Source organism: Legionella shakespearei DSM 23087 (genome assembly GCF_000373765.1).
In the GTDB taxonomy this organism is placed as follows: domain Bacteria; phylum Pseudomonadota; class Gammaproteobacteria; order Legionellales; family Legionellaceae; genus Legionella; species Legionella shakespearei.
In genome coordinates, this window is sequence record NZ_KB892435.1 from 57672 (window position 1) to 115342 (window position 57671).

Genomic DNA, 57671 nt, shown 5'->3' on the forward strand with positions numbered 1-57671 from the left:
CCCAATTTTGCCTGGACTCAATATCTGGCAGCCAGAGGGCAGGGGGATATTAAAAACATCAATATGGCAATGCCAGAATTCTTCACAGCAACGAATCAGATGTTATCTGATGTCAGTATCGATGATTGGAAGGTTTATTTACGCTGGCATTTAATCGATTCTTACGCAGCCTTTTTATCCAAACCCTTTGTCGATCAGAATTTTAAAATGGCGACCGTGCTGACCGGCGCTGAAAAATTATTGCCTAGATGGAAGCGTGTAGTGAACACTGAGAATGCTGCCCTCGGCTTTGCCATTGGTAAAATGTATGTCGATAAATATTTTTCTGCCAGTTCCAAAGAAAAAGTGTTGGAGATAATGAAGAATATACGCACTGTGTTACAAGAGGATATGAAAACTCTGACCTGGATGACACCAGAAACGCAAACTGCCGCTTTGAAGAAACTGGATCTTATGGAAGAGCGCATTGGTTATCCATCAAAATGGTGGGATTATTCCAGTTTGAAAGTGGATAGAGGCCCTTATGTGTTGAACGTGATCAGAGCTAATGAGTTCCTGATTAAGCGTGATCTTAATAAAATTGGCAAACCCATAGATCGTAGTGAATGGGGTATGACACCACAGACCATTAATGCTTATTATGATCCATCAATGAATAACCTGAACATGCCAGCGGGCATATTACAAGCTCCATTTTTTGATCCGGATGCTCCGGCTGCCGTAAATTATGGTGCCGTGGGCTTTGTTATGGGTCATGAAATGACCCATGGTTTTGACGATCAGGGAGCGCAATTTGATGGTCAGGGCAATTTAAAAAACTGGTGGACGCCTAGCGATTTGTCTCAATTTAACAAGGCCACCCAGTGTATTTCTGATCAATATTCCAATTACGTTGTGGATGGTGATTTACATGTTCAGGGTAAATTGGTGGTAGGGGAAGCTACAGCTGATTTAGGCGGTATTACTTTGGCGTACAGGGCATTCCACCGTTCAAACGATTACAAAACTGCCAAGACTATAGATGGCATGACTCCTGATCAGCAATTCTTTTTAGGCACGGCTCATGTTTGGGCAATGAATGTCAGACCGCAGCAGTTACGCAATCAGGTAACTACTGATCCTCACCCACCGGCACAATATCGGGTGAATGGAAGTCTGGCCAATATGCCTCAATTCCAAGCAGCCTTTAACATACCGGACAACAGTCCTATGGTGAAACAAAATCGTTGTGTGATTTGGTAATACCATGCATGTTACCTCATAACCGATCCACGTCGTCCTGAGCGCGTCTTTTTGCGCGAAGGATCTCCTTACATTGGCACCATGCCGCTTTCAGGAGATCCTTCGCGCAAAAAGACGCGCTCAGGACGACGTGGATCGGTGAATGGTAAGAAGATGTGTATAAGAGGCCGATGCAAATAGATCGGGCTACAAAAACTCATTTAATTACAGAAAATAATTCAAACCAATTGAATTTATTATGATCAATAGGGTAGACTACACATCAATATTCATCATAAAAGGTAATTATCATGACTAAAGAAGAAATGATTTGTCGTATTGTTGGTTATATCACAAAGAAACCAAGTGCCAAGAAATCCTGTTGTCGCTAATGATTCCTGAACTTGTAACCTTATTGCAGTATCAAAACACAGCAGTAATTGATTATTTTTGCCACCATCATCCAGAATATTCTCCGGAACAGGCTCAAGTCATCTTTACAGACTTGCTAGCCTGGATGTGGCTTAACAAACAAAGGCAGAAATTCAATAAAAATACTTACTTGTTTGGCCCCTTACTGATCCTCGATGAGATGTGGCACTGCTTTATTTTGCACAGCAGAGACTACTTTGATTTTTCATTGCAGTATTTTGGCGCCTACTTCCATCACGAAATTGAGCCAGTTGGCTTTGAGCATGTTCTTGAAGAAGAGGAATTAAGTGATTTTCTTGAAGATTGTTTTGCTTATCTGCACCCGGATTGGGTAGAACGCCGTTTTGCACCTGCATTAACGCTTGAACCCTAACAAAGATCCGTTAAAATGACGCATTTGTAATGAGCAGAGTAACCCTATGCTACACATAGCACTGTATCAGCCAGAGATTCCTCCCAATACCGGAAATATTATCCGATTATGCGCCAATAGCGGCGCTCAGTTGCATTTAATTCATCCTTTGGGTTTTGCCCCTGATGACAAAAAAATGCGCCGTGCCGGTCTGGATTATCACGAATGGGCTTCAGTAAAACATTATGATGATTGGGAAGCCTTTGCTCAACAAAATGCAGGGCGCAGAATTTTTTGTTGCACGACCAAAAGCCAGCAATCATACAGTGATGTAACCTATCAACCCGAAGACATTTTATTGTTTGGACCCGAAACACGCGGGCTTCCCGATGACATCTGGAAAAACAACCTTTCCATCCGCATTCCGATGAGGGAAAACAGCCGCAGCCTGAATTTATCCAATGCTGTCGCAATTATTCTCTTTGAAGCCTGGCGCCAACTTAAGTTTGTGTAATTGACAAGATACACTGGGCACAGGTATCCCCATGTCGTGAACGTTTGCGTGCCCGATATCAAATTCGAAGTTGAACTGACAACAATGATCATGTTAGTTCAACTAATAAGTGATATATGGTGTTTGAAGTCCAATGGTACGAAAACGTACGCTAAGGATCAGGCATAGCTAAAAATGATGAATGAAATTCAATGGGAAGGTGGCCACTGTTGTGCCGCATGCAATACGCGAAGTATTTGAACAGAAAAAGCGTCTTCTTGGTACACGATGATATAATTTGCCCACACGACCAATTCCCTGGTTCCTTCTATTCGACCAGGACGACCCATTTTAGGGAAATCTAGTAGTTTTGCGACTTTCACCTCAATATCATCCTTTACGCGCTGGGCTGCATCTGGGTTGTCATCTGAAATATAGTCTACAATCGCTAAAAGATCGGCACGAGCTAAAGCTAACCATTCCAATTCAGGCACGGCGACGCTTACGGTCAATTAATGTTTGTGCATCATCCATTACTTGTTTATGAGATACAGTGGGTCGCGTGTCAGCCAGAGCCTCTTTCACCTTGTCACGGAACCAAGCATCATGTACTTTCGGATCAGCAGTTAATCCAACTGGCAAGCCGCCTTCTTTGGTTATGCGAGTCAGCAAAATACGAACGGCATCAGATACAGTCAAACCGAAACTTGCAAGATTTTTCGCTGCATTAGTTTTTAGCTCGTCGTCTACGCGAACATGCAACATTGAAGTATGAGCCATGATTTCTCCGATTACTATTCACACTTAAATTATATGTCTCAATTGAGATACATTCAAGTTATTGTATCTAATTTTAATATTTTGTATGTGGGTCAATAGGGTCAGGCCTTGCTTTTTGCTAATGGAACGCAAAAGGCAAGGTCTGATCCTGGTAAGTTCTCATAAGCCTGGCTATCATTGGGCGCTTTATTTGTGTTATTAATTTGCTCATCATGGACATTTATTGTATGAAAATATATAATGACACTTTTTGTGAATGAGAAAAGCATGTTGATTCAGTGGAGAAGATTATTATATGGAGGAGCCCTGTTAGCTTGTTATTATAAAACCGATTACAGTCTATATCCTGACCAAAGCCAATTCTCTGACAGGGAACCAGCTTCAAATAGGTTGCAAAACATAATAAATACGAAAGCAGCAACCATGGGCATTCGACATCCCATTAAGGTCTACACAAAACAAGAGCGAGATGCTTTCGTTGAGGGGGTCAATACAGCTGGAAGCTGGAACAGCATGAGTATGACTTTAGGGGGTGACAGACAAAGCGACCCCTTTTGCGCCGCTCATGAGTTAGGGCATTTAAAAGAAAACCATCCTTTATGGAAGAATTTAGCTCTTTTATCGATTATCCATCTCCTCCCATTTATTCCGGGCTATTTTGCCTTGAGTTTATTGAGTGCACACATTATCCTTTTAGAACGTTTTCTTGAAAAGCGAGCAGACTTAACTGCTGCAGCCAATGTCTCCGTTAGTGAAATATATGCATTCATGCGCGAGCGAAAAGAATATCAGCAGCAGAGACTGTTACTAACAAGATTGCCTGGTTGTTCTTTCTTTGATCGATTAAATATTTCCAGCACTGGTGATAAATGGCTTGATTTCGGTACACTGATTCCGATAGATAATCATCCGTCTGATACCAGAAGGATGGCGTACTTAAGTCAATATATCGATGACAATAATTTGCAAGAACCGACCATTCAGGTATTCATAGACTACCAAATACAGGATATGGATTTATCTCATCGAATCCGGGAAATGATTAAAGCTCATCCAAAGTCAACCACATTTCGCACCATCAGGGAGATCCACGTTAATCCGGAAAAAGACGATGCTAATGTAACATTTTATTTTTTTGGTAGTGCTAATCCTGCGGTTTTTGACTTTGATCCAGAGGCTTTAGAAAAACCGGATTTACTGCCTCAGGTGGTTGAAACAATTATGAGTTCTGATGTCGGTTTTAGTTGTATCATTGATGCAGAGGATGCTGAACCACAGGACTTGAATAACGATAAAACAAAACAAAATCTTGGCTTTTCTCAAGACAGCCAATTGCACATCATGTGTGTTGAGGCGAACGAGCCTAAAGAAGGTATGAGAAAGTTTTTGATTAGGGAGAAGCGACCGCTTCGCTTGATTAACACTAATAATGAGTTTAAATTCACGTGAGTTCGGAATTCGCGGCACTCATACACAACGAATTCATTTTTAGGGAATATTATCCATTATCCTGCACTCAAATTAATAATAGAAGGTACAACAAGTGAAATTATTTAAACAAAAATCCTACAATTTAATGAATCAATTTACCAATAGTACCATTGGTGAATTAACTACATCAGCTGTCGCCGTCCTTACAACAGTCAATATGATGATGGGTACTTTAGCGTTTACCGCCGGCTCATGTTTCATCGTCCTCTCCCCAGTAGCTCCCATCGGTTTACCCCCGGGACTTTTTCTAATCAATGCGGGTGCCATTATGGTTACTGGGAGTAATCTGGTGATCCTGATCGATGAAGAGTTAAGAAAAAAATTTGATAGAGACTATGACGGGCGGATGCTCTTTATTGAGTTTTGTGAAGAAACTGCAGATGATCTGTTGAATCTTCGCCCATAAAAAAATTTTATTCTTTGGGCTTACTGTTCATTAAGTTGTCGTGAAAATGTTTCGTAGCCTGGTCTGCTTGCAGCCGGGAATGGAGACTTGGTCAGAACTTTTGTTGTGTAACGAGCGTCAGTTCCCGGCTGCAAGCAGACCGGGCTACGAATAGAGTTACCTTAAGTAAGTGCCATTCGGGCCTTGGTAAGTTCCCCTTAGTTACTCTTGTTCCTTTTAGGTTTTACATAATTATAATAGCTTATTGATACGTTAATACTACCTAATTGTAGCGGCTCGCTTTCATAATCACACGGACCCGCTTTCATCCGCAAAACTGGGACCACATTAATTGCGTCTATCCAAAATTTTGGATCCACATTAAATGATTCTATGATTTTCTCGGCCCACATTATTTGCACACGGCCCCACAATAATGATTTTATCCGGATCGGTAAATCCACCAGAAAAACCCTGGTTTTCTAGCCGAGAAACCTTATATCAATATTTAAAATTTCGGGTCTGGAGCATTGCTTAAGGCTAATAGGTTCAGGTTTTTTGTCCCCAAAACACATGCGATTGAGATATAGCCTATTCTTGAATTAAGATAGGTGAGATTGAGTCATATGTAGGTTGAAAAATGCAAAATCATTCAGATATTATCAACTGGGCAGTCGGCTGTTTGAAATCTAAAGGTTATTCCTTGGTCGGACAGCCTGAATTTCCAGAATAGTGTGGCCTATATATTCAGCGTGTGTTAATTATCATTTTATGCATTGTGTGGATCTCCAGGCTTTAAATTCTTGGTATGCCAATAAACCTAATCGATTAGCCGGCATTTTTAGGCAATACATTGATGCAATGCATTATTCCAGGTTCATATGATAATAAAGCATTGACTAATGGAATGAGTGTCCCTAAACGCCAAGACAATAAAGTATTAATACGTATATTATTTAATCAATTTGACCGCTAGAATATTTATAGCAGACAAAATAGGTTGGAGTAAGTTGATGAAAGAATTAAAGCGTATATTTGTAGTAGGGCATCCCGCAGCAGGCAAAGCTTATTTTTCAAAACATTTGGCGGAGCGCCTTGGTTATAAATTCGTTGATGCAGATATGGGGCTGGAGCATAGAATAGGACTGACAATTAGCGAGATACTGGGCCAGGCTGGGCTTAAGCAGTATGAGCATACGCAAGAGGTAATATTTGACTCATTATCAAAACAATCGGGAATTGTAGTTGGACTTGATTGTCATGTTGGAAATACACTAAAGATACAGGAATATCTAAAGAACGCTTGTGTTGTATTTATTAAAACAACTCTTGAGACACAAATCAGACGAGGTGGCAGTCAGCATGTTCCACTTACAAATGTGCATAATATTGAAGATGTACTCAAGACTCTCCATGATGAGCGCAATGAATATTATAATCAAATCAGCGACATTGTCTTATCAACTGATGATGGAAATGTTGATAATCATATCGATATAGTCATGGCTTTTCTGAAGCAGAATGGATTCACCTTGGTTGATCCGGGAGAACTGGCTGATAGAGAACTAGTGTACTTCAAGTACAACACTGATATTCCGGTTCGTATTTCAGAGCAGCAAGCAATTAGTCTTAAGCATTTATCTAAAGGAAAAACTGCAAAAGAAATAGCTCGCGAGATGAATATATCTTATAGGACTGTTGAGGTCTATATCGCTCAGCTAAAAGAGAAGCTTGAATGTGATTCAAGTAAAGATCTGATTAGTATTTACTTATTCAAGCATTAATTCATAACTGGTGGCACTCCCCCATCTTTTTACTCAGCAGGAGGTGGTGTCCCCAATTCCATAGTTAAATTATCCAGTAATAATTGGTGTTAAAAAAGAAAGTTGATCTTTTGAAAAGCAAGCCAAAACAACCTCATCACATGGTTTCTTACTTAGGCAATCTAAGCGATAATTTTTTAAAATCGCTTCTTGAATAAACCCACATCGTTTGGCAACAGAAATACTTTTTTTATTATCTAATTGAGTGCAGATTTGTACGCGAACAGCATTAAACGTATCAAAAGCATATTGTGTAATACCGTTAATTACTTAACTTGAGAGGACAGGGCAGCGGAGTAAAGAAATTCCCCGTTTTATTTACATATAAGTAGGTTCTTAAAGGTTCTTATTTTATTTAATAACTTTTAAGAACTTTGCTATTGTTGTCTATCTTAGACATAGATATAATACTTCTTAAATTCATTAATAACTGTTAAGAAGAATATGGCTCAAACCGATTGGCACTATCCTCGTCCTCTATTAGCTGAGAAATATCTTAGTTTATTTGATATAGGATTAACTTCTGCACGTGGATTATTTGCCAGGCGAAGAATGGGCAAAACGGAATTTTTAAAAAAGGATTTTATTCCTGTAGCTGAAAATGCTGGCTATTTGGTTGTATACACTAATCTTTGGGAGTTAAAGATAGATCCCGCTACAGCATTAGTATCAGAGTTTTATAAAATAATTGAACCCAAGGGATTTGCCAAAATTTGGTCCAATTTGAATACCCCAATCAATATTAAAAAGCTGAAAGCCTCTGGTAAAATACCAGGAATAGGAGAGGGAATGGTAGAAGCAGATCTGCCTGATCCCAAAAAATTGACAGGGACATTGTTAATGGAGGCGATGAGTTCCTACGATCGCAAAAAGCCTAAAATGGTGTTGATTATAGATGAAGCTCAAGTGCTTGCCTACGAAGAAAACTCTCATTTTGCTCACGCATTAAGAGCTGCTTTAGATGTAAGAAAAGACAATATTAAAGTTATATTTGCGGGAAGCTCTGAAACTACGCTAAGACGAATGTTTGGGGTTGCGTCTGAGCCATTCTATAATTGGGCTCCACTGGAACCATTTGAATTGTTAGGTAAAGATTTTGTTGTAGCTATGGTGGATCGAGTAAATAAAATCTCAAAATTCCCCTTAACTTTAGATGATGCAATTGATGCTTTTGAAAATCTTAAAAGCACTCCTGAATTTTTCAGAAGATATATTGAATATTACTTAAGTAACCCCGAAGAGGGCAGTAAAACTGCGTTAGAATATACACAAAATAAAGTATTTAGTGACAAGAATTTTAAAAGACAATGGGAAGGGTTATTACCCGCGGATAAAGTCATCTTATCTATGATTGCTAATGGGTTTAAAGACTTACATGGGCAGATAGCGATGAAAAAAATAGGAGACACTCTTGGCATTGAGAATAGTGTGAATAAGAATACTACCCAAAATGCATTGAGACGGCTGTCTAATAAGAATCTAATTACGAAAGTTGAATATGGTATATATCAATTTGAAGATGAAACATTCGCTGATTGGGTTATGCATTTAGATGGCGACAGTTGAATAACATGCCAATGTACGTCAGGAATAAAAAATTTTATTCTTTGGACTCACTGTTCATTAAGTTGTCGTGAAAATGTTTTGTAGCCCGGTCTGCTTGCAGCCGGGAATAGAGACTTGGTCAGAACTTTGGTTGTGTAACGAGCGTCAGTTCCCGGCTGCAAGCAGACCGGGCTACGAATAGAGTTACCTTAAGTAAGTGCCATTCGGGCCTTGGTAAGTTCCCCTTAGTTACTCTTGTTCCTTTTAGGTTTTACATAATTATAATAGCTTATTGATACGTTAATACTACCTAATCAATCTATGAGATCACTCGCTTTGAGCGGGCAGTAAATTCCTCTGGTTTTGCAAACCAGACGCCTTTCACTTTATTTTTTTCAAAGGCTAGTTTAAATTCTTCTGAGACTAATATATTACCTAAGTACTCTTTGTCTCTTGCTAATTTATGATGACTCATTGCCGGCTTTTGTTTGGGTGTTTTCGACAGCGACCTCGTGTCGCACAGCAAGGCCTAACCCTATATATTTTAATAAATAAACAGATAAATTTAATTCAACATGAATACAATATAATCTATTTGATTTATATTTAATTTCGATCTATAACTAGATAGAGCGATTACTTAGTACCTTCACCAGGATGTAATTGCAGGAGTGGCTTCAGTAGTAATATTTCAAGTACTAAATTAATAGGTCAGAAAGACTTATTAATTAAGACTAACTTTGTATTAAGTTGAGGAGGTATTATGTTTCGTTATCTAAGTGTTCTTGTCTTAAGCGCATTCCTTGCCAGCGGATCTGTTATGGCCGCACAAGATGCGGCAAAAACTCAAGCGTGTGGTAAAATTCTCGAAGAATGCTGGGTGAAGGCCGTACAGATTAATTGCTATCCTAGTCCTTTGCGACCCAATGTTTGTAAAAAATTTAAGAAACAGAATTGTTCAACGAACCCTAGCTACTATAAAGATATTTCTAATTTTGGTAAATTGGGGGTTGATATAGTTATCAAATGTGCAGGTTCATGATGGCTTCGTGGTTTGACACTCTGTGTTTTCATAATGCAAGGGACGTGCTCCAAAAAAATGTATATTTTAAACTGGAGTGTGTTCCTTTTCGTTTAGTAAGGTCAGGCCTGAATGGTACTTACTTAAGGTTTTTAATTCTATTCGTAGCCCGGTCTGCTTGCAGCCGGGAACTGACGATCGTTACACAACCTAAGTTCTAACTAAGCCTCCATTTCCGGCTGCAAGCAGACCCGCTACAAAAACATCTTAAGTAAGTCCCCCTAGGTTCTTTTATTTGGACAGTATTCGGGTTTTTCCCATAAATAAATCTCATAGGAGTGGATACTCAATTTTTTTGGCTCAATTAATAATCCATATTTATATTTCTTTTGCCAGCAATCAAATCATCGGCAATCTCATTCAACCTTTTGAAACATATACTAAACTCTGGTCCATCCTCCATTTTATTCAAAATTAGTAATATTCTTAAAAATTCCACATCTTGATCAGGAGATCCTTCGATGTAAACTTCATGAGCCCAAGCCGCTATTTTTCTAATATCCTCCTGAAAACTAACCCTTTCTTTTAATTCTTTGCCAAATCTAGCCCTTGTATACATTATTTAAATCCTCTCTTTTCCGTGCCAGTAGGTGGGTAATGCTGAGCACGTAGATTTTGTCCATCAATCGTTTTAGGATGAACTCTATTCACATTACCTTGATGATCATAAGATTCGGCCCAAGTGCGTACTTGTCCTGTTTTAGTATTGTGTTCAGTTACGTAGGCATTTCCTCTTGTAGGTCCAGGTGTTCTCGAGGGACGTTCTATATCATAATAGCGAATTCTTCCATCAGCAAGATGTTCAGTCTTAACAGCAGTGAGTTGAGCGCTTTGTAGAATTCTTAGTTTATGATTCATGGCTGCTTGAGCATTAACATTATTAAAGGCACTTCCACCAATACGGCTCCCTCCTAAAGGAGCATTTCCTTGCTTTGTATTAATTTTTGGTTGAACATTAACACCACCATAGATGAAAAATGAGTAGCGAGATCGACTCGCCTGTTCTGCTTGAGGCACTTCATGACGTACGCTGGCAGGTACCCAAAAGCATTGTCCTTTTAAATCGACTTCTTGTGCCTGAGTTCCTAGTTTAACCGTCACAAATCCAGCCTCTAAAGCTGCTTTTGGGGTTCTACAATCTTGCAAATAGCGCCGTGATCTGGCTACAGCGACGCGTTGCGCTGCAACCTGTCCTGATTCCTCCAAAGCGTGTTCAATATCTTTAATATTAGATTCAATGAACTGCATTCGAATGTCTTGCGCGATGTTTTTATGACCGTAGCGTCGACCATACTCAGTCGACTTTACCTTATCTCTTAAATCGTCAAATTGCTCAGTTACTTGTTGGCGGCAGGTTTCATACAGACGATGATATTTTTTATAACTTTCTGTATTTGGAGGTGATGTTGTATGGGAATCTGCAATGATATAATCAATTGCTTCGAGTTCTTCACGATTGGATTGGCGTATGCTGTTTAAATAACGCACTAACACTGTTATTTTACTCAGTTCCTTTAAGCGACCAAATTCGGGTAGATATTGCGCAAACTCATCATAATATTCGGTGAATTCATGCGCAAAAATAAATTCGGGCGAGTAACGATGTGATAACCCTGTTTGAGCGGCCATCTCTTTCGTAATTCTATAGAGTAAAGGCATTGATTCGGTTGTTGGTGGCACTTTTCCATCCACGTCTCGGGAATGAATGTACAATTCAATCAGGGTTTCACGGTAATCGATGGGGGTATGCTCACGGATCACCTTATTATTTTCCCAATACAGCAGTTGGACTTTATTGTAGATAAATATCATGGCATGGGTATTAATCTGACGTCTGCCTTCTTTCAGCTCTTCGAATTGCTCTGCTGTAAGAACATAAATTGGCCAGCCCTCATCTTCATTACCAACGTCTTTCAGTTCTCCATTAAGGTCTCGCTCCATACGGTGTTTCTTAACCACCATTTTCAAATTGCCCAGACGAATACGAGTAATGTCCTTGGGCTCAACCTGTCCGTCTGATAAAGATAAATTGATTTCTTCCGCTTCAATCCAGAATCGATGTAATGCACCACTATGTTGGCTTTGCTGATACGCTTCAATTATTTGGCGTAAGTATTTGGGGACATGCGAGAGCATGTTCGCCACCGGACGTTGGTCAAAAGGATACTGGCCGCATACTTCCTGATTTGTAGTCATAAATTTTAACATGTAATCAGTCAATAACATGGTGTTTAATAATTCACTTTCAGCAAGTGAGGAGGGGGCAAATCGCATGGCGTTAAAGGGATGGTACGGTTTGAGTGGGTCAACAGGGTCTAAGCTAAAAACAGCGCCACCGATATTCTTTTCCAAAAGTTCTTCTAAATCAAATTGGCTAAATACTTTTTCATATACAGGGCGTCCTTCAGTCCATGGCGTCATATAGAAGTCGATTTTACCCGTTTTATGATTAATTTCAGCACCATTGATGGTTCTGTATTGCGTGCTACGCCCTGTCTGATAGGGCAGCATACGTGTGGGTTTTATCCAACCCTCTGCATCTCTATCGACCATAATCCAGGGGGAGTTTAAACGTTCTTCTACATCAAGAAATGTCCAGCTATTCTCAAACAATAATTCATCCATTAAATCAATGCGAAATTGTTGTTCTAAATTCGAGTTATATTCTTCCTGATACCAGTTTTTTAAACAGGCTTCATACGCTTGATAAAGAATCTCAGTTGGGGCATGGTGTATGGCTTGAGGCGTTTCAGAGAGGTTTTTATTGTGTTGATAGATTTTAATTAGTGTGTGAAGGACTTGCCGCATTAAATGTAAACCCTTGCGCTCTTCTCTTAAAAACACAATATTTGACTGTGGCAATTCAAAAAATGGAAACATGTCCGCCAGGAGATGAGTTCGCTTTTTTAGAGATAAAATGACTTCATTCAATGTGTCGTCTTGATACTTAAATGATGCCAGGTAACGCAGTACGTGGGTGATAGCATACATTTCTATATCTGGAGTGTCATGCTGTGCAATACCTATGGCTGTTAAATACATTTTCAATGCAAGTTGCTCGTCAGCCATTTGCAGCGTAGGATTATCTTCCAACCGAGCCGCATTCTGGAATTTTAAGCCAATTTGTAAAAAATGGTTCATTAGAACGGCGCGGCTACTCTGATTCATCAAAAAGGATACCCAATCCAACGATTGAAACGCATCTTCTCTGTAAACCTCTGCGGTTTGTTTACACTGTGACATTCGTTGTGAGGTTTTTTCATATTGGTACAATGATTTTACATGGCGAATAAGTTGGGTGAGATTCTTGTTCGTTCCATTCATGCTTAAACGTTCTTTTAACGTCATCAAGAGGTCTTTTGCATCCTGCATACCATCGTAAGATTTTAATTCATCTAAATTGTGTTGTTCTTGCCAATAAAGATGTAATGCTTGTGCGTAAAGGGTGCGAAATAAGGGATCATAAAATAAAGGAAGGGTATGTGATAATGTCGCTGGATCAGTCGTTTTTGCAAAATTCGTTATTTTATTCACGGAATAAATCAATGTACTTATAGGGGCTTTTTGGCATGCAATCAGGGTGAGTTCGAAAAAGCCTTCATATAACTCCAGCTCAGCCCCAAGCTTCTTGTGCTGTTTGATTTTTTTTATCTCATCGGCTAAATAGGAGCTTAATTTGGTGAGTCGAGAACCGAAATAATCACCTGATAAAAATTCCATGAGTTGCTTAATGGCTAATCCGGGAGTTAAGGGGCGGGATTCTATAGTACTAACGGGTTGGTTTCCCTGCTCTGTTTTTTTACGGATCAACGCAAACACATCGTGGATCGTCTGAGCTGGCGAACCGTTTTCTGAGGGTGTAAAGGAATATTTCCCGGATTGAAATTCTGTAGCTTGCTTTTCCCAAAGAGTTAATGGGGTTTGCCTATAGCGTGCATTCAGAGATTCATGTTGCTTTCTGAACTGGTACGAATAAGGTAATGCATTGCCTGCTTTAATTCGCTCGTAAATAACGAGTTCACTCTCATCGTCTACATCTGCTTCCTGAAATAGACGCCACTTTTCATCATAATTTCGCCGTTCATTCGGGTCTGAAAGAGTTTGATACGCTTCGTTCAATAACCCCATCCGTTCCGAACTACCACCCCTGTCGGGGTGTTCGATTAATGATAGGGTTCGATATGCTTTTTTAATTTCTTGTGCTGAAGCATCGTGTGAGAGGCCCAATAACAGATACAAATTGTTCATTAATTTTACGTCCTTATTAGTTACAAGCTAAGGGATGAATTGCTAAGTTCCATACTTTTAGCACGCCAATATTCGGCTTTTTCCTCATTATGAAAAAATGATTTATACATTTGACTAAGTTCTAGTTTTTTGGCAGAACTCACTCTTTGAGCAAGGCGCTCCAGGGGGATTAATGCGTCTTCCTGGCCAAGCTGTGCCGCTTTTAAATAGGAATCAAATGCGGTATTTAAATCGCATGAGTCTGGATTAATTTGATGGCGTTGTCCTAAATCAACCGCCGCCACCTTATCCTTCAACTCCACTGCCTCTGAAAGGAATGTGAGAATTTCTTGAGTGCTGGAGGTTGGCTCATAGGCTTGGGCAACTTTCACGCATACGCTTTCTGTATTGGCTGCACTCATAAGCGTTGCTTGTTGCTCAGGGGATGGGCTTTCATCACGTGCGTTATTAGCCTTTTCTATAAAACGATGAGCCAGTTGCTTTTGTTTGTATTTAAACCAAGATTCTTCGATGTATTTAATAAAAGTGTCATCTGATGCGGCAATAAACCACCAGTTTTTCCTGGCACAATCAATCAGACTAATATCATTAAATAGACCACCATTAATAGAGCAATCCGCCTGCATTTCTTCTATAAAATACTGAACAACGTCAAGATGTCGGTAAGCTGTTGCGACCATCAGCGCGTTATAAACTGATGTAAAAATCGCAAAACTTCCTAAAATAGCATGACTTACTCGTGTATTTATCACGTCTGCGCTGACTGTATATTTTTTAATTTCAGACAGATTTCCTGCTTTGGCTAACTGGCATAACAAGTGGGCTGTAATTGGAGGCCTAGGTACATCGGGTGCTGCATTGGCATTGGCTGATTCGCTTTGTTTCATTGTTTCGGAAGGTTCTTCTGGCTCCGTAAGTGATGAATCTATTGTTTCATCAGTCAGATCGTTTTCTTGCAGGGGAGTAGATGAAAGCATTAAGTATTTGTGTATCGCTTCTTTATCTAAATGTGCTTTAAATGTCGTGTGATAAAATGAGTTGGTACTAAAAAGAGAGAACATACCGAGTTCATTGCTTGGTTCAAATGTTCCGTCATTAGATAAGTGGTAAAAATTCGAGTGATGGATTTTCTTTTCGCTAATTAATGAACCAAGAAAAACAAGTGCCGTCCATAAACAGCGAATATGCCGTGTTGTTTTTGCATCGATTCGTATGCGCCTCTGGGGGAAACACTCACGTCTTGAGAATCACTGTCGAACAACGTTCTTGTTATTTCATCTAAATTATTCACTTGAGCTATGTTTTTTATAGCGTATGCCATACAGTAATTAACCATTTTGGATGGCTCATCAGGCGTATCTAAACCTTGTTCATGCAAATTAAAGTCATAATTTTTATAATCCTTTCGGTACATGACGGGATTCTTGCGCCATAAGAGTCTTTGAGAGCGCTCTAAGGCGATTAAATAACCGAATTCATGCTTTTTTTCTTCATCAGTCAAGAGAGGAAATGTATTCGTTGGATTTTGAGCCAGTATTGCGCGCTTACTTTGTATTAAAGGATTAAGTTGCTCATTAATGCTAATAGGCTCTTTATTATGCTCTAAATAAAGCAATCCCCCATGATCTTCAATTGCTTGATACAATTGTTTTAGCTCATCAGGCGGTCTTTTTTCTATCCCATTATTGCTCAGAGAAAGCTCTTTCAATCAAGTTGCTATAAAAAAAATTGAGTGAATGCACATTATCGTGAAGTTGGCTGAATGCCTGGGCAATAATGTCTGTTTGAATAACACTAAAATCCGCGTACTCCGTGGAGCCAAATGATATTCCTTGTACTTCTTTGGGAGTATTTTTTAGTATTTGAGCAAAGTCATCACCTGAAAACATGCTCTTCTTATTTTTGAGAAAGTATTGTCTTAATTTTGAAAATGTAACAGAAAAAAAATCTGGGGATAAATGATGCATAATGTCTTCCATGTAGGGCTGGCTTAATTTGTGTAAATTTTCAAGTGAATCAATGACTTAAAAATAGCCTGAATATTTTATCATAATTCACAATGGATTGAAAATGATCTTGGATTATTTAAGCCTGGTCATGTATTACGTCAATGACAATTCTAAGAATGCTAATAAATAGTTCAAATATCTTGAAGTTATTTAGAAGGTAAAAACAGGTAAGTATCGAATTTGACTTGCGCTATTATAGCTGGAATTACTTGAGTCCTCTTTAAGACAAATGTTAAATTTACTTGTGAATGATTCAATATGCATTATCTGCTTTCATTCTAAAGATGTAAGTAATTTTTAATCAGATTAACGCCTGGCTTTAAGTTCTTCAATGAATTCTTTATCAAAGAAATAAAAATGTGACGTTAGAGGAGCTTTATCATCAAAAGCATTTTCGACTATGTAATATTGACTAGTTGCTGCTCCAGAACCATTTTCGGACAAACCACTACTCATACAAATATAATCCTTTCCTCTGTAAGATATTAAATACCATTCAGATATATGTGTAACACCATATGGTTTGACATCAGGTGAAAGAGAATGGTTTACTGATTGATCTAAAGGTAAAATTCTTTTATCAGCAAGAAAGAATTCCTGGCTGCCACAATGTTCTTGATAAAAAGAATAATTATTAACTTCAACTCTTATAATGCTTCTATGCGAATCATCAGGGCAACTAGTGATTTTTTGATTATCGGTATCATAACTTACGTATAATTCCTCGAATTTAATCAAAGGATGAGCTTTCTTTTCTTCGCGACAAGAATTTATGACTTCTTCAGGTGGTTCCGCATAACAACTTGTAATGGCAAAAAAGAATAACATTCTGAGTAAATGCTTCATATAATACAACGGCTATTTATTAATACTTAAAGGTTGGCTAGTTTAGCTGAATTATTTTTTTTTACGAGTATTTCACATGCATTATAGTTCTTCTCAACATACTCCATTGATACCTTACTCAAACATAAATGGATATGAAAATATACAGGGTCATGCTCACTGCCATTAAGTTGAAGAATTAATTTAAAATAGGCGTAGCCTTGATGCAGCGATAGCGAAATCAAGGTTTTCATGCAGTAAGGCTAAGAGGCCATAGGAAAACCTTGATTACGCTATCGCTGCATCAAGGCTACAGTTTTTTATGTGGCAGTGAGGGGCAGGCCTTGCTATTGACCTAAAAGGAACACACTCCAGTTTAAATATACATTTTTTTGGAGCACGTCCCTTGCATTATGAAAACACAGAGTGTCAAACCACGAAGCCATCATGAACCTGCACATTTGATAGCTATCTCAGGCCCCAATTTACCAAAATTAAAAAAATCTTTATAGTAGCTAGGTTTCGTTGAACAATTCTGTTTCTTAAATTTTTTACAAACATCGGGTCGAAGGGGACTAGGATAGCAATTAATCTCTACGGCCTTCTTCCAGCATTCAACGAGAATTTTACCACACGCTTTACTTTTTGCCGCATCTTGTGCGGCCATAACAGATCCGCTGGCAAGGAATGCACTTAAGACAAGAACACTTAGATAACGAAACATAATACCTCCTCAACTTAATACAAAGTTAGTCTTAATTAATAAGTCTTTCTGACCTATTAATTTAGTACTTGAAATATTACTACTGAAGCCACTCCTGCAATTACATCCTGGTGAAGGTACTAAGTAATCGCTCTATCTAGTTATAGATCGAGATTAAATATAAATCAAATAGATTATACTATCTTCATGTTGAATTAAATTTATCTGTTTATTTATTAAAAAATATATAGGGTTAGGCCTTGCTGAATATATAGAGTCAGGCCTTGCTTTTTGCTATTAAAAAATTAAGAAGCAAAAAGCAAGGCCTGACCCTGGTAAGTTTTGTTAGGGATCCAGTAAAGAACCTCCACTTTATTTTATTGTATCATTGTAAAATATAGTAAAATTTGCTATAGTAATTATTACTATAAAAGGCGTTGTCGATGAAAGTAATAAAAACGAAACTTTTTGCCAAATGGGCCATAAAAAATTATGTCAGTGATGAATCGCTTGACATTGCTGCTAAAGAAATTGCTCTTGAAATTTACGAAGCTAATTATGGTGGAGGTGTCATAAAAAAACGTGTTGCCAATAAAGGAAGAGGGAAAAGTGGTAGTACTAGAACTATCGTTGTTTTCAAAAAGGGTAAACATTGTTTTTTTGTGTTTGGGTTTGAGAAAAATGCCAAAAGTAATATTTCTTCTAATGAAGAAAAAGCTTTTAAAATTATTGCTAAATCTTTGTTAGCTTATTCTGATATAGAAATTGATAAGCTGATACAAGAGGGGGCATTAGTGGAGGTTGAAAATGAGTAAAATTATTGACGCTATTTTAGAAACAGCCAAAGATCTTCGATTAGATGCGATTACTATTAAAGAAATAGAGGTGCTTAATTTAAGTGAAGTTAAAGAACTTGCGGCACAAGAAATAAAAAAAATGCGGATTAAAGAAAAAGTCAGTCAAGCTGTAATGGCTAAAATATTAAATGTTACTCCATCTACTTATCAAAAGTGGGAACGAGGTGAAGTGCATCCTAAGGGAGCTAATTTGAAATTACTTCGATTAGCTCATGATCATGGGATTAATTATATTTTGTCATAAGTTTCTAAATACCCCAGTACCCCATGGTTATGCCCACTGCCATTAAGTTGGGAGGGTTTATTTAAAATAGGCGTAGCCTTGATGCAGCGATAGCGTAATCAAGGTTTTCATGCAGCAAGGCTAAGAGGCCATAGGAAAACCTTGATTACGCTATCGCTGCATCAAGGCTACAGTTTTTTATGTGGCAGTGAGGGTCAGAAAGTTCTCAATTTAAGCAACAATTTAATTATTTGGATAGATTCCTGGATACTGCGGACAAGCCGCGGTACGGAGGTATGTTCTTTTGAGTCAATTAAATTATGTGTCGATTCCTCAGGCTCCGACCCTATGTTTCTTTGAAAAGTTGTTTAACACTCCAACTTAAATCAAAATTAGTCAGATGTACTATATTTAGTATAAAGATAGAGCAAAGCGGTAATTATGGAAGATAATGAGATTAAAGGCGGCAAAAAAATAGCATTTCCCCCTAAACTTGACCAATTAACATTCGTAAAAAGTCTTGGTGGAGGAACTAACAGTACTTATTTAGTTAAAGATCACAATACAAAAAATACATTTGTCTTTAAATACGGTAGCAGTGAGCAGCAATTGAAAGTTGAACTTTTGATGAATGCCCTTTATACATCGTTAGGTGTTCCTACGCCACAATTCAAGGCTTATCAAGTGGTTCCGGAAACATTAAATGCCGATTTAAAATTACCGAACAGGCCTGTAACGATTCAACTGTCTGAATTTATAAAATCAGCATCAACTCAAGAAAGCGACGTAATCAGAACTCAAGTAGCAAAGAATTTTATTATTCATGCCTTTTTAGGCAATCTTGATGTTACCAAAGAAGATAATTTTATTCAGAGTGAAAAAGGTGAAGTATACATCATTGATTCAGGGGCTAATTTTATATACCGAGCTCTGGGTGAGTTGAGAGAGGAGCCTGAGGCATTAGTCACAGAGTTACAATCGATGCGCGACCCTGCAATAAATAAAACTGGAACTCTTTGGTTTGGTTCATTGTCTGAAGAGGATATTAGAGAGCAAGTCAGTGACCTCATCAGCAAAAGAGATGTCATTGAACAAACGCTTTGGGATCTTACCAGCCAATTAGAATTTCCGACTTCATTACAAAATAAAGTTATTTCAGGATTTTCTGAACGCTTGGATTTTATTGCCCAACATTATGGTTTTGCCAGCCAACCATTTGCCAAACGTGATAAGGCTGCGATAGGCGGCAACACAGCTGCAGGTATTATGACATTATCTAAAAATGATAAAGGCGAGCTTTGTGCTTTACTGTCAAAACGCGTGCGGCATGAATGGTATGACATCTTTGGTGGTAATAGTGATAAAGAAGACAGAACGCTGCCTAAAACAGCACAAAGAGAGGTCAAAGAGGAATCTGATAATCAGTTGAACTATAGCAACCTCGAACTGTCTAGAGCCTCATTTCATGATATGGTTACTCAAACGGAATATGGCCAGCACCTTTACAGAATATATTTTATAGAGCGAGATGAACCATTAGATTTAAATGCGCTGCACGATTCAGAGCATACTGAACACCGCTGGGTTCCTATAAAAGAATTATTAAATGCAACCCAAGCAAACAGGACTATCACCGCGGAAGGGCAAACAACAGTTACTGTTCATTTGGATGATAATAACGCAGTAACACTATTCCCACCCTTTTATGAACTATTAAAACAGCCTCCTGTTCAAACATTAATGGAACATTTAGACAATGCTCAAAAGCAACCAAAGACTCATACCTTAGGCGTAGCCTCAAATTTACCAGAACAAAAGACATCTTATAAGCCACTTACAACCCCTGACCAAGTCCGTGTGGATATCATCAATACCCTTTTAAAGAAAGGCCGCGTTCTTGATGATATAAAACACCATCGACACTTTTTATTTCAGTCTGAAAAAGTTAAAAAATCTGAAAAAAAGCCCGCTCTTTCTCAATCCGAGCTCCATTTAAAAACAATCATGGGTGATGACTTCAAGGAGGATAAACCCATTAAAGAAAATGTTTTGAAGTTTTTAACGGATTATTTTGACCTCAAATATTCCGAAGAGGAAGAAAAGCGGCTGGTAATGCAAGCTACCCAAATGATTGAAAATGAACGGGCACATCCGGATAGAATATTTTTTTATCATGGATGTGATAGTGAAATTGCTTATGCTTACTCTCTATATACCAATTTATATCAAATTCTTAATGCTGACAGTCAGGCCGTTGCACTGAGAACAGATAACGCACTTTTTCATAAGATATTGAATATCAATGAATTTATAGAGCATTTCTTAAATATATCTAATAACGGCAAAGTGTACAATTACGATGAAGGCTTCATGGAAACCGCAATTTCTACGAATGTATTCTTGTTTGGTAATCACAAGTTAGCAGGTTCGAACACCATTATTTATTACACTAAAAATAAAACAGCAGTTTCAATCAATATCAAAACGATGCTTGAATCCAGTCTTCAAGTTATGGGTATTTCTGATGATTTAATCCAGCAGGCAGTAGATCTTGCACAAGAGTCCCCTTATAAAATGATGGGAACAGTATTTCAATTTAGCCTGCCTTTATCTGTGGTTGATCAATACAGTTATGCCTCCCTGGCAGGGGCTAGATTAAATCCTGTTTCTGTAGGTGAGGAGCGAACCATAAAATTATCGGATATCATAAAACACATGAGAACAGGAGATATCGATAAAAACTACATTGCCAGTCTCCAGGCAAGAGTGATGCTGCCACCGGGTATTCCTATTAAAAATCATGAATATAAATGGGGTAAAGAACCGTCAACTGATTTAAAACAATCATTTGAACAAAAATTATCAAGGCTCAGTGAGAACATGGCCTATGATGTTCTTCTGAGTAAAAGTCCCCTGAATAAACTCAATTCAAAAACGGCACTTGTTCGCTATCTACCTGAAATCATGGCCCAAGCTGGTTTGAGTGTCGGCAGTGAGACCATCAGTGACGACCTGCTTCTTTTACTCATCGATTCAAATGATTACGAGAGCATTAAAGTTATCATTTCCCTATTTCCCCAATTTAAAGACAAAGAAATAGAAGTTCGCGATAAATCCTACCGAAAATATAAAATTGATAAAAATAAAACTCAAACCCTTCTTGAAATTTTACTTGGCAAAGTCAATTCAGGCCATTTAATTAAGCATATTTACGGTGATGACTTTTATGAGGGGAAGCTTGACACCCTAGACTTCTCTCAAGTTCTGGGTGCTATAAGTAAAAACAAACAACTTGAATTTTTGAACCTGCATGGAGACCGAGTCAAAAATGAGAATGATTTGATTAAAGCCTTACAACGAATGCACCCAGAGTACCGTTGGCAGTTTCTCAAAAAAAATGAACATATGGTTCAACACGACAAATCGGTAGGGCTTATCATGAAAACATTGGCTCATGATGAAAGGTTAGAATTTTTTAACAACCACCGTGATACAATTCATTCAATAGAAGGTTTAACCGCATTACTGGACGCATTTCCTGAAAAACAAAGGTTAGGCTATGCAAACCAATATCAAGATTTAATAAAAAGTGGTTATGACTTGCAATTCATTTTAGCTGCGCTGCCTGAAAAGGATCGTTTAGGCTATGCTATCGATAATAAAAATAAAATAGGACAGTTCATTTTCCTACTGGAACTGGTTCTAAATACTCTTCCAACAACGCCAGAGTTATATGAATTAATAGAACCTTTTGAAGATAAAATGTCAAATGGCTTTGAATTAGGTGCAATAATCTCACATCTCATGAATGAGAAGCGTGCAGACTTTGCAAAAAAATATCAAGATAAAATACGCAATGGTTCTGAGTTATCTCATGTTGTAAAATATCTACCCAAAAAATGTCAATTAGATTTTGCCAAAGCCCATCAACAAAAAATTGAAAACGGTAACCAATTAGCAGAAGTCATTGAAGTTATTCCTGGAGATGAGCAATTAGATTTTGCTAAAACCCTTCATACTTGTGTTCAGAATATTAAAGAATTAAAAAAAGTATTAAATGTCCTGCCAGGTGATAATCGACTTGAATTTGTAATGCTGTGCCTCCCAATATTGTCTACTGAAGAAGACTTAAACTCTATAAATGCCCTATTGCCAGGCAAAGAAAATGAACAAATTTTACGAACCCAATTTGAGCAATTTAAAACTTCTCCTAAACTTAAATAATATTAAACTTCAGCTAAGCATTCACAACCTTTTTTGCTGATTATCTTCATTATTATTGACTTCTCGCTGCTCCACAGATTTACCTTTAAAAAAGCCAAATCCCTCATCGGTGAATGGTTTGTCAGTTACAAGATTACACGTTGTTTCTAAATAAGCTGTTCCGTCAACTTGATATCCTATAAGGTGTTGAATATCACTATACGAACCACCACAAGCACCTTGTCTTAAGAATTTTTCCTTTAAGAGCAACCATTTTTCGGGGTTGTCTGAGAGCTCTTTAAATAAAGAAGCAGCAACAATATCACCAATTGGATAAGCAGAATAAATACCAGCATATCCCTGTTCAAAGGAGCCTATCTCAAAATAATGGTCAAAGGTATTTGGGCGCCTGGAATCACGCCAGCTTTCAAGGGGTAAGAATTTTGCTCGAAGCTCGTTGAATAATTCATGAAAATTGTCCACTGAACTTTGATGAATAGCAATGTCATATAAGCTGTATATCATTTGGGTAAGCATGACTTCAGCCATACCAAAAGATTGTGATTTAAGAAATTGTTCCACCTGCTCATCAGAAAATGATTCACTGGTATCATGGTTTCTAGCCAATTTTTTCAAAAACCCAGGGTTCCGGAGAAGATATTCCAACAAAATACTGGGAACTTCAATCGTATCACATTTGTAGTTGTCGCTATCTCCTGTACTTGGATAATGGGTCATGCCAACAGAATAATGCAGCGCATGGCCAAGTTCATGGAGCAAATCTTTAACTTCACTTATAGATAAAAAAGCCTCTCCGTTGCTATTCTTAGGATTAAAATCGGTAGACACGACACAGGCACTCTCCTGTAGTTCAGAACGTGCTGATGCGAATCTTGTTTGTACCTGTGAGGCATAGCCGGCCTCGGTTTTATTAGGACGCTCAAATAAGTCGAGATAAATTGTTCCACATACCTGGCTGGATTTATCTATAATTTTAAAGCCAAGGACATCCTCGTGCCAGGAATTGTTCACTTCAAAAGGAATAAATTCAAGTTGATATAAATCACCAACTGTTTCAAAAATACAATTAAGCGTATGATGCAATTCGAAAAAAGATCGTGTCGCCTCTTCATTAAATTGAAACGTTCTTTCACGGAGTTTATCCCTTAAATACCACATATCCCAAGGCTCAATTGATTCAATACCCAATTCTTTGGCTAAGGCTTCAAGTTGCTTTATTTCGTTGGCATATGGCGTTTTCAGGAGCGCCCCAATATGTTCTAATATCTCATTGATTTGTTTATCATCAAGCGAACGCTTGTATGCTGTAAGGTCAAGAAAATGTTTCTTGTTAAATAAATTAGCCAATTCCTGCCGGTATTTAAGAATCCATTTAATCACTTCGCCATTATCATGAGAGCCATCTGTATCATCAAATTCCGAGGCATAGGTTTGGAATACTTTATATGTTTTCTCTCGAATAGCTCTATCTTCCGCGTTGGTTAACAGAGCCAAAATAGTGGTTATTGATAAATCAAATGAAAAGCCAACGTTATTTGGGGCATTCGCATTGACTCTTGCCCGCTCGAGTAATTCATCAGGAATGCCTTTGGTATCAACAGTATCATCGAATCGAATTTTTAGCGTTCTTTTAGCATACCTAATGTTTTCATTGTATTCAGAAGATAAATGATTTAATTCACGCAAAAGCCCGTTAAACTTTTGTCTGGTTTCCGAATCGAAATGCGTGCCTTGCCTTTCTGCTTTATCGATCCACATATTTAAAAGCGTTTTTTGTTCCTGATCTAAATCCTGATACTCAGTTGCTGCCTCCAGTCTTTTCATCAGTTCATACAGGCGTGTACTTTGATACATTCTTGTTTTAATTCGCTCATAAGCAGTCACAACATTTTTAAAAGTGAGTCTTGTTTCTTTTGAATTGTTTAAATTATTCAATTGCTCAGCAGCCCAATAGATGGTATCGAGGTGGTTAATAATCTCTTCAAGGGGCAACATAAGGGCAGTAAATGTAGGAGGGGCTGACATTTCTTCAAGGGCAGCAATTTGCTTCATTAGCTCTTGTTCCAATCCCGCTAAGTTTGCAACTATTTTCTTGAACTTTTCAGGTTGAAGCATCAAAGGCTCAGGCATAATATGAATCACTAAACAATAAATTTATTTAAATAATAGTCTAAACTTCATTTCTTTGAATCAATGGCGTCAGACTCTGAGGTATCCTTTATCAGCACTACCTCTTCTGTTTGCTTATGCTCTCATTACCTAAAGAAAACCGAGCCGCGACCGTGAGGGAGCGGAAATTTTGGTGTTACACCTAATGAGTAATCAGCCATGGAGTGCATCGAACTGTTCCGCTTCCTTACGGTCGCGGCTCGGTGTTCTTAGCATGATGCTCTTTTGTACTCTTGATTAGCGAATCACAATACGGGATCAAGGGGAAATTTCGTGGGGATTCCTCAGCTCGAACGGCATCGAAGTAACGACGAGATAAAACAAGCTTCTTATCCATAACTCCCGCTATGTCGAGGAGTTCCGCCGTCCCGCGGCTTGTCCGCGGGATCCAGGAATCTCACTCCGAACTTAAATCTCTGGATACCGCGGACAAGCCGCGGGACGGTGGAGTAGCGCGTGAGACCCCAAGGTCATGGGAAGTTAGTGTTATCTCAGGAGCCTGGAGACGTTGTGCAAGGGATTAATCATCACCTTTAGCCAAATGCAATAACGCTTTTTGTAGCGGTTGATAGGAGCAATGCTGGCTTTCGCTGATAATTGATGCTTTTGCCTTGTCTGAAATGTGTTGTGTTTTTGCCTGCTCCGGTTTTACATAGGCCGCAATGGGATCAGCAATATTTACTTTGATAGACAGCAATTGGTACATCCCTGCATCTTTGCGCAGTTTATCGCGCAATTCGGGTATGGCGTAACGTAACTGCGATGCCCAGGCTGCATTGCTAGTGATTAACACCAGACAGCCTTTGTTAAAACTTCCTACCCGGCATTGTGCCGCCAGATTATCAGGTAATAATTGGGTTACTTTGTTGGACAATTCTTCTAATTGGATTGAGCGTTGGCATAACTCTGCGAGCTGTTTATTCAGGCAACGTTTTATTGATCGCATGTGGGTGCCTCTGCAAAAGGAGGATTCTATCCATAATCCAGGTTAAATAAATAGTTCTATCGCTAAATAAACTGATTTATGTATAGAATAGCAAATTAAAGCCAATTGCAATATTATAATTTCTTAAAGTATTTAAAGGTGATCAATGACTGCGACTATTACAGAGACCAATGTTGAGAATAACGTTATTTATTTTACCAGGTTGCATTGGATTATATTTTTTGGCCCTTTGTTTGGCTTGGCTGTTGCGATAGCTCTTTATTATTACATCGTGCAATTACGTGAAGTCAGCATGTTTTTAGGCTTCTTTGCTTTGATCTGGATTTTTATGACCTGGGTTACTTACTATTTTTCTTCCATTACGATAAAAAAGAAACAGGTGATTTTGCGTACGGGAATTATAGTAAGGCAAACTGTGGATATTCCTTTAACTAAAATCGAAACCATAGACATTCGCCAATCTATCCTGGGAAGCATTCTGCGTTATGGCACCCTGGTGATTACTGGAACCGGTGGAACACGCCATCAGGTTAATTATTTGCATAGGCCTTTGACTTGCAGGCGTTATATAGAGCAGTTGATGAATGAGCCTGGGTAAGGAATCCACGTCGTCCTGAGTGCGTCTTTTGGCGCGAAGGATCTCCTGAACGTGGCATGGTGCCAATATGGGGAGATCCTTCGCGCCAAAAGACGCGCTGAGGACGACGTGGATCGTACTACACCAATCTATTCCTCTTCTTTTGAAGAATAACCACAGCCTTCCTGTGGGCACAAAATCTGGCGGCCAAATTTTTTGCTTTCTTTCACGGTAAGTATGGGCCATGCGCATTTTGGGCACGGTTTGTCTATGGGTTCATTCCATAACGCATAATCGCATTTTGGATAATCGCCGCAGGAATAGAAAATTTTACCTTTACGTGATTTTCGCTGCAGGATTTTAGCGTGATTGCATTTGGGGCAAACCACGTTAGTATCCGCCGGTTTTTCCAAAGGCTCCATATGTTTGCATTGCGGATAATTACTGCAGCCAATAAACCGTCCATAACGGCCAGTTTTAATGTGCAAGGCATGGTCACATAAAGGACAATTTCGCCCTTCAACCGTTTCTGGTTCCGCTTTCTCATTATCCTGACCCGCCATGTCCTGAGTATAATCACATTCAGGATAGCCAGTACATCCTATGAAACGCCCGCGTTTTCCTAATCTTATGGATAAGGGTTTTTGACATTTGGGGCATTCTTGTTCCAATAGTTCAGTCGTTACGTCTTTGCGTTGTACCTGTTCATCAGTATTTTGAATTTGCTGCACAAAGGGCTGCCAAAATTCTTCCAAAACAGGAATCCAGTCTTTTTCACCGCGGGCTACCGCATCCAGGGTATCTTCAAGTCCCGCAGTAAATTGATAATCCACATAACGGGTAAAATAACTGGTCAGAAAGCGATTGACGATACGTCCAACATCAGTGGGAAAGAATCTCTTTTTATCAACGACTACATATTCACGTTGCTGCAAAGTATGAATAATCGCAGCATAAGTAGAAGGTCGTCCAATATCATATTCTTCCAGCGCCTTAACCAGGGTCGCTTCCGAATACCTTGGTGGCGGCTCTGTAAAATGCTGGTTGGCCTCAATGTCGAGTACGTTTACCTTTTCGCCAACAACAAATGGAGGCAAGATGCCTTCACTGTCTTCATCTTTGGAATCATCCTTGCCTTCTTCATAAACTGACAGAAAGCCACGGAACGTTACTGTAGAACCGTTAGCGCGGAATATATTGCCTTCACCACAACTAAAATCTACAGCCACTGTATCCATAATGGCGTCTTCCATCTGGCAGGCTACTGTACGCTGCCAAATTAAGCTGTAGAGCTTGAATTGGTCGCTGGTCAGTGATTCCTGTACCATTTCAGGAGTGCGCTTGATGGAGGTAGGTCTAATGGCCTCATGAGCTTCCTGAGCATTTTTTGACTTGGTTTTATAAACCCTTGGTGCAGCAGGGCAATTATCCTTACCATAACGTGCAGTAATAAATTGGCGAATCTCTTCTATTGCTTCATTAGCCAGATTTACTGAGTCGGTACGCATATAACTGATGAGACCCACAGTACCTGTGCCAATATCAATACCTTCATAAAGCTGCTGAGCTACCATCATGGATTTTCGCGCAGTGAACCCCAGTTTGCGAGCGGCCTCTTGCTGCAAGGTTGAGGTAATGAACGGGGGCGATGGTTTACGTTTACGTTGTTTCTTTTCAATTTGAGTAACGCACAGATAACCTTTAGCCTGTTGAATCAGCTCGTCTTTTATTTTATGTGCCTGATCATGCTGAGTGACAGTAAACTGTTGTAATTTTTCGTTTTTATAGTGCGTCAGACGTGCTTCAAATGCGGTTTTATCATGATTGCATTGAGCAAGAATTTTCCAGTATTCCTGGGCAATAAATCGTTCAATTTCTTCTTCACGTTCAACAATCAGTCGAAGTGCCGGGCTTTGGACTCGTCCAGCAGACAGTCCGCGCCGGATTTTTTTCCATAACAGAGGCGAAAGGTTAAAGCCCACCAGATAATCCAGAGCACGGCGCGCCTGCTGGGAATTCACCAGATCCATGGATATGGTACGTGGGTTATCAATTGCATCCTGAACAGCCGATTTGGTAATCTCGTTAAAGAAAATCCGGTGAACCGCTTTTTCCTTAATCAGATTACGCTCTTTCATAAGCTCAAAAATATGCCATGAAATGGCCTCGCCCTCTCTATCAGGGTCCGTTGCCAATAAGAGAGAATCTGCTTTTTTAAGTGCTTTTGCTATCGTTTCAATATGGCGCGCGTTTTTTTCCAGGGGGGCGTAAGTCATATGGAAATGGTCGTCTGGATTAACTGAACCCTTACGTGGCGGAAGATCGCGCACATGGCCATAAGACGCTAACACTTCATAGTCTACGCCTAAATATTTTTGAATTGTTTTTGCTTTTGCGGGTGACTCAACGATCACCAAGTGTTTACTCATATGAAATAAACCTTATCCTTTAAGTTAGCCTAAATGGGTTTTTAATAACTCATGATTCTCAATGTACAGATAAAGCATCTTCTGTTTGGTATAGCACAAGATCCAGAAAAGCCAACTGTTCTTCATTGAAATTATTTTCAAGAACGTTCCTGATGGTCCATTTTGTTTCTTGCAGAGTGACTATTCGAGACTCTGAGTTTTGCAATTGATTGAGGATTGTTTCCAGAACATCAGAATCAACGATTTTCCATAATTTCATGCGCATCAGAAATTGATAACTGGCTTTGGTTAATTTCATTTGTTCATCGTAAGTAAACACGCGAATGGAATTGTGTTGCGCGGGTTTAATGTAAAGCGATTGATCATCGGTATATAACATGTCTTCTTCATCAATAAATTCTTGTGAGTCCTGTTCATTAGATTTATGGCTTTTTTGAAGTTGAGTCAAACTTTTTTCAAATAAATTCAACAACATTTCAAATAAATTATCTTTCATATTCACACCTTATATAGCCACCGGGGATTGATTGTACCGCCCCTTGTAATTCTAATTCTGCAAGCTCACTAGTCACTTGTTCTATTGTATAGCCACTGCGTACAATGATTTGATCGATAGTCGTCATTTCAAAGCCGATGAACTTTACTAGGTTTTCATTCCCGCTGGCAAGGGAAAAAACCGGTTTATCTGCACTTGGTTCCTCGGTGTCCATTCTTAATTCATCCAGTACATCCTGAACTGAGGCAACCAGCTTGGCCCCTTGTTGTAACAAATAATGGCAGCCGCGAGCCAATGGGTTATGGATGGAGCCTGGAATAGCCAACACATCTCTGTTTTGCTCCAGAGCCATCTTCGCAGTAATGAGAGAACCACTCTTGATTGCCGCTTCAATAACCAATGTGCACAATGATAAGCCGCTTATTATACGATTTCTGCGTGGAAAATGTCCAGCGATTGGTGGACTTTTTAGTGGAAATTCACTAATTAGCAAGCCATTTTCAGTTATTTGCTCCGCAAGCTTTGCATGTCGGCGCGGATAAATGCAATCGATACCCGTACCCAAAACTGCTATGGTTTTTCCGCCAGACTCCAGACAACCTATATGTGCCTGGGCATCAATTCCCAATGCCAGACCACTGACAATCGTGATGCCATGAGGCGCCAAGGCCTTGGCAAAGTTTTTCGCATTTTCACTGCCAGTAATTGACGGGTTGCGACTGCCTACCATAGCCAATCTGGGCTGATCGAATGCGCTGAACTGTCCTTTGGCATATAAAACTACGGGAGGATCAGCAATTTCCCGGAGCAGAGCAGGGTAATCAGGCGAGTCCCAGCTAATAAGATGATGTTGCTCTGAGGCATCAGCCCATGCTAAATCAGCCTGGACGGAAGCTAAGTCAAAGCCTGCAATCGTTTGGGCCAGTAAAGGCGGTAACCCTGCTTTTTCGAGTTCAGATTGTGATAATTGGAACATCTCATGTAAATCGGGCCAGCGTTTTTGCAATTTTGCAGTAGTTCTTGGCCCTATTTTTTCCATTTTATTCAGGGCCAAGAGGTAAATTAAATTATTCATGGGTTGGTCACTGTATCCATCAAATATACGGCTCGGGTAGAGCGGACTATTAAAGCGAAACTGGTTTTGGTAAAGACGCGAAATACCATAGCCTCACCAATTCGTTCAGCAGGTAATTTTATTTTAATCAAATGGTTTTTAGGATCAGGTACTACACGTCGTCTTTTATATATACCAAGGACATCACCTGCTTCTAAGCCTGATTTGGCACCTAGATTAATAACGACTACTGAACCTACCGCCGTCTGGTTTTTACCTTCGGGCATATTATCCGGCATTTCCATAATGCTGCCCATGACCCGACAAACAGGGGTTTTAGGTTCGAAATAAAAATCAAATTCAGGACTGTTGTTAATTAAAACCTTATCCAGTTTGCGAATGCCAACATTGATGTCAGTGAGTAACAGTGTTGCTGGTTCTCCACCGGCACTTAACTCTCCCTGACCCACCAAGGTAGCTTTGTAGCCCAGTAATTCCTTGGTACGAGGGTCTACATAATTTTTTCCGGAGCGGAATACAGAATAGGCTATAGTTCCGCCCTTGGGCATTTTTTTTGAAGGGTGTAATCCTTTGACATAGACTTCATCACCTTGTCCGCCAAGCATACGCTCACCCATTAAGGCCACTACATATGGAGCCCGGATGAGTACATCTTCATCCAAAATCAGGGATTCATTTAAAAAGGGTTTAATGTCATCCAGGGGAATAGGAGGAATGGCCTTATCCAGAGAACTAACCCGCGCAGAGGGGGAGAGTTTGACGGTTCCATTGGACAATACCCGGATGTAGGGTTTGTTTTGGTAATAGTCCAGTACCAGAATTGCTCCCGGATAGAGGCGGTTCGGATTTTTAATATGGGGATTGGCTCGCCACAAGGCTTTCCATTCCCATGGATTTTTAAGGTATCTGCTGGCAATGCTCCACAAACTGTCGCCATGTTGAACCACATAACGAGGCGGAGAGTCAGTTCTGAGACTCAGGGCATGACTTATATTCACCGCAATGAAACAGCACAGAATAAGCAGGTATCGCATGTATCAATCCTTTGTTAGGCCTTGCAGCCTTGCTGCATATAGAGGATAATATCACGACTTTTATGTGGAGAACCAGACGCGCCATGGCTATTCGAAAGATTCTTTATTTACCTGACGAGTGTTTAAGAAAAGTTGCCAAGCCAATAGTCACTTTTGATGATAATTTGCAGACTTTAATTAATGATATGTTTGATACTATGTATCACGCTCGAGGGGTAGGCCTTGCGGCACCACAAATAGGAGTAAGCCTGCGTTTGTCTGTAATTGATGTTGTTGGTGACAAGACGGAGCAGTTGGTTATCATTAACCCTGAAATTGTTTCCTCCGAGGGCGAAAAAGAATTTGAAGAAGGCTGTCTTTCTGTTCCAGGAGCTTATGATACAGTCATCAGGGCGGAACGGGTAACGGTGAAAGCGCTTGACCGATTTGGAAATCCTATAGAAATTAAAGGCGAAGGCTTGCTTGCCGAATGCCTGCAGCATGAAATTGATCATATGAATGGCAAGTTATTTGTTGATTTGTTGTCGCCGTTAAAACGTGCCATGGCGCGTAGAAAACTGGATAAATTCAAGCGCCGTCATCAAGTACGTAAATCATGACGAGTTTGAACATCGTTTTTGCCGGCACTCCTGAATTCGGTTTACCTTGTCTGGACGCTTTAAATCAATCTTCCCACCATATTACGGCGATTTATTCTCAACCGGATCGCCCATCCGGCAGGGGGCGTAAAGTATTGCCTTCTGCGGTTAAAGAATGGGGAATGGCACACCAGATTCCTGTTTATCAGCCATTAAACTTTAAAACCCCCGAGGCTGTTGCTGAATTGGCTGCTTTAAAACCCGATGTCATGATAGTCATTGCCTATGGCCTGATTTTACCTCGGGCAGTACTTGAAATACCTCGTCTGGGCTGTATCAATGTTCATGCTTCTTTATTACCAAGATGGCGTGGTGCTTCACCCATACAGCATGCCGTGTTATATGGAGATCCCCAATCGGGAGTGACCATTATGCAAATGGATGCGGGCATGGACACAGGGGCTATGCTTTGTAAAGTCGAATGCCCCGTTACTCCTGCTGATACTGCGGGTAGTTTGCACGATAAATTAGCGCACATGTCAGCCACCCCATTGCTTGAGACTTTAGACGCTCTGGCTGCGCAAAGGGCTCGTCCAGAAATACAGAATAGTGAACTGGCTACCTATGCCGGTAAAATTAATAAAGAAGACGCACTGATTAACTGGCAGGATTCAGCAACGGATATTGACAGGAAAATTCGTGCTTTCAATCCCTGGCCTATCGCTTATACTCATTTGGGTGATGAGGTATTACGCATTTACCAGGCGCACATTGTTGAAAAACAGTGTTCGGAAAAGCCCGGAACTGTTTTAACCATAGACAAGAAAGGAATGTTGGTTGCTGCTGGTGATAACGCCTTGTTGGTTGAGCGGATCCAATTTCCAGGCGGTAAGGCAATATCCATTGCTGACTGGTTAAATTCCGGTAAAACCCAATTGCATACAGGCCTTGTTCTGTAATGAAAAATAATGAAAGGCTGCAGGCTTTAAAAATTCTTACCAGCTTACTCGAAGAAAAATCCTCTTTATCCCAGTTAATGCCTCCTTCTGCCGATGTGACGCCAATGACCAAGGAAATTTGTTTTGGATTTTGCCGTCATTATTTCCGTTTGCAGGCTATAGCGGACTGTCTTGTTGACAAGCGTCCCAAGGCCATAGAAGTGTGGATAGCACTTTTAATGGGTATTTACCAACTGCATTACATGAACAAACCTGATTATGCCGTGGTTAAAGAAACCGTTGCGTTACTCGAAAAAATAAAGAAAGTCTGGGCTAAAGGCCTGGTGAATGCCGTTTTACGGAATTTTTGTCGTCAGCAAAGTGACATTTTGGCCAGGCTGGAGTCGAATCCAGCATTTCATTTTGGCCAGCCGCAATGGTTATTGAAACGTTTAAAAGCTGATTGGCCTGAAGACTGGGGAGCCATTGCTCTGGCAAATGATGCTCATCCCCCAATGACTTTAAGGGTCAATAAACAGAAACATTCTACCGCTGATTATCTGGATATTTTACATAAAGCTGGAATTGCAGCGGCCTTACATCCGATAGCCTCCGATGCCATCATTTTGACGATACCCTGTGACGTACATAGTTTACCTGGTTTTAGTGAGGGCTGTGTTTCAGTCCAGGATGCTGCGGCTCAACTGGCCTTGCCTCTGCTCTCTTTAGAACCGGGTTTGCGCGTGTTGGACGCCTGTTGTGCTCCAGGTGGAAAAACCTGCCATATTTTAGAATCGCAGCCCGACTTGTCTGCCTGCATTGCTATGGATGTGGATCCCAAACGCCTGAAAAGGGTTAAAGAAAATATGGACCGGTTGCAGTTAAATGCAACCCTGGTTCAGGGGGATGCATTGGCACCTGCTCTCTGGTGGGACGGCATACCCTTTGACAGGATTTTACTGGATGCCCCGTGCTCAGCAACCGGCGTGATTCGGCGTCATTCTGACATCAAGCTATTGCGTACAGAGGATGAGGTAAAGGCCGTAGTGGAAGTGCAGCAGTCCATGTTAGAAGCTATGTGGCCTTTACTCGCTCCAGGCGGCCGTATGGTGTACGCGACTTGTTCTATCATGGCTGATGAAAATGAAAAGCAAATAAAACGTTTTGTAACCAACCATCCAGATTGTCAGATTTGGAAAGATAATTGGGGCTGGGGCAGAGCAACGCCTTATGGGCAACAAATTTTGCCGGGAGAGTATGAAATGGATGGTTTTTTTTATAGTGTATTAATCAAGAGTCAGTAGGTTTGTAGACACTGCGACCCCTGGATCCCGCGGACAAGCCGCGGGACGGCGGAATTTTGTTTAAGGATGAAAAATGACAATCAATTGGCCTTTAATTATTGTTTTGTTTTGTTTGTGCATACCAGGAACCTGCATTGCAATGACTCGTCTTATCCATTTTCTATTAGAGCAAAACACCGAAGAATTAAAAAAGAGATTTAGCCGTTATGCGACATTACAGACCCTGGTGATGGTTTTTGTAATGAGTTTTGCCGGTGCTGTGTTATCTCCGAGAACTGGCTTGGGTTCTCCTTTACTGGAAGGGCTTTTACAGGGTAAAGGGGAGTGGGCATCGTTTCAAGCCATTTTATTACCGACTTTTTTATATGCTCTTGGCGGGGTGATTCTTTTTTGCGGCCTTTTTTATGGTGTGGCAGGGTCAATTCTTGATGAGCACAGTTTTCAAATCATGAAAAAATTACGTGCAGCGCTTGGCCTTGATGGTTGCGTGCTTTATGGCGGGGTAGTTGAAGAGATTATAGCCCGGTGGGGGCTTATGAATGTGGTGGCTTTTTTTGCGCTGATGTTTGCCACAGAAAAAACGAATTTCGTCATCATCGTGTCCATCTTTTTAAGCGGCTTATTATTCGCTGTGGGGCAAATTCCTGCTTATATTGCATCAGGTTGTGTCCCTGGTCGGCGGCTTGTTTATTCTGTTGTTTTACTGAGCCTTTTCCAGTCTTTACTTTTTGGATTTTTATTTTGGCAATACGGATTGATTTCTGCAATATTGGCACATATGCTATTTCACTTGGGATGGGCGCAGTACGATAAAATCTAATTTTGGTATCAAATTTAAAAGGGACTTTATATCATGAAAAAATGGTTGGCAATGGTAATGCCTTTGATTCCTATGGCGTGCTCTCACGCGGCAGAAACGGGATTTTATTTTAACCTGGGAGCACAGGTGGCGTATTTTCCAGTTCAAAAACCAGTGTAATTGAACGTTCTACCTCTGTCTTGTACAGTCCTACAGCTATAGGTACCAGCCTGTTTACTTTGCCTGATGTGACCTGGAATAACCACTTTAAAAACGGTTTTGACCTCAGTGCAGCAGCCGGCTATCACTTCAACTCCCATTGGCGGGCGGATGCTGAGTTTCTCTATCAAAATATACAACGCAGCAGCTATGGAACTTATGGTTGGCTGGAGCAAAACAGCGTCACAGGTGCTGTTTATGCCTTACAGCGTAATAATCCCATCAGTGCGGTAACTTCCCGAGCCAATTTGTATTCCTTGCTGACTAATGCCGCTTTTGATTTTAACAGTTATTCTAATTGGACTCCGTTTATTAGTGGTGGAATGGGAGTAAGCTGGCTCAAATCAAGGAGTCTGCAGACTAATGACATTATTAATATTGATGATCCTAATACGCCATTAATTGAAACAGCACCTGCGAGTCAATTCAGCCCATCACTGTACGGAACGGCGTTCACCTGGCAATTTAAGGCAGGTGTCGCCCGTGAACTACAGAAAAACCTGTCCCTTCTTCTGCAATACAGAGTGTTGGGTACTTCTGATTTTAAACAGAGCAACAGTTTGATTCAATCGAACCCTGGTAATCCTGGACAAAGTGATTTCCATATAGGACAACATGATATTTCCGGTTTGTTGACCCAGGCCGTTGAAGTGAACTTGCGTTGGGATGTTTGATTTTAGGGCAAAGAGTCTGTGCCAGTGCTTCGAGACGGCGCAAAAAGCCGCGCCTCCTCAGCACGAACGGATTGTGCGAGGGCAGAAAAAGTTACGGTTTTATTCAGAACTGATGTGAATTCGAAATAAGGGTTTTATTATCTCATCCCACCCACCGGCCCGTTCGTGCTGAGGAGGGGTGGTAACGCAGTCTCGAAGCAGGCACCAGGGCAAAAAATCTGTGCCCATGCTTCGAGACGGCGCAAAAAGCCGCGCCTCCTCAGCACGAACGGATTGTGCGAGTGCAAAAAAAGGTTACGGTTTTATTCAGAACTGATGTGAACTCGAAAATAAGGGTTTTATTATCTCATCCCACCCACCGGCCCGTTCGTGCTGAGGAGGGGTGGTAACCCCGTCTCGAAGCAGGCGCCAGGGCAAAAGATCTGTGCTAATGTTTCGAGACGGCGCAAAAAACCGCGCCTCCTCAACACGAACGGATTGTGTGAATACCGATATGGTTACAAAAGTTTAAATATTTAATTGTAATATTTCTTGAAATTATAAAACTCTTGTACTAGAGTCTGATGACTTTAGCGACATCAATGTTCTTTTTGCCTAATCAAAAGACACTATTTGAGCACTAACCTCTTCAGGTTTTCATAGTGTAAAAAAGTTGTAAAGTAAGCCTTTCTTAATGTTGCCTTAATTTTGAACATTTAATCTGTGATTAACTTTAATTAACATTAAAGGTTGAGGTATGCCAGCAAACGCAAACTTTAGAAGTGATTTTGCCTCTCTTGTTCAAGAGTTACATGAGAGACCTGATGATCCTCGATTAAAAAAGGATCTGGTCAGCCGTTTACCGGAAATGAAGGCACGTGCTCAACATGATCCCATGGCTCTTTATTTAGCCTGGCGAAAATTTATTCGCCCACATCTCCTCAATTCAGGACAATGATGCGCCAGTCTGCAGCAAAGGGCTGTACTAATGCCATGTTGTCTTTGAGCGAATTATTAGTTAAATCCGGCTCACCAGCTGATTTGGAAACAGCCGCTTATTACATGCAAAAAATATTATCTTCTGGCGATACATACATCAAAGAGGGTGGTAAAAAACTGCTGAATTCTTCTCCTGCTCTTGCAGAGAAGTTAAGAGCACAAGACAAGACTGTTTATAACCTTAAAATCAGATTTTTCGGCCAACCAGAACAGCGAACAGAAAACGCACCTCTTCCGATACGAGCAACTGCTCTTGGGAATTCATAATCTGAATTCCATTCTTTGCGGGATTGTGAAACAATCCCGTATCTTTATTTTCAACAACCTGAAGCAATGCAAACCGAGTTTCTTTATTTACCTATAGAAAGCCTGCAGGCCGGACAATATCAGCCGCGCCAGGATTTTAACCCAGCCGCATTACAGGAACTTGCCCAGTCCATCGCATCACAAGGGCTCATTGAGCCGCTAGTTGTCCGCGCCATTGCCAAACAACGCTACGAAATTATTGCTGGAGAAAGACGTTGGCGAGCCGCGCAATTGGCAGGATTGCATGAAGTCCCTTGTATGGTAGGTGAATACTCCGACAAGCAAGCCTGTGCGCTTACCCTGATTGAGAACATTCAACGTCAGGACTTAAATTTAATCGAAGAAGCCACTGGCTATCGTCGTTTAATTGATGAATTTCATTATCATCAGGATGAAATAGCTGTATTAATTGGCAAATCGCGCAGCCATATTGCTAATATTTTACGGTTACTGACCTTAACTGAATCAGTTAAAAATTTATTGCGCGACAAAGTACTGTCTTTAGGACATGCACGCGTTCTGGTCGGATTAAGCTCTGCCCACCAGGAAGCCTTTGTACAACAAGCAGTAGAGGAGCAATGGTCAGTAAGGCAATTGGAACAGGCAATTAAACAACATAAAAATAAAGAATTAGAACAACCCAAAAATCCAAAACAAGATAAAGACATAGAGCGGCTGCAGACTATCCTTGCAGAACAAGTAGGTGCGCCTGTCCAAATTGTAAGCGATAGTGACGATGGCGGCTGGTTAAAAGTGAAGTTTTTTGACAATGATACCCTCGCAGGGCTTTTGGAGCGACTGGGCTTACGATATGATTAGAGATTGTCTTTGGCGTGAAGTTACCTGTTTTTTTACTTAATGTAAGGAAAAAATTGATGAAAAAGACGTTAATTGGCGTGTGCTTGTGGTCGCTATGGTCGATTCCTGCTTCTTATGCCAGTTTGCAAAGTGGTGTTGATAAATTAATTAACCGTTTGAATCCCAATGTGAATCTTGGAATGGTTGTTTTCGATCTGAATTCAGGGGAAACCTTATACAAACGTAACGCAGACCATTTGTTTATTCCTGCAAGCAATATGAAACTTTTTTCTGAAGCGGCTACTTTAATGGCTCTGGGGCCTGACTATCGCTTCAAGAATCAGTTAAGCACCAGCGCCAGCCAGTTACAGCAAGGGGTCTTGCATGGCAATTTGTATTTACATTTAAGTGGCGATCCTTCCTTTACCCGCCATGATTTAAATCAGTTGCTTTCAAAACTGAAAGACTGGAATATTACAGCGATTGAAGGAAATATTTTTATAGACAGCAGCCTGACATCCATTCCTGCTTATCCTCCAGGCTGGTTGGCTGCCGATTTGGCGTATAGCTATGGTGCGCCGATTGCACCTCTTATGGTGGATGCGAACCGATTGACGGTCACGGTTAATCCTGGTGCCAAAGTTGGTGATCCGGCCATTGTAGAAGTTGATGATGGTGGTGGCACAATCAACCTGACCAATCAGGCACAAACCAAAGCCACTGAAAAAGGATGCGGTGTCGGATTTACTCTTGATCCTGAAAACAACCTGACAGTGCGGGGTTGCGTTGGCCTTGGACAATGGGCAGTACAACAACGCCTGGCAATAAAACATCCTCTGGTTTATATCGATGGGATGATTAAAAGCCAGTTAGCAAAAGCCAATATCCAATTTAATGGCAAAATTGATTTGGGTCGAGCACCGGCGGGTTCCCTGTTAATCGCCACGGAATATTCCAAACCTGTATCTCAATTAATGGCTGATACTTTAAAACCTTCGGACAATCTGTATGCTGACAGTCTGTACTTGCATGCGGCTGCTAAAATTAATGGTTCGCCAGTTAACTGGAATCAGGCAGAGCCTGTTGTGAAGAAGTTTCTGCAACAACAGACCGGTATTGATTTTTCTAAGGCAACCTTTACTGATGGCTCGGGATTGTCACGTTACAATCTGGTCACTCCTGAGCAGACGCTAGCCTTGCTGAAATTTTTATACCAGCGTTTCTCACTGGCTTATGAATATATTGCTGCCTTACCTATTTCTGGTCGTGACGGCACGTTGCAAAAGCGGTTTAAAACACCAGGCCAACAAGGATTTATTCGTGCTAAAACCGGTACTATGACGGGAATGAATAGCCTTTCCGGCTATTTATATACTGCCAATGGCCATACTTTGGCTTTTGCCATGTACATTAACAAGCAACCAGGTAAATCTTCAGGACCTGGACGTCCCTTGTTAGATGCACTTTGCACCTATTTCCTGGCTCAAAGCCCTGGTAATGGCAGTCTGGCACGGGTTTTTGCCCCGCATAACCGGGTTAAATTCCAATCCAATCCAACTCAGGGTGAGGTGCAAAGAAATCACCAGGCTAAATGGAGACGTTTGGAATCACAGGTGAAATTCGCTCTCAAAGGTCAGGATGTGACGGTGATTTATAGAGGCAATGAGCTGATTGTCACTGACAATCAATCCGATGCGAATAAGGTATGGTCTGCATTGCAATCGGTAGGAAAAAAATATCCTTTTGCTGTGGCTTTGTCCTCACCTTCATTAACTGTTTCCCCACAAGGCAAACCCATGGTACTTTGGGTACAAACGCCGTCAACAGCAGAAGGTGCCCAAAGAACATGGACAATTCGAGAGGCGGTGTAGCCGATTGCAAATGGCGTATGTGAGGCGTAGCCCGGTTACTCACGGATCCACGTCGTCCTGAGCGCGTTTTTTTTGCGCGAAGGATCTCCTCAACGCGGCATGGGTGCCAGTATTTGGAGATCCTTCGCGCAAAAAGACGCGCTCAGGACGACGTGGATCGGGGATTGAATATAGGTATGTTTTACCCCGGTTGCAAGCAAGCCGGGCTACAGGAGATTTCATTGCGTTTTTTAGTTCAAATTACCTTATGGTTTTTATGTCAAGCGTCTACTGCGTTCGCAACACCCCAATTTCTAACCCTTTCAGATATTCATTATGGCAGTGACATTAGCCCTGCTGATGGCCACAACACCGGTGATGAATTTTTAACTGTTGCCTTGAACAAAATGAACGAATTAAGCAAGAAAGCCGATTTTATTCTTTATCTAGGCGATATACCTACCCATTCCGCTTCCTTCTGGGGGGCTGGCAATAAAGCAGAATATGAAAGAACACTATTTCACCGGTTATTTGAAGCGGATTCTGAATTGAAACCCATGTTTTACATTACCGGCAATAATGATTCTCTGGCGGGAAATTATCAGCCTTTTGAAGTCAACGGAAAATCGCCTTTAAACTATGCAACAGATTGGACAGGAGCCTGTGTCCACTGCGAGGGATTAATCATTGATGACAGCCATATGCGTCATGACGGCTATTATTCCAGTTACGTTATTCCTGATAATAAAGACATTATGTTAATTGCTTTAAACACGGTGCAATGGACAAAGGCTCCCATCCTGTTACCCAAATACCCGCATCAGGAACGTGACGCCCTAATGCAATTGTTTTGGCTCGAACAACAGCTAAAAAAGCATAAAGCAAAACAAATGTTAATCGCCATGCATGTGGCACCTGGAAATGACTATCATGGTGCTCCTTTATGGCATGATGTTTATTTACAGAAATTCATTAAAATCCTGTCACAATATCATTCTTCCTATGAGCAAATCACCTTGCTCACTTCCCATAGCCATATGGATGAAGTGCGGAACATTAAATTACCAGACGGGGTTAGTGTTTTTGCTTATTCTACTCCCGGAATTAGCCGTAAACACCATAATAATCCCGGTATGAAACTCTTTCTTTTGAACGATGAACTACATATCAAAGAATTTATTACTTATTACACTACTGCTTTGGAAGAGTGGGGAAATGAACTTTATCATGCATTGGGAACTCCTGATGCCATTTTTCCCGAATGTCAGAACATCACTCTGGCGCAGTGCCTTAATACGTTGAGTGTAAAGCAAGTGTGTGCTTATTTGGATGAGGGAATGTTCTATGGGGTAAAAAGCCCCCGTGTTGCTGCTGAAGAATGCAACAAGGTTTATACTGTAAATCAGCAATAGGAAAGGTCGGGAACCAAGCGTGTAGCGTGTAGCCCGTATTAGCGAAGCGTAATACGGGATCGAAGTAGTAATATTTCCCGCATTACGCTGACGCTAATGCGGGCTACGAAGGCTGTGCTGCTCCCGACAAATAAAGATTATGCAGCGTGTAGCCCGTATTAGCGAAGCGTAATACGGGATCGAAGTAGTAAGATTTCCCATATTACGCTGACGCTAATGCGGGCTACGAAGGCTGTGCTGTTCCCGACAAACATTTATACTGTAACCGTTTCAGGATTTTCAGGAAGCTCTTCACTGGGAAGATTTCTGATACGCTGGGCTTCTACAACCAATACTTTGAAATAATCATAAGACATGTAGAAATTACCTTTGTCGCCATATTCTTCACCCCATGAATTTCTCAGAGTGAATAAACCTTTATGTTGACGACCCTTGCTATCGGTAGCAACGGCTTCATCATCGTAACCCGTGATCACCATTTCATGTCCGCCAAAGAATGGGCGTAAATAAATATCACGAGCGATTTCAGGAGTCAGAACCCAGGTGTCATTTTCAGCACTGCGTGTACCAACTGCGCCTGCAGTACCCAAATCCAAATCTACCAGCAGGACAGCGAAAGTAACTCGGTCTTTATCATTAAGCGCTGTTTTGACTTCATTGATGGTTTTATCGGTATCTGTTCTTTCCAGAAAGGCCTGATATACATCAAGTATTGGTGAAAAAAGGATGTCCTTTTCAGAGAGGTCTTCACTCATCTGATGGAATTCTTCCAATGACATAGGCGTCGTGGGAGTTGATTCCGATGATGTTGGATATTCAGTTAATCCACCACAACCCATAGCACGTTGTTTTTCTTTACTTACTATTCCAAAATTTTCCATTTGGCTTAATACGATGCGACCAAAGGAACCATCCCAACCGCTTGGTGAATAACCATTCTGTTCCAGATGTAAACCTAACTGCAGTTGACACAATTGGCTGACGTAGTCGCCTTTATCTAATGCTGCATCGACAGCTGCTGTGGTTGCGAAAGTCACGCAAGAACCATAGCTGCCCTGGTTTAAAACAGGTACATTGTTCATGCCTAATTCAATTTTACTTGGCAAATGTGATGGAGTTTTTAAAGTATTTGTTCTGTTGATTGTTGCGGTATTTCTTTTGTTCAGCGTTTCGAGTGCTGATTTGGATAATTGCATTTTAAGCAATTTGATATTTTGCTTTTTCACTTTGCCTTGAATGGCATTTTTTTGTGGTGCTTTAATAGATTGATCAATGGTACCAACTATTTTCAGGTCTTGCGCAAATAAATTGGAACTTAGTGCTAAAGATAACCATAATAACTGATGTAGTCGCATTTATATCTTCTCCGGTTGTACTATACGTTAATTAGCGGAGAGCCATGATACTAGATGATTGAATAATAATCAACATAGATTTATTGTGATCACTTGAGCGAAAAAATAATATTATTGGTTAGGTACTATTCGCAATTTTTTGTGACGAAAGGTTTAGTTAATAATTTTGGAGTATAGTAATAAAGAATAAGTACATTCATTTATCATAAAGGTTACGATTATGACGCATTCAAAACTCTATACAGACAATGTACGCGAATTTCTAACTGATGGTACAACAGAACAACGGCTTGATGTGGATGCAGTAACCGCCTTGACAGATGGCTGTCAATTATCTGATTTACAACATGTGTACAGCCAAATAAGTGATTTGTTGCGTGAAACAAACGATGCCCAATTTGGAATCGAATCTCAGCTTATAGAGGGACAATGGGTACGAAACGCAACCAGAGCTGTACCTCTTGCCGAACGCATGTCTCATGAGGCTCCGGTTATTGAAGCAAATAATGCGCTGATGCGCTGTTTAGCCCGTTTAAGACCCATTGATTATGCCATTGGGAAAAAGCATCATGAAAATAATCCTGCTTTGGAAGCTGAGGTCAGAGATAAGCTAAAAGCTCAATTTGCAGAAACCGCAACCCTCATTTTACACACTGCGCAAAGCGGCAAAAGTGACGAACAGATACTCGAAGAAATCAAAAAGCTTGAAAAAAAATTTAATACCGCTTTAATTCAGGGTCTTCATGATGCCAATTTGAGCGCTGGCTGTGAGTCTGTCGAAGATGCGGAGAAACTTTTATTCCATTATCGTAATTTATCCAGCCTACTGGATCCTGCAAGAACCATGGTTACCCTGACTTATGATGAAGAAGCAAAAGTGTTGCAGCGTGAAACCCAGTATCCAGTCACTAAAAAAAGTGAGCGGCAAAAACTGGAGTGTGATGCGCTTAGAATGCTTCAACCCCATCCTTTCAAAGAGGAAAAGAACGGACATAATGTACGCAACCTCGCCAGCCAGCAAGCAGACAGTCTCTTTGCTGACTTAATGGTACAAGATGACAGGGCCTTACCTGCGCAAGCCAGAAAAACGCATCTGACGGGAACGAAAAATGCTTTTATTGTTAAAAATGAATTAATACCGGTTGAGAGTTTACCTGATGAGGCCCGGTTGACTGATTACCAGGCGTCAACGGATAATACCCTTTGGCTGGCGCGCACCGGAGTGCCTGTTTATGTTGGCAGTGGCGAAGACAAAGAGTCAATTCAATTACATACTACAGAGAATCTGCAACAAATTCGCCGTGCAGCGCAAGAGCGCATGGGGCGTGCTGAACTCTATTTGCACGTAACCTGTTTGAATACCTACACCCCACTGGAAAACCAGAAATCCATGATCGATCATCTGTATGAGGCGACCCGAGGACAGGAAAGTGGCGGTGATGAAATCTCTTATGTGCCAACAAACCATGATGGTACGTTCCGGGCTATGGACGTGGCGCCGCATCTTGTGTTTGCGGAGGGTAGTGAACCTTCCTATTCTTTACCCTTGCAAAAGGCGGATCGGCTGGCTCAGGTTACCAAGGTGGTTTTAGCTGCCGCACAGGATGAAGCGACGGTCAGTATTGTCCAGTGTGCAAGTGGGCAAGACAGAACTGGAACCGCCGTGGAAAAGGCAACCCAGGTTTGGATGCAAAGCCGCTATGCTGCTTTAGGCCGGAATGCTGCAAATATAGAAACCATGCGCGCTTTAGGTGGTAATGCTGCTGAAATAGCCACTCATCTTGTTCCAGGTTCACCCGGAATGAAAAAAGAATCCATGGCTAATAATTTTTTTGGAGATGAGTCAGCGTTTTCCAAAACAGCTTCTGAGCAATTTTATCTTTCCAGTGCTGAGACTAATAAGAAGAATCCAGTAGGTGCCGTAGATTTTCTGACCAAACCGTCTCAGGCCGCACGTGCTGAGTATGAAGCGAACCTTCAGGCATTTGAAAAAAGTCTTATTGCTTACAAAGACAGTATTGGACAAGATGAAAACAAACAAAAATTCTATGATAATGGCCAGATCTTGCTAAATAACGTCAAAGCCGTTGCTGCAGATCATCCTGATTCCAAAGCATTATCCGACTTAAATACGGTTTTGGTGCATGCAAAAGTTATGCTACAACCGGATAGGAATAGTCCTGAGTTCCAGGAGAGCACACGGCGTTTGGCCAGTATGTCGCATGAAGTTTCCGGGCGGTCGTCTTCTGCCTGGAAAGCGCTGGGTATAGGGTTGCTTGCTTTTGCCTGCGTGGCCTTGGTCGTTGCTGGTGTTTTAGCGGCAATTCCCAGTGGTGGTTCCAGTCTCTTATTGACTGTGGCAGGAGCAACAGGACTGAGCCTGGGGGCGGCTGCAGGACTTGGAGCCGGCATTGTCGGGGGCGCTGCCTTATCAGGAGCAGCTTCAGTAGCAATAGGCAGTGAAAAAGGCCTGGCTAAATCTATTTTCAATTTTAAGTCTGCTTTGCATGAGATTAAAGATTCTGAAGAAGAGCATAAGTCATCAAACAATCCAAAATGAAATGACCTTGTAGCCGGGCTACAAAAACAGCTTAAGTAAGTGCCAATAGAACTGTTCCGCTTCCTGACGGTCGCGGCTCGGTTTTCGTGCGTTCGTATTGACTTTATCGTGCACCGGAAACCGAGCCGCGACTGTTAAGGAGCGGAATTTTTGTTGAGGCACAGAGCCTGGCATAGCATTGGTGTTGATATCAATAGGACAAAACCGCAGGCCGTAGACTAAGATGTGATCAAGAGACATGTGCTTGCAACCGGGATTATGCATCGAATGCATTTTATCCCGGTTCTGCAAATACCTGATTAATAAAAATCAATAGTCGTTGTGGTCACATCCAATGGTCCTGGAGCATAAACATCATAGATAACCGGCTGGACTACGGGTGCTACAGGTGTTAAGGTCACTTGCCTGTATTCAACTACTTCAGCAGTGGTACAGCAGCAACCAGCGGCCATTAAGGTAATTCCTATTAATAATATCCATTTCATAGTGAAGCCCCATATTGTATTATTAAACAAATTGTAGATTATTTGAGCAATAATTGCCAGTTACAAGTGGCCCGTCGTCCTGAGCGCGTCTTTTGGCGCGAAGGATCTCCTGAAAGCGATATGGTGCCACGCCCTGACAGGCATAGTGCCAACATTTGGAGCTCCTTCGCGCCAAAAGACGCGCTCAGGACGACGTGGAGCTGGGAAGGGATACAAACTCAAACATTCATGATTTGGAAAAATCCGAGTCGTGGCCAGCTTTATTCGCGCCAGGCTTTTTACCATCAACGTAATAAAGAAATGCCAATATCTGGGCTACAGCAGTATAAAGCTCTCTGGGTATTTCCTGATTAATACGCACACTGGACAACAAAGCAGTCAGTTCTTCGTTTTGTTCCAAAGGTATCCCATGCTCCTTTGCCGTAGCAATAATCTGTTTGGCAATATACCCTTCTCCTTTGGCTGTGACTCTGGGAGCAGAAGTCCCATCATAACGTAGGGCAACTGCCTGGGTTTTATTCTTTTTCATATGCGTATATCCAATAGATGTAAATTGGCCACGTCAATGTGATTGCTTTCCAAACCCATTTGTAACTTCCAATGACGTAAATTCAATCCTAACTCTGAAAGTACTGTCCGCATTTCATCCTGATATTGATTAAGGGTATCCAGGGTGAGGCTTTGTTCCGTATTAATCTTTATATCAACACATTTGGCACTGAGCGACACAGTGGCCTGCATGTCGCCAAGACGTGCCAGGCTCAAAGCAAAAGAAATAGACCATTTGGAAGGCTGCATGGGTTCTGCTTTATGCTGCTGAATCATCAGTGGAATAACGTCTATGGATTCGGCTGTTTTAATCGGCAGGTCAAGCATCATCAGATATCCGTTTTGATCATTGGATAAATGATGAATTTGGTTTGCTGTAATGCGTGCCAATACCTGACCCACTTGTTCGCGCAATACATGTTGCAAGGCTTCAGTAGTCAGTGACAGCAGGTCAGGTAATGCTTCTCTCTTCAGGGGTTGTGGGATTGCACCCGCCAGAGGGAGTGGGTCTTGATGATGCACTTTGGCCTGCGATTCCATGGCAGGGCAGGGGGCATTGGCAGGTTTTGCTGGCAGGCTTGCTAATAATTGACTGCACTGGCCTTTAAAATCAGCCTTTAATTTTTGTGATGACATGCTGCGTTGCCATTCAAACAGGGAGGATTCCAAAAATACTCCACTACGGCTGATAGCCTGCATTAACTGCTGCGGTAATTGCGATAAAGGCGTGATATTGCTTAAAATGGCTTTGATTTGCTGACTTAGCGTATAGGGCAATTGTTCTGCATTTGCTAACTGGCTTAAAGTCTGCAATAAATTGGTTGGTGGCGCCTGTTTAGGTAAAACCTGGAGTAACGCACTTTGTAATATGGATAAGGACGGAGCTTTTTGCTGGACTTCCAGTATCGTTTCATTATGGTTGGCGACTACTTTTACTTCAAGTAACTCTCCCGGACGAAATTGATGAGAGCTTTTGGCATTCAGATTTTGTCCGTTTATATTAATTAAAACCTGATCATTGGTAAGCGGGGTAACTACTACTGTTTTCAGCACTTGGCCTACATAGAGCTCCATAGCCGGTTTGGCCAGTTTTATTTCTTGCCCAGGCGTTAGCCGGATGTTTGGTGTTTTATTCATTTCAACAGCCATAATCCATCCTTCCGGTTCAATTTGAATCAGTATATACTCTCATCTTTGCTATCGGCAGAAGTGTGAATTGCTTGACTTAAAAACACAGTTTTACGCTGTTTCAGGTTTAAAATTCACCAGGAAAGGATACCAGTCACTCAGGTTGAGGCCGTATTAACCTGAAATGCATCTGGTCATTGCGCAATTTGAATAGGGTGTAGTGATGTTAGATAGAGCCAGTGTAGTAGATGATCAGTTTATCAAACGAGTATTACAAGGTGATTTTCCTCAGCCTTTGAGTGCCATGAGTCCAGAAACGGCAGAATTGGATAAAAAAACTGCTATTGAGATTTTTGACTCGCAGATTAAATCCCGCTTACTTGATTTAATTGCCCGCCAATTGAAAGAAAAAGGCTTGTCTTTTTATACCATAGGCAGTAGCGGGCATGAAGGAAATGCAGTTTTAGGACAGGTATTCAAATACACCGATATGGCTTTTTTGCATTATCGCAGTGGTGCTTTCTTTTTGCAGCGTGCCAAACAAGTGCAAGGTCTGGATGGGGTTAAAGACATCCTCTTGTCACTGGTTGCCGCAGCCTGTGATCCCATTTCTGGGGGCCGGCATAAAGTATTTGGCAGTGTCCCTTTAAATATCCCGCCACAAACCTCGACTATAGCGTCTCATTTGCCTAAAGCTTTGGGAACCGCGCTTTCTATTACCCGTGCAAAAGAATTAGGGATAGAGAGTAAACTGGCTTCCGATTCAGTCATACTCTGCTCTTTTGGTGATGCATCAACCAACCATGCTTCCACGCAAGCCACATTAAACGCCTGTTCCTGGTTAGCACAGCAAAATTATCCGCTGCCTCTGGTATTTATTTGTGAAGACAATGGCATTGGCATCTCTGTTCCAACTCCTTCCAACTGGATAGAAACTTCAGTCAGCGCCAGGCCTGGCTTAAATTATATTGCCTGTGACGGATTAAACATTGCTGATATTTACGCCAAAGCTCAAGAAGCGGAGTATGTGGCGAGAACTAAAAAGCAACCGGTATTTTTACACATGAAATGCGTTCGCTTATTGGGACATGCCGGTTCAGATATAGAATCACAATACAATACACAGGCTGAGATTGAGCTCCGTGAAGCGAATGATCCTTTATTGCATACGGCAAACCTGTTGCACCGCGAAGGCTGGATGAGCCTGCAAGCCATGGCTGATTTGTATCGTGACAATAAAGCCTTAATTGAAGCAAAAGCAGTAGAAGCGATCAGAGAACCTCGGATGAACAGTGCAGAAGAAATTATGTCCTCACTGATACCTAGGGTAGAAAAGAAGCAAATTTGTGCCTTGCCGGATGAAAAGAAACGTAGTGAATTCTTTGCGGGTGCCTACAATCAGCTGAGTCAAAAGCGTAATTTATGCCAGCATATTAACTTTGCCCTTACTGATTTGATGATACAGTACCCTAACATGGTAGTTTTTGGTGAAGATGTGGGTAAAAAGGGGGGCGTTTATCGCGTTACCGCGGATTTACAGGCTCGTTTTGGCCAGCGCAGGGTATTTGATACCATTCTCGATGAAACAACCATTCTGGGAACTGCCATAGGCCTGGCTCATAATGGCTTTATTCCCGTTCCTGAAATCCAGTTTCTGGCCTACCTGCATAATGCAGAAGATCAATTACGAGGAGAGGCATCAACCCTGTCGTTCTTTTCCAGCGGGCATTACCAAAATCCCATGGTGATAAGAATTGCTTCATTAGCCTACCAAAAAGGGTTTGGCGGCCATTTTCATAATGATAATTCCATAGCCGTCTTACGCGATTTACCCGGAGTTATCGTGGCTTGCCCATCCAATGGGCCTGATGCTGCAAAAATGTTACGAACCTGCATGCGCCTGGCTTATCAGGAAGGGCGTGTGGTGGTATTTTTAGAGCCTATCGCTTTATATATGACTAAAGATTTACATGCTCCAGGGGATAATGGCTGGCTTTTTGATTATCCATCTCCTGAAGAAGTCATTGAGCCAGGTGAGGTTGGTGTTTATGGTGAAGGCGATACTGTTATTTTAACTTATGCCAATGGGTATTATTTATCACGTCAGGCTGAGAAGGTACTGCGTGAAGCGCATGGTATTTCAGTAAAAATAGTAGACTTGCGCTGGATGTGCCCCTTGCCTAAAGAAGCCATTTTAAAGGAAGTCGCTCATGCGAAACGCGTTTTAATTGTCGATGAGGGTAGACAAAGCGGCTCAATTAGTGAAGGATTGATGACATTATTGATGGAAGAATCTTCATCACGTTTGAAAGTCAAACGTATAACAGGTAAAGATTGTTTCATTCCATTAGGAACTGCCTGGCAATATCTCTTGCCCAGTCAGGAAAGTATCGTTGAAGCGGTAATCGCATTACAGTCAGATAAAAGGGAGAAGGAAAGTGGACGACTTGTTGTTTCTTGATGAACAATTGCATGATGATGAGCGAATGATACGAGACAGCGTCGCTCGTTTTGTTAGCAATGACGTAATACCTTTAATGACTGAGTCTTTTGAACACGCTCAATTTCCGCGAGAGCTTATCAGGCAATCGGCTGAATTGGGTTTATTGGGATTAACTTTACCTGCCCAATACGGCGGTGCTGAAGCATCTTATGTTTCTTATGGTCTGGTGTGTCAGGAACTGGAGCGGGGCGACAGCGGCTTGCGCAGCTTTGTTTCCGTACAAAGTTCTTTATGTATGTATCCTATTTTCCGATTCGGTACAGAAGAGCAGAAAATGCGTTATTTGCCGGCTATGGCTGCTGGTGAAGTAATAGGTTGTTTTGGTTTGACTGAACCGGATTCAGGTTCTGATCCTGCCAGCATGCGCACCCAGGCTAAAAAAGTGGATGGCGGCTGGATATTAAATGGCGCCAAAATGTGGATCACCAATGCGCCCATTGCTGATATCGCCATTGTCTGGGCAAAAACAGACGCAGGTATTCGCGGGTTTATCGTGGATACCAAATCCAAGGGCATGAGCTGTCCTGAAATCAAACTGAAAATGTCATTACGCGCTTCCATTACTGGCGAACTGGTGTTTGATAATGTGTTTGTTCCCGATGAAAATTATTTGCCAGGCAGTGAAAAAGGCTTGGGCGCACCTCTGAGTTGTTTAAGTCAGGCGCGTTACGGTATAGCCTGGGGAGCAATGGGTGCTGCGATGGCTTGTTTTGATAGTACACGTGATTATTTGCTTGAGCGCAAACAATTTGATAAGCCGCTGGCCAGTTTCCAATTGGTTCAAAAAGACTTAGCCGAGATGTACTCAGAAATTATTAAGGCCCAATGCCTTAACTTACAAATTGGCCGTTTAAAGGATCAACATCGTGAAACGCCAACCATGATTTCTCTGGCTAAAGGGAATGCTTGTCGTGAGGCATTGAAAATTGCACGAAAATGTAGGAATCTAATGGGAGGAAATGGAATCAGTCTTGAGTATCATGTCATTAGACATATGCTTAATTTGGAATCGGTCTTTACGTACGAAGGTACGGATAATGTCCATACCTTGGTATTAGGAAGGCATATAACAGGAATTAATGCTTTTGGTTAAGATTTTTCTGCTTTTATCGAGTTAATCTCCAGACAACAAATGGTTATAACCTAAAAAAGTAGTTCTTCCGATTCAAGTTTCGGCTTCTTGTTGAAGCCGTGGCTTCAGGATATTTTTTTAAAATTTCCTCCTGGAATTAAGTATATCGTGCCATGAGAAAGGATAAATTCTGGATTCACTATTAGGGGTTGTTGGTTTTTCGCGCAATCAGCGATACGGCAGCAACTTCTTAGGGATAGTTAATTTCAGGTTCTGTTGACGATACATGGTTTGAATTGAAACATTCCAGTTTTCTGTGATCCACTGCTGAAAATTAGTGGCCATCAATTCAAGAACATGTAAACAGTTCCTGATAACGGTTTTATTCAGAAAATTACAGGAGTTTTATGATGAACATGCATTTAAAAAAAGCGTTACTCATTGGTTTGTCTTTCTTGTCTTTAAACGCTTATAGCGATACAGCTGCCAGTAAGGAAGCTCTGGCCTTACAATGCCGACAATTAGCCGATACCGTTGCTTCACTGGTTTACAGTCAGGAGAAAAAAGCCTGTGTAGAAAAATTGGCTTTAGCTGCCATGCAGATTGAAGATGCAGCCGATTTTATTCTTGATGATGCTTATCCCCCTGCAAAACTGGAGTTAGATCATGCCGTGTATACTTTGCAATATGCTGAATTAAACAGCTGTAATCGTTACATTCAGATTTCTCACTCCAAATTTGAAGCACAAAAGCTCAAGAACTCTTTGTAAAACTTAATCCCAAAGCCAGGTTCCACGCTTTTATGCGCGGAATCTGCTTGAATTGCTACCAATAATAAAAATATTTAAATAATTTTTATTATAAATCCACTCCAGTGTCCTTAAAAAAGGCAGTGCAGTCCTTTTAAATAAACACTATTTATATTTTTTATCCATATAACGATCCTATTTTCCACAATCCTCCATAATTTAGTGCTGCCAGTGCCAGATATGATCATAACTTGTTGATTAATTAATTTTTTTTTATATTAATCGACAATATGGAGCGATGCTCTGATTAATTTTAAATTGATTGGAGAATGTAATCAGATTGTTTATGTAATGGCCATTTGATTAAGCATCATAGCGTCTTAAGTCCAACATTGTTTTCCGGCGAACCTCCAACCTGCGAGCAAGATTAAATCTATTAGAGTTTAATTGATGCACAAGGAGGGTATCGCTATGGTTAAAGCTGTACTGCACCAGGTTACATTTATTTTTATTCTTCTTATCCTGCCCTTTTCGATAAGTTTCGCTACCGCACCAGCAACCTTCACTACCGCTAAAAAAGTGGCTGCTAATATATTCAAACCCCATAAAATAACACTTTATTGTGGTTGCGCTTACGATAAAGACAAGCAAGTGGATTTGACCAGTTGCAATATGAACAACGCAATACCCATAAAAAGAGCCAATCGCGTGGAATGGGAACACATGATGCCAGCAGAGCATTTTGGCCGTTATCATCAATGCTGGCGAGAAAAAATCTGCGTTAATGAAAATACGGGAAAGGAATACAAAGGACGAAAATGCTGTGAAAAAATCGATCCCGAATTTCGCAAACAAGAAGCCGAATTATACAACCTCTGGCCTGCAGTAGGTGCCGTAAACCAGGAGCGATCCAATTTCGCTTTCGGCATTATCGAAAATAAAAGAGGATACTACGGTTGTGAATTTGAAGCAGACAAAGAATTAAGAATCGCCGAACCCCCAGACCGCGCCAAAGGAATAGTCGCCCGAGCCAACCTGTTTATGGCCGAAAAATATGAGGTCGAGCTAAGCAAAGAACAAAGACGACTCCTGCAAAAATGGAACAAACAATTCCCCCCAGAGCTTTGGGAATTACAATGGGCAGAGGAGGTCGCGGAAATTGTGGGGTACAGAAATCCATACATTACAGTATCAGATACCGCATAAAGAACAGTTAAGTGAGTAGGTGGTATCTGCCAGTAGGCGGTATCTGCGAGAGATGTCCCCCGATCCACGTCGTCCTGAGCGCGTCTTTTGGCGCGAAGGATCTCCAAATATTGGCACCGTGCCGCTTGCAGGAGATCCTTCGCGCCAAAAGACGCGCTCAGGACGACGTAGATCGGAAAGAGGGCGGAAGAGAAGTTCCTGAGAACTTCCGTATTCTTTCTTAAGGAGTTCCACCGTCCCGCGGCTTGTCCGCGGGATCCAGGAATCTCACTCCGAACTTAGATCTCTAGATACCGCGGACAAGCCGCGGGGCGGTGGAGTATCGCTTAACTTAATGGCCGTGACCCACAAGAACCAGCCCCAAATCACTCACCATCTGCTAAACTTAAAACAAGAGTACTCAAATTAAAGGCCAACAAATGGACGAAGAACTACAACCCGAGCCAGACACCATACTACCAGAAGACCTAACAGAACAGATGAAAATGGAAGGCTCAAGCAACGACACCGATCACAACACCTTTACACGAGGCGATGAAGTAGATTTGGTAGGTGATGGCATACCAGGCTACGAAACCACAGGAGTAGACGGCACCGACGATCAAATTGAAGACGAAATAGAAGCCTCAATGCAACCCAATCCAATGAACATCCCATAACCCCTTGTTATTTTCCCCCGACTTCGCTATCATTCCCTACCAATCGGGGCGTAGCGCAGCCTGGTAGCGTACTAGCATGGGGTGCTAGTGGTCGAAGGTTCAAATCCTTCCGTCCCGACCATAAAATCCCCTTTAAAATCAGCAGGTTGCATCTTCTCAGTTAAACCCTTTAAAAATCAAAAATTCTGCTAGGTGTACTTCTGGGTGTACTTTCAATCATTTCATTTTCTATGAAAAAGTACATATAATATAATTAATGCGTACTTGCTTAGGAATAAATAAATTGTCAGAAAAAAAAACGCCATCAAAAGCAACTGTAAAAAAAGCAGCTAAAACATTAAGTAACCCTAAAGCAAGTACTAAAGAAAAATCTAGTGCAGGAAAAACATTAGCTAAAAAATCTGTAGAATCAAGAAAAATTCAACCAGCCCCAAAAACAGGAAAAATTAGCCGAGAGAATATCAAACGTGCTGTTGCGTCTGTTTCATCAAATAAGAAGAAAAAATAAATGACGAAAAAGCATTATGACTATAACGTATTTATAAACTGTCCCTTTGATGATAAATACCTTAAATTGAGGAAGGCTCTTGTCTTTGCTATTTTCGATTGTGGTTTTATACCGCGATGCGCTCTTGAAGAAGATAATGGGGCAAATGTAAGGGTTGGAAAAATAATGCAATTGATTAAAGAATCAAAGTTTGGTCTGCATGATATTTCCAGAACTGAATTGGATAGTAATACAAACTTACCCCGCTTTAACATGCCTCTAGAACTAGGAGTTTTTCTTGGTGCAATGAATTTTGGAGTGGATGAGCAGAAAGAAAAAAATTGTTTAATACTGGATTGTGAACCTTATCGATATCAGGCTTTTATTTCTGATATTGCTGGTCATGATATCCGCGCTCATAATTCTGACCCCGAAGAGTTAATTAAACTTGTCCGTAATTGGCTTAATGATGCTTCAACAGACAAAATAATACCCGGGGGTAGGGAAATAGTAAGAAGGTTTATAGCTTTTGAAGAGGATCTTCCTACAATCTGTGCCGCAGTTCCAATCGATATTGATGAGCTGACATTTAATGATTACGCTCAACTTATTTCTGAATGGTTAAGAAAGAATACATAAAGCCTTTATCCCAGATAAATTTTTGTAATATTTAAACGCGAATGACCGAGTTCACGACTAATAATCCCTCTAGCTAGTTTATCCAATTGTTTTTCTTCACGATTGAATTCTTTACTGGTTTTTCCTCCAGCAATTGGGCAGGTTAATCCTATTTTTAAAGGATCAAGCTCTTTCGTCAATTCAGCATATCGGCGTTGGGCATAAGCATGACGTAGACCATGTAATTTACAGACTCCCATTAACTTAGCTTGTTGTTGATAATGACCTAAATGCTGCTTATAGGTTCTTTCCGTAGGAATAAGTGACTTACCGCGTTCAATCTGGTGTGATACTTTAAACAACCATTTCATTTGCTCTTCATTGGTAATCTTAAGTAATCGTCCAATACCCCCTTTAGTCCAACTGGGTCTTATATATAAGAAATCACCATTCCAAGCCTCACTTATCACAAATTTCATGGATTCTTCTCTACGTAAACCAAAAAGCATTTGTGCTTCCAGTGAAAGGCGTATGTGCGGATCGGTACATAAGTTTAAAGCGATATGGTGGATAGCTTTATTTTGAGTAGGAATATAGGTGCGTTTATCAATTTGATAAGAATCATTACCAGTTTTAACCAGTTTAGGTTTATCAAGAAAATAAGCAAGTTTACGCAATTTGGACATGTAATTTTTGATAGTTGCAGGACTTTTGCCTTGCTTTTTCCAGTGTTCAACCAATACATAGATATGCTTGGGCTTTAGGCCATTTAAATGGCCAACTTTAAAACCTAACTCGTGTAGATCTTTCATACAACGATTAATCATATGCTTCATATCTGCCTTGCTGGCATAGGAATAACCCTGCATTTGTTTAATTAATTGGTGTACTGAGTAAAGTGCGCTGCGTAATTTATTGCTCATTGAGATAACTCCAAAGTGTGGTACGGGATTTCAGACCCATTTCATCCATGATGAGTAAGGACAAACGGTAATGGGATATTTGAGATGATAATTGTGAACTTAATTGCTGGGCATAAAGATAACGCCAGCATTTCTTTCCAGAGAGCCTTAAGGACTTCATGACCTTTTGCCAGCTAAAACAGATGGCTCTATAACCATAAGTTGTAATAAGACACCCGTTCCCTTGGGTTAATAGATTAAAATCCTGTATAAGCTTTATTTGAGCTTCGGAGCGAATAGGAATCTTCCTATCCTTGCTATTAAAAGTGATTTCTCGAGTCAGTAATAATTCATGTTCTTGAATATGCACCCCAGGCAAAATGCGCATGGCTTCGCTCAAGGTCAAACCAAAATGAATTTGAAAGCTCAAAAGAACTTTTGCAATGGGATCACCAATCTTATCAAACAAATCATTGGGAGATCTTCGAGTTTTCTTCTTAATCTTCTTAGTTTGCAAACCAAGGCTGAGATTATCAATATTCTCAGCATTATGACCGACATGACATAGAAATTTGCGGATGATGGTCATGTAATTCATAAGAGTCGAGGGTTTAACTTTTTTCTTATGCCAATGTTGAATGAGTTGCTGCAAATGAAGAGAGGTCAAACCTAGCCAATTGGATGGTGCAAGTCCAAGAACAAAGAGATCGTCAATCATCCTAAGAATAACAAAGCGACGATATTTTTTGCCACGAGGGCTACCGCTATTATCATGATCCAGATACTGGCTCGCTATTTGTCTTAAAGAGTGTTTGCGCATAGTTCTATTCAATCAATTTATTTGCCCTGTCTTTGGTTTAGTGTTAATCGAGCGATTCACTCAAAGAGGATATCCAGCTTGCGCTGCAAGGCTCGAAATGATGAGGCAAATCAAGGTTAATGATTATTTTGGTACAACGGTTTTTTAGTGGTTTATCTCCTTATTGTTCAAATACAAAAACGCACGGCAATCCAACAGCAGCTGCCGCTGATCCATGGTTAATAAAGAAGTGATTATTAACTTATCTACCCGATGGTAGCCTATCCTAGAACTACAGATTCCCGACTAGACGTCCAGCCACAGGTTATGGGATGAGAGTGGCTTAGCATAAGACCCTAAGGTTTCGCCTGAGTTGCACAGGCTCATCAGTTATGCTTATGAAAAATTTAGCAAAGGTGAGATCTGAGGGCAATAGGTTTTGGAGGAATATTTTGTTCAATCCTGTGGTGTAGGATTGAATTTTATTTGTTAATTCATTGATTTTAAGATTAGATTTTATGTGTAAGTTTCTGCGTCACTGCACAGAAATTGCAGTGACGCATTACAGTGAGTAAAATTGATACCACAAGAGTAATATAAGCTCATCTAGGAATTAGTTACAAAAAACATAATAAATATAGGGATTGAAATAATTTCTGCAAACAGTTGTAGAAATTATTTCAATTACATTTCACTCTTGACGCACCTTGATAAATACATAAGTAGGAAAAGAATTTGACTCAATATCTACATTCAATTCAGCAAGTTGAATACCTTGATTCGATAGATCAGGGTCACTAAAATTAAAAATCTTTTGATTTGAGTGGTTACTTGCCTTCCAATAGGACACTCCTTGATCCAGTCGTACAGTCAGAACATACTTGGAGGAAAATCTAACTTCAAAGATACGACCATGCTGTGATTTATTTTTATCTAGCAATTTAATTTTCCCTTCCATACCTAAATAATCAAGAGAGTTTATAATTGCACCATTACGTGCTTCCAAATCCAACCAATTATCCCAAATAAAACAGTTTCGTTTATTAAGATTTGTACTCTCATTGTTAGTAGTAATCTCTATACAAGGATTATTCCACCTGCTAGTTCCTACTAAAGTACGAAGGCCTGTAAGCAATTCCAATAACAATGCAACAGGAAGTGGCGAAAAAAGATATCTATCGTGATATGAAATCGCTTCGATATCCAATGAGGTGTTAGAAATTAAAGAAGCCACAGTTGGGCTGGACATAGAAGCTAACTTCCAAAAACGCTGTCCAAAACCTTGAAGAGAGCCATCCAGATCTTGTAAAATTTCAATTTCCATA

The 57671-nt window shown here is 40.8% G+C and carries 54 protein-coding genes and 1 tRNA gene (2 of these 55 cut by a window edge); 32 read left to right on the forward strand and 23 right to left on the reverse strand.

What is annotated here, in order from left to right; all coding sequences use genetic code 11:
- The 3 genes from B094_RS0114125 to trmL all read left to right on the forward strand — a co-directional run.
- A protein-coding gene (locus tag B094_RS0114125; protein WP_018578471.1) for a M13 family metallopeptidase crosses the window boundary here: on the forward strand, positions 1-1242 show its 3' portion. Its footprint begins 798 nt before the window's first position; 1242 of the gene's 2040 nt are visible here — the last part of the coding sequence; its start codon lies off the left edge, out of view; it ends in the stop codon at positions 1240-1242.
- 370 nt (positions 1243-1612) lie between these two features.
- Positions 1613-2026, forward strand: coding sequence for a glycine-rich domain-containing protein (locus B094_RS0114130; protein WP_018578472.1), 414 nt, complete (start codon positions 1613-1615; stop codon positions 2024-2026).
- Between the two features lie 46 nt (positions 2027-2072).
- The gene (gene trmL / locus B094_RS0114135) at positions 2073-2519 is read left to right on the forward strand and encodes a tRNA (uridine(34)/cytosine(34)/5-carboxymethylaminomethyluridine(34)-2'-O)-methyltransferase TrmL (protein WP_018578473.1); all 447 of its coding nucleotides are present in this window, start codon (positions 2073-2075) and stop codon (positions 2517-2519) included.
- A 188-nt stretch (positions 2520-2707) separates the two neighbouring features.
- Here the strand turns inward: trmL and B094_RS0114140 are convergent, their stop codons facing one another.
- Together B094_RS0114140 and B094_RS0114145 are read right to left on the reverse strand one after the other, a co-directional pair.
- Complete coding sequence (locus B094_RS0114140; protein ID WP_018578474.1) at positions 2708-2992, reverse strand: type II toxin-antitoxin system RelE/ParE family toxin; 285 nt, start codon at positions 2990-2992, stop codon at positions 2708-2710.
- Positions 2985-3278 (reverse strand): type II toxin-antitoxin system RelB/DinJ family antitoxin, encoded by a 294-nt coding sequence (locus B094_RS0114145; protein WP_018578475.1) that lies wholly within the window; start codon positions 3276-3278, stop codon positions 2985-2987. The genes B094_RS0114140 and B094_RS0114145 overlap by 8 nt, the downstream gene beginning before the upstream one ends.
- A gap of 240 nt (positions 3279-3518) precedes the next feature.
- Here B094_RS0114145 and B094_RS0114155 point away from each other — a divergent pair, with 240 nt between their 5' ends.
- From B094_RS0114155 to B094_RS0114180, 4 genes are all read left to right on the forward strand, one after another.
- Positions 3519-4727 (forward strand): M48 family metalloprotease, encoded by a 1209-nt coding sequence (locus B094_RS0114155; RefSeq protein ID WP_155823931.1) that lies wholly within the window; start codon positions 3519-3521, stop codon positions 4725-4727.
- A 94-nt stretch (positions 4728-4821) separates the two neighbouring features.
- Positions 4822-5175: a hypothetical protein gene (locus B094_RS0114160; RefSeq protein WP_018578478.1), complete on the forward strand. Its 354-nt coding sequence runs from the start codon at positions 4822-4824 to the stop codon at positions 5173-5175.
- Between the two features lie 992 nt (positions 5176-6167).
- The gene (locus B094_RS0114175; protein ID WP_018578481.1) at positions 6168-6938 is read left to right on the forward strand and encodes a shikimate kinase; all 771 of its coding nucleotides are present in this window, start codon (positions 6168-6170) and stop codon (positions 6936-6938) included.
- 483 nt (positions 6939-7421) lie between these two features.
- On the forward strand, positions 7422-8543 hold the full coding sequence (locus B094_RS0114180) for an ATP-binding protein (protein ID WP_018578482.1): 1122 nt from the start codon (positions 7422-7424) through the stop codon (positions 8541-8543).
- A gap of 298 nt (positions 8544-8841) precedes the next feature.
- On the opposite strand, the gene B094_RS17390 is transcribed toward B094_RS0114180, so the two are convergent.
- Positions 8842-8997 (reverse strand): hypothetical protein, encoded by a 156-nt coding sequence (locus B094_RS17390; protein ID WP_155823934.1) that lies wholly within the window; start codon positions 8995-8997, stop codon positions 8842-8844.
- A gap of 288 nt (positions 8998-9285) precedes the next feature.
- Here B094_RS17390 and B094_RS0114190 point away from each other — a divergent pair, with 288 nt between their 5' ends.
- Positions 9286-9564, forward strand: coding sequence for a hypothetical protein (locus B094_RS0114190; RefSeq protein WP_018578484.1), 279 nt, complete (start codon positions 9286-9288; stop codon positions 9562-9564).
- A 343-nt stretch (positions 9565-9907) separates the two neighbouring features.
- Here the strand turns inward: B094_RS0114190 and B094_RS0114195 are convergent, their stop codons facing one another.
- The 7 genes from B094_RS0114195 to B094_RS0114230 form a co-directional block, all read right to left on the reverse strand.
- On the reverse strand, positions 9908-10162 hold the full coding sequence (locus B094_RS0114195) for a hypothetical protein (protein ID WP_018578485.1): 255 nt from the start codon (positions 10160-10162) through the stop codon (positions 9908-9910).
- Positions 10162-13851, reverse strand: a complete 3690-nt coding sequence (locus B094_RS0114200; RefSeq protein WP_018578486.1) for a J domain-containing protein — start codon at positions 13849-13851, stop codon at positions 10162-10164. Before B094_RS0114200 ends, B094_RS0114195 begins: the two co-directional genes overlap by 1 nt.
- 20 nt (positions 13852-13871) lie before the next feature.
- On the reverse strand, positions 13872-14912 hold the full coding sequence (locus tag B094_RS0114205; RefSeq protein WP_018578487.1) for a hypothetical protein: 1041 nt from the start codon (positions 14910-14912) through the stop codon (positions 13872-13874).
- Positions 14913-14992: 80 nt separating this feature from the next.
- On the reverse strand, positions 14993-15559 hold the full coding sequence (locus B094_RS0114210) for a hypothetical protein (RefSeq protein ID WP_018578488.1): 567 nt from the start codon (positions 15557-15559) through the stop codon (positions 14993-14995).
- Positions 15534-15818, reverse strand: coding sequence for a hypothetical protein (locus B094_RS0114215; protein ID WP_018578489.1), 285 nt, complete (start codon positions 15816-15818; stop codon positions 15534-15536). The genes B094_RS0114210 and B094_RS0114215 overlap by 26 nt, the downstream gene beginning before the upstream one ends.
- A gap of 348 nt (positions 15819-16166) precedes the next feature.
- A complete protein-coding gene (locus B094_RS16605) occupies positions 16167-16688 on the reverse strand; it encodes a hypothetical protein (protein ID WP_018578490.1) in 522 nt (173 codons plus the stop codon).
- 442 nt (positions 16689-17130) lie between these two features.
- A complete protein-coding gene (locus B094_RS0114230; protein WP_018578492.1) occupies positions 17131-17409 on the reverse strand; it encodes a hypothetical protein in 279 nt (92 codons plus the stop codon).
- A gap of 422 nt (positions 17410-17831) precedes the next feature.
- Between B094_RS0114230 and B094_RS0114235 the strand changes: the two genes are divergently transcribed.
- The 3 genes from B094_RS0114235 to B094_RS0114245 all read left to right on the forward strand — a co-directional run bounded on the left by B094_RS0114235 (position 17832) and on the right by B094_RS0114245 (position 22692).
- Entirely contained in the window at positions 17832-18203 is a 372-nt protein-coding gene (locus B094_RS0114235; protein WP_018578493.1) for a type II toxin-antitoxin system RelE/ParE family toxin, read from the forward strand.
- Positions 18196-18489: a helix-turn-helix domain-containing protein gene (locus B094_RS0114240; RefSeq protein WP_018578494.1), complete on the forward strand. Its 294-nt coding sequence runs from the start codon at positions 18196-18198 to the stop codon at positions 18487-18489. The genes B094_RS0114235 and B094_RS0114240 overlap by 8 nt, the downstream gene beginning before the upstream one ends.
- Before the next feature lie 420 nt (positions 18490-18909).
- Positions 18910-22692, forward strand: a complete 3783-nt coding sequence (locus tag B094_RS0114245; protein ID WP_018578495.1) for an NUDIX hydrolase — start codon at positions 18910-18912, stop codon at positions 22690-22692.
- A 21-nt stretch (positions 22693-22713) separates the two neighbouring features.
- On the opposite strand, the gene B094_RS0114250 is transcribed toward B094_RS0114245, so the two are convergent.
- On the reverse strand, positions 22714-24822 hold the full coding sequence (locus B094_RS0114250; RefSeq protein WP_018578496.1) for a M3 family metallopeptidase: 2109 nt from the start codon (positions 24820-24822) through the stop codon (positions 22714-22716).
- A 559-nt stretch (positions 24823-25381) separates the two neighbouring features.
- The gene (locus B094_RS0114255; RefSeq protein WP_018578497.1) at positions 25382-25807 is read right to left on the reverse strand and encodes a DciA family protein; all 426 of its coding nucleotides are present in this window, start codon (positions 25805-25807) and stop codon (positions 25382-25384) included.
- 145 nt (positions 25808-25952) lie between these two features.
- On the opposite strand from B094_RS0114255, the gene B094_RS0114260 reads away from it, so the two are divergent.
- A complete protein-coding gene (locus B094_RS0114260; protein ID WP_018578498.1) occupies positions 25953-26405 on the forward strand; it encodes a PH domain-containing protein in 453 nt (150 codons plus the stop codon).
- A gap of 128 nt (positions 26406-26533) precedes the next feature.
- Here the strand turns inward: B094_RS0114260 and topA are convergent, their stop codons facing one another.
- The 4 genes from topA to B094_RS0114280 are packed head-to-tail and all read right to left on the reverse strand — an operon-like array spanning position 26534 to position 31418.
- Entirely contained in the window at positions 26534-28813 is a 2280-nt protein-coding gene (gene topA / locus B094_RS0114265; RefSeq protein ID WP_018578499.1) for a type I DNA topoisomerase, read from the reverse strand.
- A gap of 58 nt (positions 28814-28871) precedes the next feature.
- Positions 28872-29309 (reverse strand): DUF494 family protein, encoded by a 438-nt coding sequence (locus B094_RS0114270; RefSeq protein ID WP_018578500.1) that lies wholly within the window; start codon positions 29307-29309, stop codon positions 28872-28874.
- Positions 29299-30384 carry a DNA-processing protein DprA gene (gene dprA / locus B094_RS0114275; protein ID WP_018578501.1) on the reverse strand — a complete coding sequence of 362 codons (1086 nt, stop codon included), beginning with the start codon at positions 30382-30384 and terminating at the stop codon, positions 29299-29301. The genes B094_RS0114270 and dprA overlap by 11 nt, the downstream gene beginning before the upstream one ends.
- Positions 30381-31418, reverse strand: a complete 1038-nt coding sequence (locus B094_RS0114280; protein WP_018578502.1) for a LysM peptidoglycan-binding domain-containing protein — start codon at positions 31416-31418, stop codon at positions 30381-30383. The genes dprA and B094_RS0114280 overlap by 4 nt, the downstream gene beginning before the upstream one ends.
- An 83-nt stretch (positions 31419-31501) precedes the next feature.
- Between B094_RS0114280 and def the strand changes: the two genes are divergently transcribed.
- From def to B094_RS0114330, 11 genes are all read left to right on the forward strand, one after another.
- On the forward strand, positions 31502-32017 hold the full coding sequence (gene def / locus B094_RS0114285) for a peptide deformylase (RefSeq protein WP_026254047.1): 516 nt from the start codon (positions 31502-31504) through the stop codon (positions 32015-32017).
- Entirely contained in the window at positions 32014-32955 is a 942-nt protein-coding gene (gene fmt / locus B094_RS0114290) for a methionyl-tRNA formyltransferase (RefSeq protein ID WP_018578504.1), read from the forward strand. Before def ends, fmt begins: the two co-directional genes overlap by 4 nt.
- Positions 32955-34238: a 16S rRNA (cytosine(967)-C(5))-methyltransferase RsmB gene (gene rsmB / locus B094_RS0114295; RefSeq protein ID WP_018578505.1), complete on the forward strand. Its 1284-nt coding sequence runs from the start codon at positions 32955-32957 to the stop codon at positions 34236-34238. The genes fmt and rsmB overlap by 1 nt, the downstream gene beginning before the upstream one ends.
- A gap of 73 nt (positions 34239-34311) precedes the next feature.
- Complete coding sequence (locus tag B094_RS0114300) at positions 34312-35058, forward strand: CPBP family intramembrane metalloprotease (protein WP_018578506.1); 747 nt, start codon at positions 34312-34314, stop codon at positions 35056-35058.
- A gap of 33 nt (positions 35059-35091) precedes the next feature.
- On the forward strand, positions 35092-35217 hold the full coding sequence (locus B094_RS17650) for a hypothetical protein (RefSeq protein ID WP_018578507.1): 126 nt from the start codon (positions 35092-35094) through the stop codon (positions 35215-35217).
- 20 nt (positions 35218-35237) lie between these two features.
- Entirely contained in the window at positions 35238-35930 is a 693-nt protein-coding gene (locus tag B094_RS0114310; protein WP_018578508.1) for an outer membrane protein, read from the forward strand.
- A 736-nt stretch (positions 35931-36666) separates the two neighbouring features.
- The gene (locus tag B094_RS17605; RefSeq protein WP_018578509.1) at positions 36667-36867 is read left to right on the forward strand and encodes a hypothetical protein; all 201 of its coding nucleotides are present in this window, start codon (positions 36667-36669) and stop codon (positions 36865-36867) included.
- Positions 36864-37175 (forward strand): hypothetical protein, encoded by a 312-nt coding sequence (locus tag B094_RS17610; protein ID WP_237762241.1) that lies wholly within the window; start codon positions 36864-36866, stop codon positions 37173-37175. Before B094_RS17605 ends, B094_RS17610 begins: the two co-directional genes overlap by 4 nt.
- A 66-nt stretch (positions 37176-37241) precedes the next feature.
- Positions 37242-38033, forward strand: coding sequence for a ParB/RepB/Spo0J family partition protein (locus tag B094_RS0114320; RefSeq protein ID WP_018578511.1), 792 nt, complete (start codon positions 37242-37244; stop codon positions 38031-38033).
- 56 nt (positions 38034-38089) lie between these two features.
- Positions 38090-39883 carry a D-alanyl-D-alanine carboxypeptidase/D-alanyl-D-alanine endopeptidase gene (dacB, locus tag B094_RS0114325; RefSeq protein WP_018578512.1) on the forward strand — a complete coding sequence of 598 codons (1794 nt, stop codon included), beginning with the start codon at positions 38090-38092 and terminating at the stop codon, positions 39881-39883.
- Between the two features lie 221 nt (positions 39884-40104).
- Positions 40105-41274, forward strand: a complete 1170-nt coding sequence (locus tag B094_RS0114330; RefSeq protein WP_018578513.1) for a metallophosphoesterase — start codon at positions 40105-40107, stop codon at positions 41272-41274.
- 254 nt (positions 41275-41528) lie between these two features.
- Here the strand turns inward: B094_RS0114330 and B094_RS0114335 are convergent, their stop codons facing one another.
- Positions 41529-42629, reverse strand: a complete 1101-nt coding sequence (locus B094_RS0114335) for a C1 family peptidase (protein WP_018578514.1) — start codon at positions 42627-42629, stop codon at positions 41529-41531.
- A gap of 220 nt (positions 42630-42849) precedes the next feature.
- Between B094_RS0114335 and B094_RS17520 the strand changes: the two genes are divergently transcribed.
- A complete protein-coding gene (locus B094_RS17520; RefSeq protein WP_018578515.1) occupies positions 42850-45189 on the forward strand; it encodes a hypothetical protein in 2340 nt (779 codons plus the stop codon).
- 299 nt (positions 45190-45488) lie between these two features.
- On the opposite strand, the gene B094_RS0114350 is transcribed toward B094_RS17520, so the two are convergent.
- From B094_RS0114350 to fliK, 3 genes are all read right to left on the reverse strand, one after another.
- Positions 45489-45674: a hypothetical protein gene (locus B094_RS0114350; protein WP_018578516.1), complete on the reverse strand. Its 186-nt coding sequence runs from the start codon at positions 45672-45674 to the stop codon at positions 45489-45491.
- Positions 45675-45900: 226 nt separating this feature from the next.
- A complete protein-coding gene (locus B094_RS0114355; RefSeq protein ID WP_018578517.1) occupies positions 45901-46203 on the reverse strand; it encodes an EscU/YscU/HrcU family type III secretion system export apparatus switch protein in 303 nt (100 codons plus the stop codon).
- Positions 46200-47372 (reverse strand): flagellar hook-length control protein FliK, encoded by a 1173-nt coding sequence (gene fliK, locus B094_RS0114360; RefSeq protein ID WP_018578518.1) that lies wholly within the window; start codon positions 47370-47372, stop codon positions 46200-46202. The genes B094_RS0114355 and fliK overlap by 4 nt, the downstream gene beginning before the upstream one ends.
- Positions 47373-47574: 202 nt before the next feature.
- On the opposite strand from fliK, the gene B094_RS0114365 reads away from it, so the two are divergent.
- The 8 genes from B094_RS0114365 to B094_RS0114400 all read left to right on the forward strand — a co-directional run bounded on the left by B094_RS0114365 (position 47575) and on the right by B094_RS0114400 (position 54666).
- Positions 47575-49812, forward strand: a complete 2238-nt coding sequence (locus B094_RS0114365) for a dehydrogenase E1 component subunit alpha/beta (RefSeq protein ID WP_018578519.1) — start codon at positions 47575-47577, stop codon at positions 49810-49812.
- Positions 49790-50947, forward strand: a complete 1158-nt coding sequence (locus tag B094_RS0114370) for an acyl-CoA dehydrogenase family protein (protein WP_026254048.1) — start codon at positions 49790-49792, stop codon at positions 50945-50947. The genes B094_RS0114365 and B094_RS0114370 overlap by 23 nt, the downstream gene beginning before the upstream one ends.
- Before the next feature lie 386 nt (positions 50948-51333).
- A complete protein-coding gene (locus B094_RS0114375) occupies positions 51334-51696 on the forward strand; it encodes a hypothetical protein (RefSeq protein WP_026254049.1) in 363 nt (120 codons plus the stop codon).
- Positions 51697-52146: 450 nt separating this feature from the next.
- Complete coding sequence (locus tag B094_RS0114380; RefSeq protein WP_018578522.1) at positions 52147-52881, forward strand: endonuclease; 735 nt, start codon at positions 52147-52149, stop codon at positions 52879-52881.
- A gap of 419 nt (positions 52882-53300) precedes the next feature.
- Complete coding sequence (locus B094_RS0114385) at positions 53301-53540, forward strand: hypothetical protein (protein ID WP_018578523.1); 240 nt, start codon at positions 53301-53303, stop codon at positions 53538-53540.
- Positions 53541-53584: 44 nt separating this feature from the next.
- Positions 53585-53661: transfer RNA gene (locus B094_RS0114390), tRNA-Pro, on the forward strand.
- Between the two features lie 162 nt (positions 53662-53823).
- The gene (locus B094_RS0114395) at positions 53824-54048 is read left to right on the forward strand and encodes a hypothetical protein (RefSeq protein ID WP_018578524.1); all 225 of its coding nucleotides are present in this window, start codon (positions 53824-53826) and stop codon (positions 54046-54048) included.
- Positions 54049-54666, forward strand: coding sequence for a hypothetical protein (locus B094_RS0114400; protein ID WP_018578525.1), 618 nt, complete (start codon positions 54049-54051; stop codon positions 54664-54666).
- Between the two features lie 5 nt (positions 54667-54671).
- On the opposite strand, the gene B094_RS0114405 is transcribed toward B094_RS0114400, so the two are convergent.
- The 3 genes from B094_RS0114405 to B094_RS0114415 all read right to left on the reverse strand — a co-directional run.
- Positions 54672-55568, reverse strand: a complete 897-nt coding sequence (locus B094_RS0114405) for a phage integrase N-terminal domain-containing protein (protein WP_018578526.1) — start codon at positions 55566-55568, stop codon at positions 54672-54674.
- A complete protein-coding gene (locus tag B094_RS0114410; RefSeq protein WP_018578527.1) occupies positions 55558-56367 on the reverse strand; it encodes a phage integrase N-terminal domain-containing protein in 810 nt (269 codons plus the stop codon). Before B094_RS0114410 ends, B094_RS0114405 begins: the two co-directional genes overlap by 11 nt.
- Before the next feature lie 670 nt (positions 56368-57037).
- On the reverse strand, positions 57038-57671 hold the end of the coding sequence (locus tag B094_RS0114415; RefSeq protein WP_018578528.1) for a DEAD/DEAH box helicase. Its footprint extends 5693 nt past the window's final position; the window shows 634 of its 6327 coding nt (coding positions 5694-6327); its start codon lies beyond the right edge, outside the window — the gene reads right to left on this strand; it ends in the stop codon at positions 57038-57040.

Coding starts and splice junctions, on each gene's coding strand:
- B094_RS0114130 (WP_018578472.1), top strand. CDS start 1,613: ATGATTCCTGAACTTGTAACCTTATTGCAGTATCAAAACACAGCAGTA.
- trmL (WP_018578473.1), top strand. CDS start 2,073: ATGCTACACATAGCACTGTATCAGCCAGAGATTCCTCCCAATACCGGA.
- B094_RS0114145 (WP_018578475.1), bottom strand. CDS start 3,278: ATGGCTCATACTTCAATGTTGCATGTTCGCGTAGACGACGAGCTAAAA.
- B094_RS0114155 (WP_155823931.1), top strand. CDS start 3,519: ATGACACTTTTTGTGAATGAGAAAAGCATGTTGATTCAGTGGAGAAGA.
- B094_RS0114175 (WP_018578481.1), top strand. CDS start 6,168: ATGAAAGAATTAAAGCGTATATTTGTAGTAGGGCATCCCGCAGCAGGC.
- B094_RS0114180 (WP_018578482.1), top strand. CDS start 7,422: ATGGCTCAAACCGATTGGCACTATCCTCGTCCTCTATTAGCTGAGAAA.
- B094_RS17390 (WP_155823934.1), bottom strand. CDS start 8,997: ATGAGTCATCATAAATTAGCAAGAGACAAAGAGTACTTAGGTAATATA.
- B094_RS0114190 (WP_018578484.1), top strand. CDS start 9,286: ATGTTTCGTTATCTAAGTGTTCTTGTCTTAAGCGCATTCCTTGCCAGC.
- B094_RS0114195 (WP_018578485.1), bottom strand. CDS start 10,162: ATGTATACAAGGGCTAGATTTGGCAAAGAATTAAAAGAAAGGGTTAGT.
- B094_RS0114200 (WP_018578486.1), bottom strand. CDS start 13,851: ATGAACAATTTGTATCTGTTATTGGGCCTCTCACACGATGCTTCAGCA.
- B094_RS0114205 (WP_018578487.1), bottom strand. CDS start 14,912: ATGTTCTCTCTTTTTAGTACCAACTCATTTTATCACACGACATTTAAA.
- B094_RS0114215 (WP_018578489.1), bottom strand. CDS start 15,818: ATGCATCATTTATCCCCAGATTTTTTTTCTGTTACATTTTCAAAATTA.
- B094_RS16605 (WP_018578490.1), bottom strand. CDS start 16,688: ATGTTATTCTTTTTTGCCATTACAAGTTGTTATGCGGAACCACCTGAA.
- B094_RS0114230 (WP_018578492.1), bottom strand. CDS start 17,409: ATGTTTCGTTATCTAAGTGTTCTTGTCTTAAGTGCATTCCTTGCCAGC.
- B094_RS0114235 (WP_018578493.1), top strand. CDS start 17,832: ATGAAAGTAATAAAAACGAAACTTTTTGCCAAATGGGCCATAAAAAAT.
- B094_RS0114240 (WP_018578494.1), top strand. CDS start 18,196: ATGAGTAAAATTATTGACGCTATTTTAGAAACAGCCAAAGATCTTCGA.
- B094_RS0114245 (WP_018578495.1), top strand. CDS start 18,910: ATGGAAGATAATGAGATTAAAGGCGGCAAAAAAATAGCATTTCCCCCT.
- B094_RS0114250 (WP_018578496.1), bottom strand. CDS start 24,822: ATGCCTGAGCCTTTGATGCTTCAACCTGAAAAGTTCAAGAAAATAGTT.
- B094_RS0114255 (WP_018578497.1), bottom strand. CDS start 25,807: ATGCGATCAATAAAACGTTGCCTGAATAAACAGCTCGCAGAGTTATGC.
- B094_RS0114260 (WP_018578498.1), top strand. CDS start 25,953: ATGACTGCGACTATTACAGAGACCAATGTTGAGAATAACGTTATTTAT.
- topA (WP_018578499.1), bottom strand. CDS start 28,813: ATGAGTAAACACTTGGTGATCGTTGAGTCACCCGCAAAAGCAAAAACA.
- B094_RS0114270 (WP_018578500.1), bottom strand. CDS start 29,309: ATGAAAGATAATTTATTTGAAATGTTGTTGAATTTATTTGAAAAAAGT.
- dprA (WP_018578501.1), bottom strand. CDS start 30,384: ATGAATAATTTAATTTACCTCTTGGCCCTGAATAAAATGGAAAAAATA.
- B094_RS0114280 (WP_018578502.1), bottom strand. CDS start 31,418: ATGCGATACCTGCTTATTCTGTGCTGTTTCATTGCGGTGAATATAAGT.
- def (WP_026254047.1), top strand. CDS start 31,502: ATGGCTATTCGAAAGATTCTTTATTTACCTGACGAGTGTTTAAGAAAA.
- fmt (WP_018578504.1), top strand. CDS start 32,014: ATGACGAGTTTGAACATCGTTTTTGCCGGCACTCCTGAATTCGGTTTA.
- rsmB (WP_018578505.1), top strand. CDS start 32,955: ATGAAAAATAATGAAAGGCTGCAGGCTTTAAAAATTCTTACCAGCTTA.
- B094_RS0114300 (WP_018578506.1), top strand. CDS start 34,312: ATGACAATCAATTGGCCTTTAATTATTGTTTTGTTTTGTTTGTGCATA.
- B094_RS17650 (WP_018578507.1), top strand. CDS start 35,092: ATGAAAAAATGGTTGGCAATGGTAATGCCTTTGATTCCTATGGCGTGC.
- B094_RS17605 (WP_018578509.1), top strand. CDS start 36,667: ATGCCAGCAAACGCAAACTTTAGAAGTGATTTTGCCTCTCTTGTTCAA.
- B094_RS17610 (WP_237762241.1), top strand. CDS start 36,864: ATGATGCGCCAGTCTGCAGCAAAGGGCTGTACTAATGCCATGTTGTCT.
- B094_RS0114320 (WP_018578511.1), top strand. CDS start 37,242: ATGCAAACCGAGTTTCTTTATTTACCTATAGAAAGCCTGCAGGCCGGA.
- dacB (WP_018578512.1), top strand. CDS start 38,090: ATGAAAAAGACGTTAATTGGCGTGTGCTTGTGGTCGCTATGGTCGATT.
- B094_RS0114335 (WP_018578514.1), bottom strand. CDS start 42,629: ATGCGACTACATCAGTTATTATGGTTATCTTTAGCACTAAGTTCCAAT.
- B094_RS17520 (WP_018578515.1), top strand. CDS start 42,850: ATGACGCATTCAAAACTCTATACAGACAATGTACGCGAATTTCTAACT.
- B094_RS0114350 (WP_018578516.1), bottom strand. CDS start 45,674: ATGAAATGGATATTATTAATAGGAATTACCTTAATGGCCGCTGGTTGC.
- B094_RS0114355 (WP_018578517.1), bottom strand. CDS start 46,203: ATGAAAAAGAATAAAACCCAGGCAGTTGCCCTACGTTATGATGGGACT.
- fliK (WP_018578518.1), bottom strand. CDS start 47,372: ATGGCTGTTGAAATGAATAAAACACCAAACATCCGGCTAACGCCTGGG.
- B094_RS0114365 (WP_018578519.1), top strand. CDS start 47,575: ATGTTAGATAGAGCCAGTGTAGTAGATGATCAGTTTATCAAACGAGTA.
- B094_RS0114375 (WP_026254049.1), top strand. CDS start 51,334: ATGATGAACATGCATTTAAAAAAAGCGTTACTCATTGGTTTGTCTTTC.
- B094_RS0114380 (WP_018578522.1), top strand. CDS start 52,147: ATGGTTAAAGCTGTACTGCACCAGGTTACATTTATTTTTATTCTTCTT.
- B094_RS0114385 (WP_018578523.1), top strand. CDS start 53,301: ATGGACGAAGAACTACAACCCGAGCCAGACACCATACTACCAGAAGAC.
- B094_RS0114400 (WP_018578525.1), top strand. CDS start 54,049: ATGACGAAAAAGCATTATGACTATAACGTATTTATAAACTGTCCCTTT.
- B094_RS0114405 (WP_018578526.1), bottom strand. CDS start 55,568: ATGAGCAATAAATTACGCAGCGCACTTTACTCAGTACACCAATTAATT.
- B094_RS0114410 (WP_018578527.1), bottom strand. CDS start 56,367: ATGCGCAAACACTCTTTAAGACAAATAGCGAGCCAGTATCTGGATCAT.